Genomic DNA, 54395 nt, shown 5'->3' on the forward strand with positions numbered 1-54395 from the left:
GCCACCATGATCGCCCGATTGCAGTTCTGATCTTTCATGCCCTTGCGCACCATTTTGAAAATAGCATGCAGCGCGTCATATTCGCTGACCGCCCCGCGCAGCGGGTTCGTCGGGTCAATGCCGTTAAACGCCAGTGCCTCGGGCTGCAGATTGGCCCCTTCAAAAGGTTCGACGTGGAAATGCAGCGTGGAGTCCGGCAGCAAATTGCCCTGTTCATCCATTTTCAACGTGATGGCGGCAATTTCCAGCAGCGCATCGGTTTTGGCGTTAAATCCTGCGGTTTCAACATCAATGACAACAGGATAAAAACCACGAAAACGGTCGCACAGACCGGTAATTTGAGCGTTATCGGACATCTGGATCTCTTACAAGGGGAAAAAAGCAGAGCGCATTATGGCAAATTTTAGAACCGGATGCAGTAAAACAACGGGCGCATCGCGCGCCCTGGAGGATCAGTTGCCCAGACCGCGACCGGCGTCTTTGGCTTCAATCAGTTCGATCTTATAACCGTCAGGATCTTCAACAAAGGCGATAACCGTGGTGCCGCCTTTAACCGGGCCCGCTTCACGGGTGACGTTGCCGCCGTTGCTGCGGATGCGCTCGCAGGCTTCGGCTGCGTTATCCACTTCAAGGGCGATATGGCCGTAGGCGGTGCCCAGCTCGTAGCTATCAACACCCCAGTTATAGGTAAGTTCGATAACCGCTTCATCGCTTTCCTGGCCGTAGCCGACAAACGCCAGCGAATATTTGTATTCCGGGTTTTCGCTGGTGCGCAGCAGAGTCATGCCCAGCACATTGGTGTAAAACTCGATGGAACGTTGCAGGTCGCCAACGCGCAGCATGGTATGAAGTAAGCGCATATAATCCTCTTTGCTTTTATCATCTTGAACAGAAACGATGTTTTAGTATAGCGGCGAATCGTCGCCGCTATCAATGAAGGGATTATAAAGAAGGGTAATCGGTGTAACCTTCCGCACCGCCGCCGTAGAAGCTTTCCGGGCGCTGTGGGTTCAGTTCGGTCTTACGCTCAAGACGTGCCACCAGATCCGGGTTCGCGATGTAGGCGCGGCCAAAGGCCACGGCGTCGATCAGCCCTTTGTTGATCAGGTCTTCGGCTTTTTCTGGCGTGTATGCGCCTGCACCGATGATCACGCCCGGGAAGCGGTCACGCACTTTCTGACGGAACGCATCAGAGTAAGGCTCGCCACCAGCCCAGTCTGGCTCAGACATGTGCAGATAGGCGATGCCACGTTTAGCCAGCTCTGCAATCAGGTACAGGGCATCGGCTTCTTCGTTCGGGCCATTATCCGTGTTCTGGAAAGAGCCGATTGGCGAGACGCGAATACCAATGCGATCGGCACTCCACTCCTGAGAAACCGCATTCACCACTTCCAGCACCAGACGGGCACGATTTTCGATGCTGCCGCCGTACTGATCGCTACGCTGGTTAGCAGAAGGTGACAGGAACTGGTGGAGCAGGTAGCCGTGCGCGGAGTGCAGCTCGACCATGTCGAAACCCGCTTCACGGGCATTGGCAACGGCCTGGCGGAAATCGTTGACGATACCCGGGATTTCGTTCAGCTCCAGCGCACGTGGCGTGGAGGTATCCTCGCGGGTCGCAAGACCATTTTCATCGCGCAGTGAGGTGCGGGTTCCCGCATTGAGCGCAGAGGCAGAAACCGGGGCCTGGCCGCCTGGCTGCAGGCTGTTGTGCGAGATACGTCCGGTATGCCACAGCTGGACCGCGATACGACCGTTTTCAGCATGAACGCCCGCAGTGATTTTCTTCCACGCGGCGATCTGCTCCGGGCTGTGCAGGCCCGGTGCGCCAGCGTAGCCTTTGGCCTGGGCAGAAATCTGCGTAGCTTCAGAGATGATAAGACCAGAGCTGACGCGCTGGCGATAATATTCACCCATCAGTGGCGTCGGGATATCACCCGGTTCGATGCTGCGCAGACGGGTGAGGGGTGCCATAAAGACGCGGTTAGGTGCTTCGATTGCGCCCACTTTAAGCGGGGTAAATAATTTTTCGGCTGACATAGTGGCTCCTGAATAGACCGGTCGACTAGTAATAGGTGAAATAAAAACGCCTGTTAAACGTCAGGCGTTGTAATGATGTTCTTAACGTGGGCCAGCGCGCTTTCCAGCGGCAGCGAACTGCGGGACATTTTGGCCTGCAGATTCGCCCCCAGCCACAGGGAGTAGAGCACCTGTGCCTGCGCGAAGGATTCGCCGATAAAGACCAGTGACTTTTCATCACGGCCTTTCTCCAGCGCCTGTGCCAGCAGGGCGATCACCTCGGTGGCGCCTGTATGCATTGCCGAGCGCATATCTTCTGACAGATCGCACACTTCGGCAGACAATTTAACCGTCAGGCAACCGCTGATCAGGCCCTGTTGACAGAACTGGGTCAGCGCTTCCTGATAGTAAGCCAGAACACGATCGCGATAATTTCCTTCACCATGAGCGAAGTGGTTGGCAAGACGCTGATGGTAGCCCGCAAAATGGCGCTCCAGCAGGGCCACGCCAAACGCCTCTTTCGAGCGAAAGTAGTGGTAAAACGACCCCTTCGGTACGTCGGCGGTTTTGAGCAACTCGCTCAGCCCCATTCCGCTAAAGCCCTTGTGCATGCACAGACGCTCGCCGGTTGCCAGCAGGTGTTCGCGTGTATCGTGTTCAGTATGCTTATTCATGCGGTCAATGTAATAGACCAGTCGGTCTAATGCAAGCGTTATGTTCGACGACAGTGGGTGAGGAGATCCATCTGCGGCTGATAAACCGTCGACTGGATGTTCATCATTCCCAGCACCGTGGAGAACAGATTGTCCTGCGACACGGCTTCTTTCCTGGCCTGGTCGCGCAGGCACTGCTCATCGACGCGGTAGTTCTGGCGATAGTCCTGCGACAGCCAGAACATAAACGGAATATGGGTCTGCTGCTCCGGTGCCAGCATATAAGGCGTGCCATGCAGGTACAGGCCATTTTCACCCAGCGACTCGCCATGATCGGAGAGATAAATCAGCGCCGTACTCATCGTCGGTTGCCGGGCTTTCAACATGTCGATGGTTTTACTCACCACGCTGTCGGTGTACAGAATCGTGTTGTCGTAGGTGTTCATCAGCCGCTGATGGTCGCAGTTCTGGATCTCATTCGTATCGCAGGTCGGCGTAAAGCGGCGGTACTGCTCCGGGTAGCGTTGATAATAGGCCGGACCGTGGCTGCCCATCAGGTGGATCACCACCACGCTGTCCTGCTTCAGGCCGTCCAGCACGTTATCCAGGCGCCAGAGATTGGCGTCATCAAGACAGGAGTTGTTTTTGCACAGCGCGTCCAGCTTCCACTGGGTCATGTCGGTGTGCGGGATACGGTCGCAGGCGCCTTTACAGCCACCGTCGTTGTCCCGCCACTGCAGATTTACCCCGGCATGGGCCAGCACGTCCATTAACCCTTCCTTATGTCGGGCCAGGTCGGCGTCATACTGTTTGCGCGGCATCCCAGAGAACATGCACGGCACCGAGACAGCCGTTTCTGTCCCGCAGGAGGAGGCCTGCGGGAAGTTAATCACGTTCTGTTTTTTCAGCTCCGGGTTGGTCTCCCGTTCGTAGCCGTTCAGGGAGTAGTTCTGCGCCCGGGAGGCTTCCCCGACCACCAGCACCAGCACGGTCTTTTTCTGCTGCTTCAGCACAAGCGGGCCTTTATGCGCATCTTCCCCCAGGCGGATTAACGTCTGATCGCCCGCAAACCAGCGCGCCTTGCTGTACTTCGCGATGGCGCTGACGTAGTTGGCCGGGGTGACCATTTTGACGATGCCTTTATTGTTGCGGAACAGCGAGGCGTAATCTTTGTAGAACACGGCCGCCACCAGAATGATAATCAGCAGGCTGGCGAGGATCGCCGCCACGCGCATCAGCAGCGTTTGCCAGACTTTGCCCGGCTGGATGCGGATAATCGCCAGAACCGCCGAAGGGACCAGACCGGCCACCGCCAGCCACAGCACCAGCTGCGGGGTGAGCAGGGCGGTGGCCTCCTGCGAATTGGTTTCGAAGACGTTGACCATCATATTCTGGTCAATCACCGCCCCGTAAGTGAACATAAAATAGGTCGCGGCGGCACAGCCCAGGGTGAGCAGTACCAGCAGCGGCTTGCGGATCAGCGGAATATTCAGAATGCTGAATACCATCACCCAGCCGCAAAACAGCACCACGGGCACCGTCAGGGCAAAGAGATAATCATGCAATCGGGCCGGGGCGATCACCGCCCAACTGCGTTGGATAAACAGGGCGTTTAACAAGGTAAATAACAGCGCACATCCCAGGGTGAATGTTACATCGTTACACTGTAACTTTTTAATCAACAGCTTCATCAGCAGAACCATTCATTACTTTGATGACGCGAGTATAGGGAGCGAAGATTAGTGAAACCTTAATGCGCATTTCTGCGGTTGACGTCTTGCGTTAGCCCGGCTTAAGGTCTTCACTTTACGGTAATCATGGGTAGCGGGGAGGTGGGTGTGGCTGAACAACTGGAGTTCTTTCCCGTCCAGAGCCCGTGCCGGGGTATTTGCCAGTCGGATGAACGGGGCTTTTGTCGCGGCTGTATGCGCAGCCGGGAAGAGCGTTTTAACTGGCAATCTATGAGCAATCCGCAGAAACAGGAGACATTGCGTCTGTGTCGCCAGCGTCTGCTGCGCAAAATGCGCGCAAACAGAGCCTCCGAAACCGAAGAACCGCAGCAACCCTCACTGTTTTAGCCCCGTAAATGCGTATACTCACCCCAGTCTTTTTTAGAGGAAATTGCTATGGTTCAGCGTATTACCCTTGCCCCACAGGGCCCGGAATTCTCCCGTTTTGTGATGGGCTACTGGCGTCTGATGGACTGGAACATGTCAGCTCAACAGCTGGCGAGCTTTATTGAAGCGCATCTGGATCTGGGGATCACCACCGTCGATCACGCCGATATTTACGGCGGTTATCAGTGTGAAGCGGCCTTTGGCGAAGCGATGAAGCTGGCACCCGCCCTGCGTCAACGCATGGAGATCGTCACTAAATGCGGCATTGCCACCACCGCAAAACCTGACCATGCCCTCGGCCACTACATCACCGACCGCGATCATATTATTCAGAGCGCCGAGCAGTCGCTGAGCCACCTGGCAACGGATCACATCGACCTGCTGCTGATCCACCGCCCGGATCCGCTGATGGATGCCGACGAGGTCGCAGAAGCGTTCCTCGCCCTGCACCAGAGCGGTAAAGTGCGCCATTTTGGCGTGTCCAACTTTACCCCGGCGCAGTTTGCCCTGCTCCAGTCGCGTCTGCCGTTTACCCTGGCCACCAATCAGGTCGAGATTTCGCCGGTGTACCAGCCGCTGCTGCTGGACGGCACGCTGGATCAGCTGCAACAGCTGCGCATTCGCCCAATGGCGTGGTCGTGCCTCGGCGGTGGACGTCTGTTCAATGACGAAGCCTTCCAGCCGCTGCGCGATGAGCTGGCGCAGGTGGCGCAGGAGCTGAACGCAGAAAGCATTGAGCAGGTAGTTTATGCGTGGATCCTGCGTCTGCCTTCGCAGCCGCTGCCGATCATTGGCTCCGGTAAAATCGAACGCGTGCGTTCCGCGCTGGCGGCAGAGCAGCTTCAGATGACCCGCCAGCAGTGGTTCCGTATTCGTAAAGCTGCGCTCGGTTACGACGTGCCGTAAATCTGCATTCATTTGACTGCCCGGTGAAATCATTGCCCCTGGTATAAGCTTAAGGGGCAAATATTAACCGAAGGAGGTCATATGAAGCGTTTTACTCTGGCAATGTTGACGTTGATGGTATGCGCCGGTGCGCAGGCTGCCAGCGACGAGGTTGAAATGAACCTCGTCACCTCTCAGGGGGTAGGCCAGTCTATCGGGACGGTGAAAATCACCGAAACGGATAAGGGACTGGAGTTTGCCCCCAATCTTAAAGCCCTTCCTCCGGGCGAACACGGTTTCCACGTCCACGCGAAAGGTTCCTGCGAGCCCGCCATGAAAGAGGGCAAGCCTTCTGCTGCCGAATCGGCGGGGGGGCATCTTGATCCGCACAGCAGCGGCAAACATGAAGGCCCGGACGGTATGGGACATCTCGGCGATCTGCCGGTACTGGTGGTCAATAACGACGGCAAAGCCACGGACCCGGTGGTGGCCCCACGCCTCAAAAAGCTGGATGAGGTGAAAGGCAAAGCGCTGATGATCCACGTCGGCGGCGATAACATGTCCGATCAGCCCAAACCGCTCGGCGGTGGCGGGGCCCGCTATGCCTGCGGCGTGATCTGATCGCTGAGGGTGCCCGGCGCGGGTGCCTGCTCCAGCTGGGACAGAGAACAGTACAGCCGCCAGATAAGCGCGGCCAAATCCTGTGCCGCAGGCTGGGGATGGTGCCCGAGGGTGTCACAGATCCGTTTAAGTTCATCCAGCGTGGTGGCCAGCGGACGTTGCTGCACGCCGCGCTCGCTCATGATGTCGCGCAGGAGTGATACGGCCACGTCGCGCACTTGCGCCAGCGGGTCTGAGCGGGTTTCCCACCCGCGTAGCTGCCAGACCACGTGACTGCAGTTCAGTAGCACCACACCCCAGCGCAGTAGCCAGCGGCGCGACAGCGCGTCCTGACTGGTGTTCAGCTGGCTGACGTGGTGATACACCAATGATTCGTACGCATTTTCACTGAGCTGTGGCCGACGGCTGAGCTGATCGACAAAGCCGCGACGCAACTCCTTAATGTGACGCCGGCTTTTGCGCGCATCCGACCCCGGTCGCAGCACCGCGAACGCCAGCCAGGTTAACCCCACGCCGAGGATCTTCGCCAGATTGTCATTCAGGAAATCGGCAAAGTCATACACCGGCGGATTGGTGACGGAAATAAACGATCCCATAAAGACGATCAGTTGACCCCACAGGCCCGCCTGGCGGGGGATCTGCAGCTTCATCAGCTGCATCGTGGTAAGCAGCGGAAACAGAAACAGCAGAAACAGCCACAGATCCGATATCTGCACCATCAGGCCAAACTTGAATACAAAACTGAACAGCGAGAGCAGGACCAGAGTCCGCAACAGCAGCGTCAGTGAATTAAAAGGCGAAGGCGAAACGGAATAGAGCACGCTGCTGATCGCCGCCAGCGTCAGAGCGGCCGATCCCGACTCCCACTGGGCGGAAATGGTCCAGGCACCCACCAGGCACAGGGCGCAGAAGGTGCGAAAACCGCTCCACAGGGCTTCAAGGTTATCCGTGTGTCGCGCCAGCGCCGGGCTGTGCGGAACGCTAAACTCGGTCACCGGGGTGGCGGTCTCGACCGCGGCTATCCAGCGACTGCTTTGCAGATACAGGCGGCAGAAGTAACGTAGCCGCTGCCAGAAGGCGCGATGGCGATAATCGCCAGCGGCATCGGGCTTCAGCGGGGCAATAATCCGCGCGACGGTGTAAAAATCAGTGTCGGGTTGCGCGAGTGCGGCCAGCAGTTGGTCAATTACCGCCCGGGTGTGTGCGGGCGGATCGGGCCAGTTCAGCAGCATTCGTCGTAAGCTGGAAATGGCGCTGGTCATTCGCAGCTGCTGGTGCAGAAGATAGTTCAGAAGGGCATTTTGCCGCCGAAAGCGGTAGTGGCTCCAGAAGGCCTGAATGCGCAGCAGATTGGTCGTCAGGGTCTGGGCGATAACTTTCTCGTGCGCCAGACGAATGGCATCGTTGCTGTCGGGCTGCCACAGCAGGCTGGCATGTTCCAGCAGCCGAGCGTGCATGCTCTTCAGGGCACCGATTAGCGCCGTACCGTCGGAAGTGCTGGGCAGGATCATCATCATCACCCCGCCGCTGAGGATCCCGATAATCACCTCGCACACGCGGGCCTGAGCAATATCCCACAGCTGGGTGGTGTCCAGAATGTTAACCACCGGAAAGGCAATGATTGCCGCGGTATAGCCCGCTAACTGGAAAGCGTAGGCGACGTTATTGGTGAAGTGGGCGCAGGCCCAGGTACAGACCCCGAGCCAGGCAGCCATACTGAACAAAAACAGCCACGGATCGTTCAGGGTATGCCCGGCGATAATCAGCGCCGCGGTGGCTCCCAGCAAGCTGCCCATTACGCGGCCCAGGCTTTTGCTGATTACCCCGCCTACCGTCGGGAAGCTGACCACCGCCGCCGAGGTCATCGCCCAGTAGGGTTCGTCCAGATTAAGGCAATAGGCGACCGTTAGCGCCAGGCACATCGCAATCCCGTTGCGCAGAGCATAGCGCCACTGGGCGGGCGTCGCTTTTATCCACGGCAGATTGCGCCAGGAAAAAGCGGAAAGGTTCACGGCAGCGCTCCGATCGCTACGCTGCAGGTGGTGCCGGACACCAGGGTCAGATCCGCCGGGAGTTTATCGAAGGTGATACGCACCGGAATGCGCTGCGCCAGCCGCACCCACGGGATGTTTGGCTTCACGTCGGGTACCAGCCCTGAATCGGTTTCGACGCTCTGATCGTAGATGGCACGCCCGATGCTGGAGACGTGACCCTGTAACGTAGTCGAGCCGCTGTAAAGGGTAATCTGCGCCGGCGCGCCCTCGCGGATGTGCCGCAGCTTGGTCTCTTCAAAATAGCCAACTACATAAAACGAGTGGCTGTCGACCAGCGCAAACAGCGGCTGCCCGATCGTTGCATAATCACCGACCCGGGTGGAGAGGTTCGTTACCCAGCCATCAACCGGGGCTTTGACCACCGTCTGCGTCAGTTGCCACTGGGCCTGCTTGAGCGCGGCTTCGGCCACTTCGACGCTGGCCTGCATCGCCTGAACGTTGATATTGGCCGTATCCATATCTTCGGCAGAGATATAGTTTCGCGACAGATGGCGACGGCGGTTGGCTTCGTTATTGGCTTTCGCCAGGTCGGTGCGGGCTTTCGCCAGCTGCGCCTCGGCATTCAGCACCGCGATGTGAAAGGGCGTTTCATCAATCTGAAACAGCACCTCACCGGCATGGACAAACTGGTTATCTTTAATCTTAAGGGTCGTAATGGCACCAGAAACCTGCGGGGTGACGCTGACCTGCTCGGCACGCACTTTGCCATCCCGGGTCCACGGCGATTGCATATAATAATTCCACAGCCACCAGCCGGCGATGATTGCCAGCGCAACAACCAACAGAGACGAGAAATATTTCAGGGTTTTCATACAAGAGTCACCAGACAGTCAACACAACAAGGCCCAGGCAGACCGCAAGGACAAACAGCGAGAGATCCATCAGCATGGGATGCCAGATTTCACCGGAATACATCCAGTCGCGCAGCAGGCGGTGGGTGACCAGCCAGATAATCAGACCCAGCATCACCGCCTTAAAAATAGGGGGGAAGTAAACAGAGGCACCGACAATCAAATCCTGAAGCGGTAACCCGGTGGCGTTAAACGTAAACTTCACGAGCCGGTTCCTTTGCAAAGGGGAAGTGGCCTCATCGGCCCGCCATAACGCACAATGGCGTCACAAATCAGTGTAAATCAAAAGCGTCTGGATAGAGGAATGCAGTATTGCATTTGTTTTGGCAATATAAATGCTGCACACTATTCTAAAATCAGTATAATAACTTAGCAAGCTAATTATAAGGAGATGAAATTGGAATCGCCATTAGGTTCTGATCTGGCTAGATTAGTACGCGTCTGGCGTGCTCTGATTGACCATCGCCTGAAACCTCTGGAATTGACACAGACGCATTGGGTTACGCTGCATAACATTCATCAGCTGCCGCCCGACCAGTCACAGATCCAACTGGCTAAAGCGATAGGCATTGAGCAGCCGTCACTGGTTCGTACGCTCGACCAACTGGAAGATAAGGGACTGATTTCTCGACAGACCTGTGCCAGCGATCGTCGCGCTAAGCGAATTAAACTGACTGAAAAAGCCACCCCCATCATTACCGAGATGGAAACGGTGATCAGCAAAACGCGCGGTGAGATCCTCAATGGGATCACCCCTGCCGAACTTGAATTGCTGATCTCGCTGGTGGCCCGACTTGAGCACAACATCAACGAGCTCCAGTCGCGTGACTGACCCTAAAAAAAGCCTTGCAGATGCAAGGCTTTTTCTTGTCAGTGACCTGCGCGGATATTAGCGAGGGGAGACGGTCACCTGGCTGCCATTGCTGGCCAATACGACACGCTGACCTGCGGCAAACTGGGTGTTACCCTGTTTCTGCACCACCATGATGGTGCTGCCGTCATCCTTGCGAATTTCTAACTCAACACCCTGCGTTTTGTTCATCGCGCCCTGCACGCCCTGGCCCGCTACGCCACCGGCGACTGCGCCCGCTGCGGTTGCCAGAGAACGACCGGTGCCGCCACCGACGGTGTTGCCGAGGAAACCACCCAGCACTGCACCGCCAATTGCACCGATGACGTTGGAGTCATCGCCGCCCTGAATCTGTACCGGGCGAGTATGAACAATAGTGCCATACGTCACGTTCTGAACCTGTTTCGCTTCAGAAGCGCTGTAGACATCCCCGGACATAGAGCTGCTATTCACACAACCCGCCAGAGTAAAGCCAATCATCGACACGGCCAGTACACGTAAAATCATTTGAATCTCCTGTTCACCAAATAAACGCGATGCGCTCCGTATGGCTGAATTATATGGCATCGGGTGCCATAGATCCTATCTTCGCTTAAACATTAAGAGAATTGTACTTGATTCTGGCTTAACCAACGATAAACAGGCGTTGACCTGGCGCAAATGTGCGATGCAGATAATTCCTGGAATGCGCGTAAGTCTCAGGTATTGTTAAAAAGTATATGTCCGCCATAGCATTGATTCTGCGTTTATGGTGGAGTGTGCCTACAGCCCAGGCGGATTAAGGAAAGCAAATGAAATCGGGTCGCTATATTGGCGTAATGTCAGGTACCAGTCTGGACGGCGTGGACGTCGTTCTTGCGGCAATAGACGAAAACATGGTTGCACAGCAGGCCAGCCTGAGTTGGCCGATCCCGCTGGAAATCAAGCAAGCGATCCTGAATATTTGCCAGGGCCAGCAGCTTACGCTTTCGCAGCTCGGCCAGCTCGATACCCAACTGGGACGCTTGTTCGGCGATGCCGTGCAGGCGCTAATGAATCAGGAAAATCTGCACCCGCAGGACGTGGTCGCCATTGGCTGTCACGGGCAAACCGTCTGGCATGAGCCGGGCAGCGACTATCCTCATACGCTGCAAATTGGCGACAACAACCAGATTGTGGCGAAAACGGGCGTGACGGTGGTCGGCGATTTTCGCCGCCGGGATATGGCGCTGGGTGGGCAGGGCGCGCCGCTGGTGCCTGCCTTCCACCACGCGCTTCTCGCGCATCCCCACGAGCGCCGAATGGTGTTGAACATTGGCGGCATTGCCAATCTGTCCCTGCTGATCCCCGACCAGCCGGTACGCGGGTTCGATACCGGGCCGGGCAATATGCTGATGGATGCCTGGATCTGGCGTCAGCTCGGCAAAGGCTACGACAAAGACGCAAACTGGGCCTGCAGCGGTAAGGTCATCATCCCTCTGCTGCAAAACATGCTGCAGGATCCCTATTTTGCGGCACCGGCACCCAAAAGCACCGGGCGCGAATACTTCAACTACGGCTGGCTCGAGCGCCATCTGGCACGCTTCCCTGGGCTGGCCCCGCAGGACGTGCAGGCCACGCTGGCCGAACTCACCGCCGTATCGATTTCAGAACAAGTGTTGTTAAGCGGCGGCTGCGTGCGGCTGCTGGTGTGCGGCGGCGGTAGCCGTAATCCGCTGCTGATGGCGCGCCTCGCCGGCCTGCTGCCAGGGACGGAAGTGACCACCACCGATCGGGTGGGGATCAGCGGCGATGACATGGAGGCCTTAGCGTTTGCGTGGCTTGCCTGGCGCACGGTCGCAGGCCTCCCGGGGAATCTTCCGTCGGTCACCGGCGCGCGCGAAGCCAGCGTGTTAGGTGCTGTTTTTCCAGCCAATCCGCGACAAAATCAGAGTTAACCGAATTTAACTTATGGGTGTGAAAGGTAAACTGACAGGATAACGGGAGGGCGTCGTTGCCCTCCGGGACCAGGATAGTCTTCGGAATACACCCATGAAAAAACTGCTTCTTGCTTTAACTCCCTTCCTGCTGGCGGGCTGTAGCGTTTACAACCAGTTTGTTGAGCGTATGCAAACCGACACGCTGGCCTACCAGTGCGACGAAAAGCCGCTCACCGTAAAGCTTAATAACCCGCGTCAGGAAGTTAGCTTCGTGTATGACAATAAGCTGCTGACGCTGAAGCAGGGGATGTCCGCTTCGGGCACCCGCTACTCTGACGGGGTGTACGTGTTCTGGTCAAAAGGCGACAGCGCCACGGTCTACAAACGCGATCGCAGCGTGCTGAACAATTGTCAGATCCAAAATCCGAATCGTTGAGATTTTGCAGGGGGCGGCGCACAATAGCGCCACCCGATCACAACCTCAGTTAACGCCATGTCTGATAACGACGAATTGCAGCAAATTGCGCATCTTAGGCGCGAATACACCAAAGGCGGCCTGCGTCGCCAGGATCTCCCCGCCGAGCCGCTGGTGCTGTTTGAACACTGGCTAAAACAGGCCTGTGAAGCCCGCCTTGCCGATCCCACCGCGATGGTGGTGGCGACCGTCGATGAGCACGGTCAACCCTATCAGCGTATCGTGCTGCTTAAGCATTATGATGAGAAAGGTCTGGTGTTCTACACCAACCTGGGTAGCCGCAAAGCACACCATCTGGAAAACAACCCGCGCATCAGCCTGCTGTTCCCGTGGCATATGCTGGAGCGCCAGGTGATGGTCACCGGCACCGTCGAGCGTCTCTCCACCCTGGAAGTGCTGAAGTATTTCCATTCCCGCCCGCGCGACAGCCAGATTGGTGCCTGGGTTTCTAAACAGTCGAGCCGAATCTCGGCCCGCGGCGTGCTGGAAAGTAAATTCCTCGAACTGAAACAGAAATTCCAGCAGGGCGAGGTCCCACTGCCAAGCTTCTGGGGCGGATTCCGCGTACCCATCCAGCAAATGGAGTTCTGGCAGGGCGGTGAACATCGACTGCACGATCGTTTTTTGTACCAGCGTGATAACGACGCGTGGAAAATCGATCGACTGGCACCTTAATCCCCGAAATTTGTTCGCTTAAGCGCTGGTACAACCGGTGTCAGCGCTTTATTCTATGTACCTTTCGCGTCTGGCGAAAAGTCGTGTACCGGCAAAGGTGCAGTCGTTTTATACATGGAGAATTTGATGGCTAGCAGTAACTTGATTAAACAATTGCAAGAGCGGGGCCTCGTGGCTCAGGTGACGGACGAGGATGCGTTAGCAGAGCGACTGGCGCAAGGCCCAATCGCCCTCTATTGCGGCTTCGATCCTACCGCCGACAGCTTGCACTTGGGGCATCTGGTTCCTTTGTTATGCCTGAAACGCTTCCAGCTGTCAGGCCATAAGCCTGTGGCACTGGTCGGCGGCGCAACGGGTCTGATTGGCGATCCAAGCTTTAAAGCCGCTGAGCGTAAACTGAATACGGCAGACACCGTGCAGGAGTGGGTGGATAAAATCCGCAAACAGGTCGCCCCGTTCCTCGACTTCGACTGTGGTGAAAATTCGGCGATTGCGGCCAACAACTACGACTGGTTTGGTGGCATGAACGTGCTGACTTTCCTGCGTGATATCGGCAAGCACTTCTCCGTTAACCAGATGATCAACAAAGAAGCGGTGAAGCAGCGTCTGAACCGTGACGACCAGGGGATCTCGTTCACCGAGTTCTCTTATAACCTGCTGCAGGGTTATGACTTCGCTTGTCTGAACAACCTGCACGGCGTGGCGCTGCAGATTGGCGGCTCCGATCAGTGGGGTAACATCACCTCCGGTATCGATCTGACCCGTCGCCTGCATCAGAACCAGGTCTTCGGTCTGACGGTTCCTCTGATCACGAAAGCTGACGGCACTAAATTCGGTAAGACCGAAGGCGGCGCGGTATGGCTCGATCCGAAGAAAACCAGCCCGTATAAGTTCTACCAGTTCTGGATCAACACTGCCGACGCCGACGTGTATCGCTTCCTGAAGTTCTTCACCTTTATGGAACTCGAAGAGATCAACGCGCTGGAAGAAGAAGACAAGGCCAGCGGCAAAGCCCCGCGCGCGCAGTATGTGCTGGCGGAGCTGGTCACCCGTCTGGTTCACGGTGAAGAGGGTCTGGTGGCCGCGAAGCGTATCACCGCCAGCCTGTTTAACGGCACCCTGAGCGATCTGAGCGAAGCTGATTTCGAACAGCTGGCGCAGGATGGTGTACCGATGGTTGAGATGGAGAAAGGCGCAGACCTGATGCAGGCCCTGGTCGACTCCGAGCTGCAGCCGTCCCGCGGTCAGGCGCGTAAAACCATCGCCTCGAACGCCATCACCATCAACGGTGAAAAACAGTCCAACGAGGAATATACCTTTGTGGACAGCGATCGTCTGTATGGTCGATACACCTTACTGCGTCGTGGCAAGAAAAATTACTGTCTGGTTTGCTGGAAGTCAGCATAAAAACACAGGGGCGTGGGAAACCACGCCCCTTTATTTTTTCAGGGTTGTGGTAAGAAAATGAAGAATATCCTCGCCATCCAGTCCCACGTCGTTTTTGGGCATGCTGGCAACAGCGCCGCTGAATTTCCAATGCGTCGTCTCGGGGCCAACGTCTGGCCATTAAACACCGTTCAGTTTTCCAACCATACGCAATACGGCAAATGGACAGGCTGCGTGATGCCACCCGCGCACCTGACCGAAATCGTCCAGGGCATTGCTGACATCGACAAGTTGAAGACCTGTGACGCCGTCCTGAGCGGCTATCTGGGTTCGGCAGAGCAGGGCGAGCATATTCTTGGCATCGTACGTCAGGTGAAGGCCGCCAACCCGGCAGCGAAGTATTTCTGCGATCCGGTGATGGGTCACCCGGAAAAAGGCTGCATCGTGGCGCCCGGCGTTGCCGAGTTTCACGTGCGTCATGCGTTACCGGCCAGCGATATTATTGCCCCGAATTTGATCGAGCTGGAGATCCTCTGCGAACATCCTGTCAACAGCGTAGATGAAGCGGTTGCCGCGTCGCGGGAACTGATCGCCCAGGGCCCTGAAATCGTGCTGGTGAAGCATCTGGCACGCGCCGGGTTAAGCCCGGATCGCTTTGAAATGCTGCTGGTGACTGAAGATGAAGCCTGGCATATCAGTCGTCCGCTGGTGGATTTTGGCATTCGTCAGCCGGTGGGCGTGGGTGATGTGACCAGCGGTCTGCTGCTGGTGAAACTGCTGCAGGGTGCAACGGTGCGTGATGCGCTGGAGCACGTTACGGCGGCGGTGTATGAGATTATGATCGCCACCAAAGCGATGCAGGAGTACGAGTTGCAGGTCGTGGCGGCGCAGGATCGTATCGCGAAGCCAGAGCACCTCTTTAGCGCAACCCGGCTGTAAAATTTTGCCGGGTGGCGCTGCGCTTACCCGGCCTACAGGTTTTGTAGGCCCGGCAAGCAAAGCGCCGCCGGGCAATAAACAAAACCCTTACTTCAAACCTTCCGCTTCCAGCGCTGCCGCCACGGCAGGACGTTCCGCCATCCGCGCCATATAGGCGTCGATGTGGCTTAACCCTTCCATATTCAGCTTCACTGCCCGCGCCCAGCGCAGAATAGTAAACAGATACGCATCGGCAATCGTAAAGCGCTGACCGCAAATCCACTGGTCGTCTTTCAACGACGCATTCACGTACTGCAGTTTTTTCTCCAGCAGCGCGCGCACGGTCGGTTTGTACTCTTCCGGGGTATCCGGGCGGAACAGCGGCGTAAAGCCTTTATGCAGCTCGGTAGCGATGTAGTTCATCCACTCAAGGGTCTTGTAACGCGAGATGCTGCCAGTTGGGGCCAGCAACTGACGATCGGGCACGCCGTCCGCCAGGTACTGCATGATCGCCACCCCTTCGGTCAGCAGCGTGCCGTCTTCCAGCAGCAGTGCCGGGACCTGGCCTTTTGGGTTCACCGCAAAGAAATCTTCGCCGTTTTCCAGCTTTTTCTGCATCAGGTCAACGCTGTTAAGGGTGAAGTCTTTGCCGCTCTCGCGCAGCATAATGTGGCAGGCAAGCGAGCAAGCACCTGGTTTGTAGAACAGTTTCATCGGTTACTCCTGTTGGCTAGGTTTACTGTATGGTAGTGCTCTACGTAATAAAAAAAAAGCCGCTAACACACAGTTAGCGGCTTCTGTTCAGTCGTTTCCCGATGACATTACGCGGTAGCGGTCGTTGTCGCTTTGGCGGTGCTGTCGTCGTCCTGAGTCATACGGTTCAGTTTTGGTGCCGTCAGCATCATCAGCGCGGCGATAACCGCAGTGGCAATACCAATCTGCAGGAACACGTCGCCGTAGACATTCAGAGACACCAGCGGGTCAGTCACGTCTGATGGCACTGCCATCAGGTTGGCAATCTTACCGGCGATCAGTGCAGCACCGGCAGTGGTCAGGAACCAGCTACCCATGATGAAGCCCATCAGGCGCTGAGGAACCAGCTGTGCAACCATCGCCAGGCCCAGACCGGAGATCATCAGCTCACCAATAGACTGCAGGGCGTAGCTCAGGATCAGCCAGTTCACGGAAACAATACCGGCGTCGCTGGCGAATTTCGCACCCAGCGGCAGCACGAGGAAAGCACCGGAGCACAGCACCATACCGACCGCGAACTTATGCGGCATCGGCAGACGGTCACCCATCTTGTTATAGATAGCGGCCAGAATCGGGCTACCAATCATGATCCAGAACGGGTTCAGGGCCTGGAACTGCTCAGGTTCGAACGCGATACCGAGAATAGAGTGCTCAACGTTACGGATCGCAAAGAAGTTCAGCGAGGTTGGCATCTGGCTGTACAGGACGAAGAAGCAAATCGCTTCAACCATCAGAATGAAAGCCACGATCATCTTACGACGGGCTGCGCCCTGCATTGCAAAGGCTTCTTTCGCAAAGATAGCGATGATACCCAATGCCACTAAGCCCAGCACCGCACGTGCGATACCCTGGTTGTGCAGCAGCCAGGTGGCAACAGCAACCAAAATCACCACGCCCACGATGGTCGCCAGCAGTTTGCCCATCTGTACAGGGGCAAAGTCAGGTTTTGAACCGTAGTCCTTCACCCAGCTACGGCAGAACAGGAAGTTCACGACGGTGATCAGCATCCCGACGAAGCTCAGGGCAAACGCCACGCTCCAGCCGAACTTCGCAGCCAGCCACGGCGTTGCCAGCATTGAGAAGAACGAACCGATGTTGATGGACATGTAGTACATGGTGAATGCACCGTCCAGACGCGGATCATCTTTGTTGTAGCACGTCGAGAGCAGGGAAGACGGGTTCGCTTTGAACAGGCCGTTACCCACTGCAATGGTCGCCATACCCATGTACACCACCGCGGCATCATGACCCGACCAGGCTACCAAACCATAGCCGATCGCCAGAACGATGGCGCCGAGCAAAATAACACGTTTGGTCCCGAGAACTTTATCGCCCAGCCAGCCGCCGACCGCGACCAGACCGTATACCAGGGCACTAAAAGAAGAAAACAGCGTGATGGAGTCCGCTTCGGACATACCCAGTTGTTTAACCAGGTAAACCGCCATGATCCCCTGCAGGCCGTAGTAACCAAAACGCTCCCACAGCTCGATTGAGAAAATGAGATAGAACGATTTAGGTTGTTTGAAAGCGTTAAGACTTATGCTCTCATCTGCTGGTTTTTTGTTTGCAATAGACACATATACCTCTTTTTTTACATCCCATATTAAGGGGGTGTTCACAGCGTGATGACCGTAGTCCATCCGCTTTATAGTTATAGTGGGAGGGGAAACGGCGGTTAATGTTCACTATCCTGGCGCGTCTGGCAAGATGTTTGTAATACTCCGTTACATTTAACCCGGCCGCTATAATTAACCGGAAACATAAATGTTATTCAGCGTTAAATTTCAGTCAGCCTGTTTTACTGGTTTTTTTGACTGCTGAGTTGCGGAAATAGTGGGCTGATGGCGATATGTTCTGCTGTTAAAGGGAATAGGCAGTGATATGGGCCATAATCTGAAAGTTATCTGGTCAGATATGTGGTGTTACAGCGTCGGGTTCATGTTGATGTAAGGACTTATCGCGTTTTTATACACAAAATTACAACATCGCGTTATCAGAGTGATCGTGATCACATATGTATAGAAATTTTAGCTGTTAAAAAAACAATTAACCTGTTTGAACGTTATATGGCCAGATAATGAGCGGGCCAACGGACAATGTACAAGCACGATCGCGGGAGAAACGGAAGGGGGACAGAGATGGCTTAATTATGTGAGTCGATGAATGACGAAACCGTCGAGTGACGGTTTCAGATGTCCACTTTCTCTTTGAATTCACATAAGTCTTCGATAAGGCAGGAGCCACAGCGCGGCTTACGGGCGATGCAGGTATAGCGGCCGTGCAGGATCAGCCAGTGGTGACAATCGACCTTGAATTCCGCCGGAACCACTTTCAGCAGCTTCTCCTCCACCTGCTCGACGTTTTTGCCGGGGGCAAAGTGGGTGCGATTGCAGACGCGGAAGATATGGGTATCCACGGCAATGGTCGGCCAGCCAAAGGCGGTATTTAGCACCACATTGGCGGTCTTACGCCCGACGCCAGGCAGGGCTTCCAGCGCTGCCCGGTCTTCCGGTACCTCTCCACCGTGCAGCTCCAGCAGCATGCGGCAGGTTTTGATCACGTTCTCGGCTTTGCTGTTAAACAGGCCGATGGTCTTGATGAAGGCTTTCACCCCGTCAACGCCCAGCTCCAGCATCGCCTGCGGCGTGTTGGCGACTGGATAGAGTTTGGCGGTGGCTTTGTTCACGCTCACGTCGGTGGCCTGAGCGGAAAGCAGGACCGCAATCAGTAGCTCAAACGGAGAGCTAAAGTTCAGCTCCGTTGTCGGGTGCGGGTTGTTATCCCGCAGGCGCTGCAAAATCGTTAACCGTTTCTCTTTGTTCATGAAGCCTTCTCAGGGATCCCTTCCTCAATGCTGCGTGCGGCAGCCCGGCGTTTACGTTTCTCATCAATCAGGTATTTTACCGCCAGCATCATGCCAAGGCCGATAAAGGCGCCAGGGGGCAGCATTGCCAGCAGGAACGGGGTATCCGTATGGAATACTTCGATACGCAGGACTTTTGCCCAGCTACCCAGCAGCGCATCCGCGCCGTCGAACAGGGTGCCGTTGCCGAGAATTTCACGCATCGAGCCCAGCACGAACATGGCGCAGGTGGCCCCCATCCCAATGGCAAAGCCGTCAAGGGCGGAGATCAACGGATCGTTTTTCACCGCGAAGGCCTCGGCACGCCCAACCACGATACAGTTGGTGACGATCAGCGGGATAAAAATCCCCAGCGACTGATACAGGCCAAAGGCGTAGGCATTAATCAGCATCTGCACGACGCTCACTACCGAGGCAATAATCATAACGTAGATGGGAATACGGATTTCAGACGGCGTCCAGCGACGCAGGGCCGAAATCGACAGGTTGGTCAGGGTCAGCACCAGCGTGGTCGCCAGACCCAGACCCAGGGCATTGGTGGCGGTCGAGGTGACGGCCAGCAGCGGGCACATCCCCAGCAGCTGCACCAGCGCGGAGTTGTTCTTCCACAGACCCTGGACGATAACCTCTTTAACCTGGCTCATGATCACTCCTCACAGGCGGGCAGATTGTTAAGCTGCGCGGGCAGCGTTTGCGCATAGACGCCCGCACGTTTGACGGCATTCACCACCGCGCGCGGGGTGATGGTCGCCCCGGTAAACTGGTCGAATTCGCCGCCATCTTTCTTGACCGCAAACGCGGGATCGTCGCTGCCATGGATAACTTTACCGGCAAAATGCAGGATCCAGTCGCTTAAGCGCGTTTCAATTTTATCCCCCAGCCCCGGCGTTTCGTGATGCTCAGTCACGCGCGTGCCCAGTACGGTGCCGTTAAAATCGGTCCCGACCAGCAGCCGGATGGCGCCGGAATAGCCGTCCGGTGCAGTGGCTTCCATCACCGCGCCGACCGGGGTGTCGCCTTTACGGGCGATAAAAATACGGTGTTGCCCTTTGCCAAGCGGCGCGGCCTGCACGATGAAACAGCTTTTTTGCAGGTCATTATCGTACAACTCTGCCGGGATCACCTGGTCGAACAGCGCCTTTTGCTGACGGGCCGCCTGCTCATCGATGGTGGATTTGGTCAGCCCGTTGACCAGCGCGGTCAGGCCGGTCAGGACGGCGGCAAAAAGCGCCAGCGTCACGCCGTGTTGCTGCATGGTTTTTAGCATGGCGAGTCCCTTAGCGATGGCCATACACGCGCGGTCGCGTGTAGTAATCAATTAACGGTACGGTGATGTTAGCCAGCAGAACCGCAAAGGCCACGCCGTCCGGGTAGCCGCCAAAGCAGCGGATCAGCCACACCAGTAGACCGGCCAGCGCGCCAAAAATCAGGCGGCCGCGATTGGTGGTGGAGGCCGTCACCGGGTCGGTGAGAATAAAGAACGCCCCGAGCATGGTTGCCCCGGAGAGCAGATGGATTTGCGGCGAGGCCAGTGTTTCCGGTGAGAAGAACCAGCCCAGCCCGGAGCAAATCGCCAGGGTCGCCAGGAAGCTGACCGGAATATGCCAGCGGATCGCTTTCTGCCAAATCATAAACAGACCGCCCGCCAGGTAGGCAAGGTTTACCCACTGCCAGCCTGCGCCTGCCAGCACGCCGCTGTAGATCGGCATGTTCAGGATCTGCTCGACGTTGTGTCCGGCGTGCAGAGACGTTTTAAAGGTGTCGAGCGGGGTGGCCTGACTGATGCCGTCCACGCCCATCCGCAGGCTTAACATATCGCCACCGCTGGCGGTATGGCCGGAGAAAATCACCTGCAGGGCATCGACAAAGCCCGGCACGGTGGCGGCGATATCGTGCGGCGGCAGCCAGCTGGTCATCTGCACCGGGAACGAGATCAGCAATACCACATAGCCAATCATCGCCGGGTTGAACGGGTTATGACCCAGACCGCCGTACAGTTGTTTGGCAATGATCACCGCGAAAACGGTGCCCAGCACCACCATCCACCACGGGGCAAATGGCGGAATACTGATGGCCAGCAGCAGGCCGGTAAGCAGGGCCGAGTTGTCGGCCAGGATCTTACTGACCGCCATGTTGCGTAGCTTTAACACCAGCGCCTCAGCGGCCAGTGCGCTCGCACAGCCCAGGATTATCTGAAACAGCGTCCCCCAGCCAAAAAACCAGAACTGAACAGCGATGCCTGGCAGCGCGGCCAGACAAACCAGCATCATAATGCGCGATGTCTGACGCTGGTTGTGGGTATAGGGGGAACTTGCGATTCTGAAAACCATTTAATCCTCGTTAACTGCCTGCTGTGCGGCTTTTTTGGCCTGAACGCGCGCAATCGCCGCAGCAACTGCAGCTTTACGCGGATCGTCATTGGCCGCCGGTTCTTCTTCCTGTTGTGCCGCTTTCCGCGCTTTCGCGCGGGCGATGGCGGCTTCGACGGCCGCTTTACGCGGGTCGACTGGCACGGGTTCTGCGGGTGTCACATCCGTTTGCGACGCCTTGCGCGCTTTAGCACGGGCAATCGCCGCTTCAACCGCCGCTTTACGCGGATCGACCGGCGTCTGCTCGACCTCAATTGCCTCGGGCTGTGGGGCTTTGCGCGCTTTAGCACGGGCAATCGCCGCTTCAACCGCAGCTTTGCGCGGATCGACCGGCGTCTGCTCGACCTCAATTGCCTCGGGTTGTGGCGCTTTGCGCGCTTTGGCACGAGCAATCGCGGCTTCGACCGCCGCTTTGCGCGGATCGATTTCCGGCTGTGGCTGTGCGGCGTGTTCTTTTTCGGCCTGACGGGCGCGGGCCTGCGCTTTACGCGCTTCGCGGGCGGCAATCATCTCGCTGTTGTCCGGGCGTTGTCCCGCCGGGATCACCACGTCCTGGGTCGCGGTGGCTTTCTTCTCGCGAACGCGCGCCAGCGCAGCGCTGATGGCGTCCTGATCTTGCGCAGCAGGTTGCACTACAGCTTTTTTATGGCGCTCTTCACGGGCGGCTTTTTCACGCTCGAGGCGCAGCTGGCGGGCTTCAAAGCGCGCTTTGGCTTCAGCTGCGCGTTTTTCTTCCTGCGCGATGGCATAAATTTCGGCCTTCTCGACGCGGAAATACTGCACCAGCGGAATGCTGCTCGGGCAGACCCAGGCGCAGGCGCCGCACTCAATGCAGTCGGCCAGGTTATGGGCTTTGGCTTTGTCGTGGATCTGGCCTTTACTGAACCAGTACAGCTGCTGAGGCAGCAGATCGGCAGGGCAGGCGTCGGCGCAGGCGCTGCAGCGAATGCAGCCTTTCTCTTCCTGTTCTTCGCCCATCTCGCTGGCGGACGGGGCCAGCAGGCAGTTGGTGATTTTTACTACCGGGACATCCAGCCACGGCAGGGTAAAGCCCATCAGCGGACCGCCCATAATCACCAGTTGCTCGGCACCCGGACAGAAATCGGCCTGCTCCAGCAGATGGCGAACTGGCGTACCCAGGCGTGCCCAGACGTTACCAGGACGATTAACGGCTTCGCCCGTCAAGGTGACGACGCGCTCGGTGAGGGGTTCACCGTCGACAACGGCACGTTTCACCGCATAGGCGGTACCGACGTTCTGCATCAGTACGCCAATGTCCGAGGAGCGACCGCCGTGCGGAACCTGCTTCCCGGTTAAAATTTGCGTCAGCTGCTTCGCGCCGCCGGAAGGATATTTGGTCGGAACCACCCGCAGGCCGATATCGTGGCTGTTTGCCAGCACCGCGCGCAGCATGGAGATCGCCTGCGGCTTGTTATCTTCGATGCCGATCAGCACTTCCCGCGGCTGCAGAATGTGCGCGAGGATGCGAATACCGTCGACGATTTGCGCCGCGCAGTCCTGCATCAGCCGATCGTCGGCGGTGATATAGGGCTCGCACTCGGCAGCGTTAATAATCAACGTCTGAATTTTGTCGCCACCGCCCTGCAGTTTGTTACCGGTCGGGAAGCCCGCGCCGCCCAGACCGGCCACGCCGGACTGGTGGATACGTTCGATCAGCGCCTCGCGGCTGTGGCTGCGATAGTCGCTCCAGCCGTCGCGGTCGATCCAGCGATCTTCGCCGTCGGCTTCAATCACCACGCACAGTTCGGACAGTGCCGAAGGGTGGGCGACGGTGTGCGGCGCAATGGACACCACTTTGCCCGAGGTCGGGGCGTGAACCGGCAGCATGCGTCCGCGCCCGAAGGTCAGCGGCTGGCCGCGTAACACGCTGTCACCAACGTTGACGCACAGCTCACCCTCAGCGCCAATATGCTGTTTCAACGGGATAATAAAATGGTTAGCCAGTGGGATCTGGCGCAACGGCGTACCGCTGGACTGGGTTTTCATCTCTGGCGGGTGAATACCGCCGTCGAAATCCCAGATCTTCTCTTTTCTGAAGGCAGAAAATAACTTAAGCATGTTGTTCCACTGGAATAATGCGTACCGGAATGGTCTGGAGATCCCATTTCCAGCTGTCGGTCGTTGTCTCTACCGGCACTAAGGTAATGCACTGTGTCGGACAAGGGGCGACGCAGAGATTACAGCCGGTACACAGATCCGCCATCACGGTATGCATGGCGCGGGTGGCACCCACGATGGCATCGACCGGACAGGCCTGAATACATTTGGTGCAGCCGATACAGTTAGGCTCGTCAATCACCGCCAGCACGCGAACCGGTTCCTGAACGCTCTCGTCACCATCAACGGGCTGCGGATCGACGTTAAGCAGGGTGGCAATTTTCAGCATCACCGCTTCGCCACCGGGGGCACAGCGGTTAATTTTTTCGCCGCCTGTACCCACTGCTTCAGCGTAAGGACGACAGCCAGGGTAGCCGCACTGCCCGCACTGGCTTTGCGGCAGCAGCTCATCGATTTTTTCGACCACCGGATCGTCCTGCACCGCAAAGCGGCGCGAGGCGTAACCAAGAATGATGCCGAAAATAAGCCCCAGCACGCTGATGGCGGCGATGGCAATCCAGATGGCATTCATTACAACTTCACCAGACCACTGAAGCCCATAAAGGCCAGAGACATCAGACCGGCGGTCACCAGCGCGATGGCATTACCGCGAAACGGTGCAGGCACATCGGCGGCGACCATGCGTTCGCGGATCGCGGCAAACAGCACCATCACCAGCGAGAAGCCGACGGCAGCAGAAAAGCCGTACAGCGCTGACTGCAGGAAGTTGTGCCCAAGGTTAATGTTGAGCAACGCCACGCCGAGCACGGCACAGTTGGTGGTGATCAGCGGCAGGAAGATGCCGAGCAGACGGTACAGAGCCGGGCTGGTTTTACGCACCACCATTTCGGTGAACTGCACCACCACGGCGATAACCAGAATAAAGGCCAGCGTGCGCAGGTAGGTCAGACCGAGTGGGATCAGGATCCAGGTGTCAATCCACCATGCACAGATAGAGGCGAGGGTCATCACGAAGGTGGTTGCTAACCCCATCCCCATCGCGGTTTCCAGCTTCTTGGACACACCCATAAACGGGCAAAGGCCAAGGAACTTCACGAGGACGAAGTTGTTCACCAGCACCGTGCCGACAAAGAGCAGTAAGTAATCGGTCATTATTCAGCCTGAAATAAAAAAGCCGCCTATTATCGGATAAAGCGACGCAGGCGACAACAGGTTAACTGTAGGGTTATTACGGGTTCACAAAGGTGTTCTTTACCCGCGTCGAACGCTTAAAGTAGGGCACGAACAGCGCAGTCACCAGCAGGGGGAAGAGCAGTTGACGCACTGCCAGCGCATCGGAGACCGGTGAAAAAGCAAAGGCCTTCACCGCCAGTAATACGGCGACAAGCAGCCAGATAATATAATGCTTAGGCACTTTCTGACGGCGTTTAAAAAACGCAATGGTCAGCCACAGCGTGTAGTACCACATGCCGATCGCGAAGGAGAAGGAGATAAACCACATCACAATTTCAGACGTATTCTGTGCACCCAGCGATTTTAACGCATGTGGGGTAATTAATGCCGTGGTGTAAAGCAGCAGCGCCAGGGAGGCACTCAATAAAGCCACCAGCAGCCAGGCAAGCGGGGCGAGTAACCAGCCACCAATTTTTTCTCCAGCCGTTGTGCTCATGTTCTCTCCCGAATAGTCAGCGTCAAAGCGCGTGCAGCAAAATTAGCAGGGGCGAGATTATATAACATTTCAGTTGAATGACTACTTTTCTTATTCTACGAAGTGCCAGACCGCCTTAGGAACCTCGCCAATGTTGAACAGACGCCCACCGGAGACCAGCTCGGCGCGGCGGTGATCGGCGGCGCGGTACATGCTGATGATCTCCTGATGATCGCTCAGGGTATAGTTAAGGTGGTCAAACAACTTTTCCAGGCTTTCCAGTGAATTTATTTTGCGAAATTTTAATAAATAATCTTGCACGGTCATCTTAATCGTTTTCCATATATACAGTAAGTCATCCCGACGAGGTATTTGGTTTGAATATTAATCGGATCCAAAAAGGCGTAAACAGCGGTATCCGCCCGTCGGCAAAATTAAGAGTTTTCTTTGCTGATAAATCAGGCGTCGACTGACGCCTGCAGAAGGGTAACGCTGTTCATGACGGCTGGCAATCAGCAACTGGCATCAGCTGTGGTTATTTGGGGGGGTATGTTGCATCACGCTATTGACCGGCTCTGGTGGCTGGTAGTTATCAATCTGGCTGGCGATACCCAGCAGCACCACCGACACGCCCAGAACAATCCACCCTGCTAACTCAATAATTCGATTAATAATTGTCGTCATGATTCGTAAATTTGATTTGTCCATAAATACAGGTTGAGAATTTTACAGCGCACCCGGCCTGCGGGCAAGCGGTTTACAGGATGATTTATTATTTTATTCAGCAGGTTATAAATGTTAATTAGAAATTACTGATTGCAAGTGTTGTATTTCCCCGGCATACCCCAGATTAAACTATTGTGACCTATGAAGAGATCGAGTGGAATAAACGTGTAAACAGACGAGAGGCGACGACATGAGTGACAAAATCCGTGTTGGATTAATTGGTTATGGCTACGCGAGTAAAACGTTTCATGCCCCGCTGATTGCCGGCACCCCGGGGATGGTGCTGGCGGCGGTGTCCAGCAGCGACGCGACAAAGGTTCATGCCGACTGGCCGACGGTGCCGGTGGTTTCCGAGCCTAAGCATCTGTTTAACGATCCGGATGTCGATTTGATCGTCATCCCGACGCCGAACGATACTCACTTCCCGCTGGCGAAAGCCGCGCTGGAGGCCGGTAAGCACGTCGTTGTGGATAAACCCTTTACCGTGACACTGTCACAGGCACGCGAGCTGGATGCGCTGGCAAAAAGCCTCGGTAAACTGCTGTCCGTGTTCCATAACCGCCGTTGGGACAGTGATTTCCTGACCCTCAAGGCGCTGATTGCCGACGGTTCGCTCGGCGAAGTAGCCTTCTTTGAGTCCCATTTTGATCGCTTCCGTCCGCAGGTGCGTAATCGCTGGCGCGAGCAGGCGGGCCCGGGCAGCGGCATCTGGTACGATCTGGCCCCGCATCTTCTCGATCAGGCCGTCAATTTGTTTGGCCTGCCTGTCAGCCTGACCGTCGATCTGGCCCAACTGCGGCCCGGCTCGCAGGCCACGGATTACTTTCATGCGGTGCTCAGCTATCCGCAGCGTCGCATCGTGCTGCACGGCACCATGCTGGCGGCGGCGGAGTCAGCGCGCTATATCGTTCACGGCACTCGCGGCAGCTATGTAAAGTACGGACTGGACCCACAGGAAGATCGTCTGAAAAATGGCGAACGTTTACCGCAGGAAGACTGGGGCTACGACATGCGTGACGGCGTCCTGACCCGCGTTGAAGGTGAAGAGCGCGTCGAAGAGAGCTGGCTGACGCTACCGGGCAACTACCCGGCATACTATGCGGGTATCCGCGATGCGCTGAACGGTGACGGTGAAAACCCGGTCCCGGCCAGTCAGGCGATTCAGATTATGGAACTTATCGAATTGGGGATGGAATCCGCCAGACATCGCGCGACGCTCTGTCTGGCGTAATGTAAAAAGCCCGGCGCGATGCCGGGTTTTTTATTATCCCTGTGCAACCTTATCGCGCAGGGCTTGCTTCTCGGCAGGCGTTAAAAAGGCCATCTCCAGCCCGTTGATCTGCGCCTGGCGGATCTGCTGCTGGCTCAGCCCGGCCAGCGCTGCGGCAACCGTATATTCATGAATAATATCCACGCCCTGAACCGCCGGATCGTCGGTGTTCAGCGAGGCTAAAACCCCATGTTCAAGGAAGGTTTTCAGCGGATGCTGCCCCAGGGTCGCGACGGTGCTGGTCTGAATATTCGACGTCAGGCAGGATTCAATCCCGATGCGCTGCTCCGCCAGGAAATCCATCAGGGCTCTGTCTTCCACCGCTTTGACCCCGTGACCGATACGCTCGGCACCCAGCTCGCGGATCGCCTGCCAGATGCTCTCCGGGCCTGCAGCTTCACCGGCATGTACCGTGACGTGCCAGCCGGCGTCGCGGGCGCGGTTAAAGTGCGAGAGGAACAAGCTGCCCGGGAAGCCCAGTTCATCACCGGCCAGATCGATGGCGGTGATCTGATCCCGGTGGGCCAGCAGCGCCTCCAGCTCCTGCAGGCACGCGGCTTCGCCAAAGGTACGGCTCATGATGCCAATCAGACGCGCTTCAACGTTAAAGGCTTTGCAACCTTCGCGGATACCCGCAATCACCGCTTCAACCACACCTTCTACCGGCAACTGGTGGGTCATCGCCATATAGCCCGGCGAGAAGCGCAGCTCAACGTAGTGCAGGCCATTGCGGGCCGCATCTTCGATGTTCTCATACGCCACACGACGGCAGGCATCCAGCGAGGCCAGCATCTTCACACCCCAGTCGAGCTTGCTGAGGAAGCTGACCAAATCCGGTTCGTTTTCGGTGACCTGAACATGCGGGAGTAACGTTTCGAGCGTTTGGGCGGGCAGGGTCAAATTATACTGATGCCCCAGGTCGAGAATGGTCTGGGCACGAATGTTGCCATCAAGATGGCGGTGAATGTCAGTTAACGGCAGGCGGGAATCAATCATGGTCGCACTCTTATAGTTAAAGTAGTGCGGCCCATTATACTACAGCTAATTAACTTATTAAAAATGCTGAGAAATTCATAGGCCTGCAGAATGTTAGGGGCATATAGGGGGCAATTAGCCTAATTTACTATTTAAAAGCTCCACCTGGTCCCGGTCTTTATCCCCCATCCATTTCGAGTAAACCTTATACACCATACTGGCGTCAGCATGTCCCATCTGGCTGGCGATAAAAGAGGGGATCGCACCCGCAGACAAGAGCCAACACGCGTAAGTATGGCGAGACTGATATGGAACGCGTCTGCGTATGTCCGCTTTTTTTAAACCCAGCCTCCAACTGTAGCCCAGCGCGTTTTTTGAATAATATGGATTTGGAACGGCAATTTTAACCACCGGACGAAACACGAACCTTACATGCTGCTGTTCAGTGCTCGCATACGCACGATGGTGAAATACGATTTCAGTCGCCTGGTCTGCACCCGTCAGGTGAAACTGATCTCTTAACGCCCCGAGGGCAGGATCCAGCAATGTAATTGTGCGTTCGCCGGCGGCCGTTTTTGGCGGCCCAAACTGGTCGTAATTGTTCAAATTCCGGTTAACGTGAATTTTCCCACTGACCAGATCTACATCATCCCATCCCAGCGCGCAAAGCTCTCCATGACGAAGACCTGCGTAAAAGGCCACTTTCCATAAGTTAACGACTGAAGCCGGTAACACCGAAATTAATCGCTCGTACTCCTCCATAGTGAGAGGATCTGGCGCTTTCCGTGGACGCTTTAAAGCTGGGATATCTTCAAAAGGGCTGTTGGAGATAATCTGGCTACGTTTGGCAAATTTCAGCATGGCGCACAAGGTACGGATTTGCTCGTTCACCGTCGCTGGTGCCCGGCCTGTTTTATTCAGGTGTGGCACGACTTCATTGCGGACTTCCCCCAGCAACAACTCTTTCCGGTATCTCAGAATATCCATCTGTTGAATATCGGCGATCGGCGTTTCGCTACCAACGACCCGCAGCAGTATCTTGATTATGGACTGCATGTTTCGTGTTGATGAGTAGGTCATCTCCAGCTCTTTTGTTCCGCTGTACTCATTACAAAGTTCCTGGAAGGTATTAATCCGTAATGTGGTTGAAAATTTTTTTGCTGATTTAGAACCAGGAAACTGCAGGCCGTAATCGAAAACACCCATCTGAATATCACTGGTGATCTTTGCTCTAAGCTGGCCTGCTTTTTTTAGGTTGGCGTTCGTCACCAGCCAGCCTTTCAGTGTTTCCCGGCATCGAACGTCTCGGTAAATGAACCATATCCGAATCTTGCCATTGTGAATTTCAACACCCGTTGGCGCCACGTCACTGCTCCTGAACGAAACTGTTTATCTTTGGGAAGTTGTACCAAAGCGTCGCCCGAGGAGAGCTGTTATCTCCTTCAGTCTGGGTGACACGTTTAAAGTGGATGCCCTCGATCCAGCGGTGCGCTCGATAGCAGGTGATTTGCCGCTTTGAGAGCCCGGTTCTCTCGCACAGTTTGGCTTCCACAACCCACTCTTCGTTAAAAATTACCTGTGCCATCTTTCACCTCAGGTAACCGACATCAGTATAAAGATGCCGGTTGTTGATAAATGATATTTCGATATCAGGCGACCTGACCTGGAAGGGATCGCAGGCGGCGCATGCCGGTCATCGCCGTGGCCACGTAGCTCGCCTTACGGTTGACCACCTCCACCCAGACCTTCACGCCTTCAACTCTCACCGTGTACGTCTCTTTCATCTTGCTGCGACCGTAATCGCCGTAACGTTCCTTGTGGGCAGCCAGCGCGAGTTCGCATGCCTGGCGCGCCAGAGGGGATTGCTTGCTGCGGTTAATCAGTTTCATGGTCGGCTCCTTCGATACGCTTAAACTCAATCACCCAGACCCACGGATTAGAATCGAAACTCCCGGCACCATTGGCCTTATCCCACCACGCTTTAAAACCGTGCATCTCTGGGCATATGCCCACCGGGACGCCAGCGATCGCATAATGCTCTGCATGGTTAAAGGCGCGCCCCGCAACGGAATCGCAGTCCTCGAGCATGTCGCCAAGGTTATCCAGGAGGGCCGATTCATCAGCCGCCTGAAGGCGCTCGACGCGAACCGCTGTTACCTCGAGGGTTATGCGGCTTGCGGCGCGTGGCATTACTGCGCCGGATTGTGGCCGCGTCCAGTCACCCCATGCTGGCTCACCATCCGCCCAATACCAGAAATCCGGGACTTCATGCGGCACCGCCGGGTCGAAAAAGTTAAATGAGTCGAGACGTGAAAACGGTTCTCTGACGAAAAGATGATCGCCAACAGCTCCGAACGGGCACAGATACACTCGTTCACTGGTATCAACCCATGGCCCATCAGTTACTTTCGCCAGGCCATCTTCGTCAGGCTGCACCTTCATCACCCGCCGAACCTGCGTCATGCTTCGATCAAGCAGGGCGCGCACCTGGTATTCGTTGAAAATCATTCCACGCTCTTTCATGCTGCACCGCCTTTGCGACGTATAGCCATCCTGGCCCTGTTTTTAACCAATCTTGCTTTGCGTTGTGTGGGTGTTTCACGTTCGCGGGCGCGGGTGTTTGATTCACGATTCCTGCGCCGGCGAGAAGCGATGGAGTCTTCTTCATCTTTGGTATGCAGTTGTGGCCCGACATCTGATACCTGAGATATGGCTGCGTGGCAGGCGTTCAGTCGTTGTAATTCTTCGCGGATTACATCAATGCAATCTCTTGAGTCCATTAAGTAATCTTCGCCGTGAAGCCGATCCTGCTCTTTTTCTATGGCCGCGATAAAGGCGTTAGCGATATGCTCTGGTTCAGATTGAGGGGCCGTCAGCGCTGCCAGCGCGATTCCAAATATCACCTTTTCTTTGTCGGCTATCTCGACGCCCGGAAACCGTTCAGCGTGCTCGATACATCCCTTCACGTACTCAACCAACTGCTCTTTGGTGAAATCAGTCATTCCAGGCCTCCAGCTCGTTCTGAATCTCTTCATCGATCTCGTCGTTGCTGGCCTCTTCATTGAGGTAGCTCAGCGCTTCCTTCCGGTACTGCTCACGACGCTTACTGTCATACCAGACCGAAAACTCCGGAGACCAACCACTGTCATTACCGTTTTCAGTAAAGAAATCATGCATTGCGTTGTTGTAGGCCAGATTTTCCACCATGCAGTCGGCCGTTATCAGGGCGCACTCACGGATGTATCCGCGCAGATGGTGCTTACGCCAACAAAGACTGAATTTCGAATCGCAACGGCCCTTGAACTCAACTTGCCAGCGGCGGATGCAGCGTGCTTTTAATGATTTACTCATTTCGTTACCGGGAGGGCGAACCCTCCCGCCTCCCTTAGGCCACGTATTCCGGTTTCATATCTGCCAGGGTGATGCTGAACTTATCGTGCAGCTCGTCGCCCATATGTCGTTTCGCTGCCGCTAGCACGCGTTCAGCTTCCGCGAACTGCTCAGCTGCGCCCGGTTCGCCAGGCTGTGGCAGAGAGTTGATTGCCGCCTCGACCGCATTGCGGTGTTTCACGAGGTGATAACGGCGCGTCGCCTTGTTCTTCAGCTCGGTGAAAAGGGTGGTTCCGAGAGCAGCCTTTGCCTCATTGATTTCATTACCGACGATGGTGGCGGTTTCCAGCGTCTCAGCGGCATCAATGCGATCCCGGAAATCATCGGCCAGGCCATCGATATTGGCGGCCGATTCCTGTGCGCTATGGGTGGTTGTTACGTTGTCACCAGAGATATCGGCCAGGCTTACGCGCTGTGGCGCCGGGTTGATCTCCTTCTCGGTGCGTGGTTCAACTTCATCCGGGCTGTAAACGCCGAGAATGACCTCAGGGCAATAGAGGCGCGCCCAGTACTTCACCGCGAGATAGGCGATCTGCTGCTTGGGTGCCGTTTTCCACAGTGGGGAGTTACGGGTGGTGATATCAGCCAGGTAGATGTCCTCACCCCAGGTAATATCGGTTTCGCCGCGAAGCACCGCGCCAACGCGGATAAACAGGCCCAGCTCATTGCGATCGCCTTTTGCTCCGGCAATCCTTTCCCAGTCACCGCCGTATTCGTAATGGAAGCGGCCGACGATGGCGCTGGAGCTGGAAATCACGGCATTCACCAGCTGTGCTTCGTAGCCCAGCACACCGTTGACCAGATGCGTTTTCTGCGCGACGGCGTAAGGGTTCATGCCCCACTGCATAGCCTGCATGACGATCGCCATGCAATCGGCTGGTTTCCCCATCAGATGCTTGGGAACAGTGACGGCAGATTGGGCCATCAGCTCAGCGAAGGAACTCAGCTGCCCATAGCGCAACAAAACTGGCGGAACTTTTATCTACCAGTGCAATGAATGTGAGTCACTGGAGAAATCGTAACGGTGGACAAGTGCCACAGGGCCGAGTTCTTCCGATTTTTAATGCTACCGGCGTAACTCCCCACGAACTGCGCCCCGATCTCTACCCAAACCCGACTGACGGGTTACCGAAGTAAGGAATGTAACTATGCAATCACTTACGTATCAACAGAGTAACGGGTTCAATCCGGCAGCGCTGATAAATCGCGCTCAACCAAAACTAGGTGTCAGCTGTTGCTCCCTTCGTGATGCCGTTCGGGCATGGTCAGCAGTAGCCGGGCAGGACGTTGTATCGGCCCTGATCGTTGAAGAGTGGCGCCGGGATGGTGGCGAGGGTATCGACTTTCCTGCAGATCACAGCCGTGCCCGGCAGAAGCTGTTCCGCTTCCTGGATAGCTAACAGCCTCATTGCCGACAAAACGACGCTGAAGGTAAAGCACGTTTCCGAAGCAGTGCTGAGCCTTGCCTATCGGAACATCATCATCCTGCGCCGCATCGGGCAAACCAGATACATAGGGATAAATACCCACCTGGATAAGTGGGCTTACACCAAGCCGAATTGTGCACGGTGCCCGGCGGCATTCCCGGCTGCTGAAGTTGTCACATGGGTTATTACCATCCCTGAATTCGGGGATAGTGTTTTCCCCCCTCCAACCATCCCTGAAAACGGGGATAACCATCCCCAAAAACAGGGAAAGGGATCCCTGAAAACAGGGAACACCAAAGACATTCTTCCAAAGACAAATATAAATACAGATCTAACCCCCTCTAACCCCCCAGGGGGGAAGGTGAAGTTTGACCCGCTTAGCATCCCGGTTCCTGAATGGCTGGATGCGACGTCCTGGGGTGAGTGGGTTGCTTATCGCCAGCAGTCTGGCAAAGCGATTAAAACCGAGCTGACCGTCACCAAGGCTTTCAGCCTGCTGAAGCAGTGTCTGGACGAGGGACACGATCCGGTGGCTGTGATTAACGCCAGCATTGCCAACGGCTATCAGGGCCTGTTCAAACCAAAATTCGGCCTCAGCGGCCGCAAGGCGGGTCGGGATGTAAATCAAATTTCCCAGCCAGGTAAAACCATTCCATCAGGCTTTAGGGGGTAGCGATGAAAAACGTAACCGGAACTGGTGGTGCGCTTGAGCGCCTCAGGAAGTTCATCCCGGCCAGTGTGCAGCCGAAGTTTAACAGCGTCGAAGAGTGGCTGGTCTGGCAAGAATCCGAAGGTCGTAAGCGCTCGGAGGAAATCGACAAGGAAAATCAGCGCGCCCGTTCAGAGAAGATCTTCGGTCGTGCTGGCATTCAAGCACTTCACCGCAGCTGTTCGTTCTCAAACTACGAAGTAACAGGCCCTGAGCAGCGTCAGGCGTACAGCATGGCGAAGAGCTACGCGCAGAATTTTGGCGGCGGCGGATTCGCCAGCTTCGTCTTCAGCGGCGCGCCGGGCACCGGGAAGAACCATCTGGCGGCTGCCATCGGCAACCACCTGCTGGTTGCTGGCCATTCCGTTCTGGTGGTGACCATCCCTGACCTGATGCTGCGTGTCCGCGAGTGCTACGACGGTGGCCAATCTGAATCATCGCTGCTGAACGACCTGTGCAACGTCGATCTGCTGGTGCTGGACGAAGTGGGGATTCAGCGCGGTTCCAGCGGCGAGAAGGTGATTATCAACCAGGTGATCGACCGCCGTCTCTCTTCCATGAAGCCAGTTGGCATCCTGAGCAACCTGAATTACGAAGAGCTGGTTGCTACTCTCGGCGCGCGCGTAATCGACCGGCTGCGCATGGACTCTGGCGTGTGGGTCAACTTCGACTGGGCGAGCTACCGCGGCAAAGTGTCGCACCTGCGAGCTGTGGGCGGCAAGGGGGGGCAGATGGCCAGTAACAACTTTTGGACAATCATTCGCACCATCCAGCACGGCGGTGAGATCACCCCGCGGCAGGTTTGCCGGTTGCTGGGCTGTGACAGCAAAAAAGTCTATAGGCTGCTGTAGCATTTGGTTCGAGAAGAAGAAAAAAGGCTCCTTCGGTTTTTGTTTAAATGTTGAAAACAGAAGCTACAGAGAGAAGTATGATTTTTAGACTGGAAATGCTCGACAAGATGCATATATGAGTTTGACTGGATGCTTACCAATCAGGTTCGTCAACAGAAAGGAGCATGCGAAAAGAGATTTGTATATACTACATTGCACATTAATGATAAATTTTAGCTGTTTAAAAACGTTTTATCGGTTTTATGATTTTCCAAAAACATAATTTTAAGGGAACGAAAGTATGTATACGCCATTAATTAAAAGTTTTAGCATGTTCAATGCTTGGGGCGATAATAGGTTAACTCAAATAGACTTTAGGAAAAGTGTGACTTTTCTTACCGGGTTCAATGGTACGGGCAAAACGACTTTATTAGAGTTGTTAAATTTTTCTTTAGCTGAGCCGATGGCTATTTCTCCAGATTATAAGAATTGGTGTACAAAAGTATTACTTAAGCAGAATATTGCGCTTTTTGCATTTGACTTGGGGAGTTCAGATGATAAAAAACATAATAAAATTAATTCTAGCTTGCGTAAAGTACAACACAAACCTGAGCTTGAGCATTTAAAGTTGATGGATTTTTATAATGCAGTGTTAAAAGGGGTTCAGGGCTATAAAAAAAATAAAAATAATGTGACATCGATGGTAAGTAATAATTCAGCTTCAGAAAATGATTCCACCGAAGCTGCAAGGGTTATTTTCGCTAGAAGTGACAATCCTCATGGAAAAAAAGAAGTTAATGAGTTGGTGTCGCCAATTTATTACCGTGAAGAAGTGTTCATGGATGCTGATAGACCTTATACCAAAAATGCAGAAAGTCAAAAAACAAATATTTATGACAAGAGTATATTGTTGGATTTCACTTTAAAAGAATTACTTGTCGACTTCCTTTCTAAAGAAAAAGAATTAGCATCCAATGTTGCATTGGAAAAAAATGATAACACCATGCTCTTCAATGAAATTAATTCTCTTCTATCTGGCGATGGTATAGATAAGGATGTGGCTTTCAAATTAAAACAAAACTTTTCCTCACTGGTAAAAAAAGAAGTTAATTATAAGTTTGAGTTCAAGGAAGATGTGATAAAAAAGTTTGAAAATATAGTGGAGGAATTTTTCAAGTGTACTGAAAAAAAAGTATGCAGAGATTCTAGGGGATTATTGGCATTAAGAGATAGCAAGGGGAATGTCGTAGAATCATCTAATTTGTCTCGAGGTGAAAAAAATATCCTTATTCTACTCGTTTTAGCATTTCTTTCTCATGATGAAAAAAAGGTTTTTATTTTAGATGAGCCCGATCTAACTCTCCATATGGAATGGCAAAAGAAAATTATAGTGAGATTGCTGGAGTTGGCACCTAAATCTCAATTTATAATTGCAACCCACTCGCCTGCCTTATTCATGAATGATGTTGATTTTGATGTTATCAATATAATGGATGTTACAAATTATGAGTAATGGTAACGTAACTCTCACAAGCGAATACTTGGATGCTTCAAATCGTCTTTATCCTTTAACGAATAAAAGGAATATCCAGGTATTTGTAGAGGGCGACCCTGATGTGCGTTTCTGGGCTCCTTTGTTTAATAGATACAATGATAAATATAATATTAATATTAGTAGGGCTTTTGAAGTTCCTGCTACTGATGGCAAAGCCGCTAATGGATGCTCACGAATAGCCAATTTAATTAACACAGGGCAATTAACACTAGGTAAAAACTTGATAGTCTGCTTAGATAGCGACTATCGTTTCATCTTAAATGATTATAAAGATGGTTATGAATTTGTTCCTAACAACAAATATGTTCTTGAAACAGGGGTCTGTGCTAAGGAAAATGTGATATCAGCACCTGAAGGTTTGAAAGAAATAGTGCAAAAATCAGTTAGTCTAACAACGTGGTTTCCTAACCTCGATTTTAGATTATTATTTAAGTCTCTTTCTCGTTCTTTATTTATTTTGCAGTCACTACAGCTTTATTACATTAGAAATGACATTGGTAAAGTCAAGGCGGTAAACCAGAAATTGATTTCAGAGTTGACTTTATTGCAAGATAAAATCCAAGAGCTAAATTATACTGAATATGAATATAAACACTTCAATAAAATACTAAGGAAAATGAAAAAAGAAAGTTTAATATTCTTCAAATCCAATCTTGAAAAGTCTGAACGTAAGAATTTTAGTAGGTTTTTGATGGAGATACACTCTAGGATGGAAGGGTATGATAATGCAATATATTTCGTCAGAGGGCATGATTTTAATGATTTTGTATTAAAAGAACTTATTGGTCGCGGCAGTTATCTTTTGCTGGAACAAGAGAAGCAAAGACGGATTGCAATGAAAGATAAAGAGGGCGTAGCTCAGTTATATAAAGAGGCAATAAGTGCAATGAGTCTCGTTCAATGTCGAGAAGACTATTCTTTTTGTAGGCACTTTAAAAATGCCTTAGTAAAAGTAGATGCTATTCTTGCTGCATAATGCGGTTTTGTGAATTTAAATGTTTCTAATTAATTGTATGTTATGCTCAACTACCATTGTGTAGAGTTGAGCATTTTTACACTTTACCTGAATGATATGTAATTATTGATGAGGTCCTTACCACTCCTTCGATATCTTTAATTCGTGCCGGTGTAAATACATATTATCAATGCTATGGCCGATAATCTCCCTCATCAATAAAATACTTATAAGTTTCTTGTGAGCCTTTCGATGATCTCAATTATCTTGTTTAGGGATGATGTTAATTAATGCCAAACATCCTAAATAAATAATGCATTGATGCTAAGGTGTCCGAATTTAAGCATTTTAAATGAAAGTCATAAAGGTAAATATATATATTTCTCTTTAAGCATTTCTATGATTCCCTTAACAAGGAGGTGCGTTATAATATAAAGATGCTTTAAGGGGGCTTATTCGCGGAAATAACAACAAAGTGCTTGCGTCCTGATGTGGAAAACTGAACCATTTGATTGGTTTTTTTAATCACTTAGTCTGTATGTGCAGTATTCTTACAGTTTACAAAATTTAAGTCCTGTGTCAAAAATACAAAATTTTACTGGCAGAATTCTAAGTGATATTCATTATAGGCTTTCAGGATGCTCAACTCGTAAAAATAACCGTGGCTGGTTATAAATCATGTATGTCATAACTGTTAACTGCATTTATGCAAAAAGTAAAAATCTCATTTAAATCATATTCTTATGATGGTTTTTGTAAGATTTTTCTCAGGTGCAAACTAAAGATAAATGAATGATTACTGTTTATATATACAGTATTCTGTTGTATGGTTTAGACATTACAGTTATAAATAGATTTTTCTTCCGGCGAACCTATTAGGAAATTTGCACCATTTGTTTTTTGGATCTGTAGAGTGAGGATTTCTCCCTGCCGGGAGAGGGTGTTTGTGGATAGCAAAGTGAGGAGGTTGATGTGACAGAAAAACAGGAGCAGGATGACTGGTACGACATTATTAGGCGTTCAGACGGCAAGCTTGTTGGTTCAATGTCGTTTGAAGGGCGATGTCTCGTTTACACCAGGAATGGGATGGTTTCATGTCGCCCGCTGCTGGAGGATGAAGGGATTTTCAATCTGTCGACCGGAACACGCTTTCTTCGCCGCCTTGGCTACCGCCTCGCTCAACCCTCTGATATTATGATATCAACGGACTGAACACCCGTTGACCTGATGCGCCACGGAGAACACCATGGCGCAGTTACAACTCATCAAGCAGTCCTCAGGAATCCTGATCCCCGCAACGCCGGAGACCAGAGAATTACTGCAATCAAAATTTAAGCTCGGTGCCGTGCTGGTGGCCGAGTTCCGACAGGTCCGTAACCCGGCCTTTCACCGTCGCTTCTTCGCACTACTGAATCTCGGCTTCGAATACTGGGAGCCAACCGGCGGCGCTATCTCCTCGAACGAACGCAAGCTGATCACCGGCTATGCGAAATTCCTCGCCTCGTTTGGCGGCAGCGAAGGCACGCTGCTGGATGCTGCTGAGCAGTATCTGGAGCAGGTTGGCAGTCGCCGCATCACCAATGGAATCAGCCTGTGCAAATCCTTCGACGCCTACCGCGCCTGGGTGACCATCGAATCTGGGCATTACGACACCATCCAGTTGCCTGACGGTACCCTTCGAAAACACCCCCGCAGTATCGCCTTCGCCAACATGGACGAAAGCGAGTTCCAGCAGCTGTACAAAGCCGCGCTCGATGTTCTGTGGCGCTGGATATTGTCACGGACATTCAAGCACCAAAGCGAGGCTGAGAACGCCGCTGCGCAGCTGGTGAGCTTCGGGGGATGGTGTTGATGAAATCCTCATGGTTCCAGCATACCGATTGCACCACTGCGCAGGCCGAAGAGCTGATGGCGACATATCGGGCGCGCGGCGTTGCCGTTGAGCGCAGCCTGAATCCCGATTACATCACTTGGACCGTCAGCGCCAGGCTGCCGGAAGCACGGCGCCAGAAACGTACGCCAGGGACATTCCGCCAAAAGGTCTGGGGGTGATCATGGCTAAATTACCGCGCCGCAAATGCACCCATAAATCCTGCCGCCAGTGGTTTCACCCAATGCGTAACGGGCAGATCGTCTGCAGCTATGAGTGCGCCAGCGCAGTTGCCAAAGAACAGACCGCAAAGACCCGCGCAAAGGCTCTGCGGGTCGAGAAGAAGCGTCAGCGCGAAGAGGAGAAAGAAGGGCGGGCGCTGCAGGCCGAACGCCGGCAGGCTGTTAAACCACTCAGTCACTTCATCAAGCAGGCCCAGCAGGTATTCAACGAGTTCATCCGGTACCGGGATCGTCATCTAACGTGCGTCAGCTGCGATCGCCACCACGATGGACAGTACCACGCGGGGCATTTTCGCACGACCGGCGCGAATCCGGAGCTGCGCTTTAACGAAGACAACTGCCATAAGCAGTGCTCGGTCTGCAATAACCACCTCTCCGGCAACCTGACGGCATATCGCCTAGCTCTGATCGCCAAAATCGGGCAGGCCCGCTTTGACGTGTTGATGGGCCCTCACGAATTACCGAAATGGAAACGCGACGATTACATCCAGATCCGCGATGAGTACCGCGCAAAACTTAAAGAACTTAAACAGCAGGTGGTTGCATGAAACCAGAACTGATTGAAGTGCTCCGCATGCGTTGGCAGCGCCTCCGTATTTACCGCCGCCCGGGAACGGTGCTGGTGGACTACCGCATTCTTCGGAACTTTCTTCGCATTGAACAGATAGCAGGAGCTGCTGCATGAACCTCGAAAACACGGTGAAATACCACTTTGCCAAATCGACGCTGATTAGCGACTCCCCGCGCGCTACTGCCTCAGACTCACTGACCGGCACGGATATCATGGCTGCCATGGGTATGACGCAGGAGCGTGCAGCCATGGGGTACAGTGCATTCCTCGGCAAAATGGGTATCAGCAAAAATGACCGGGAGAGGGCGATCGCGCTGCTGGCGGAGTATGCCCTGACCAAATGCGACAAAGTTGCCGCATTACGCAAGCTCGGCGATGAGATTAAACCACTGGTGATGCGTCAGCTGGCCACGTTCGCCTTTGAGGACTATTCCCGCAGCGCCGCCAGCGTGAAACAGTGCGATTGCTGTTCCGGGCAGGGGTTCATTGAGGCTGATGTGTTCTCAATGAAATCTCACTACACCATGCGACTGCCACAATGGGCGAAAGACCTGAAGCAGTCGCCGAGTGATTTCGAGGTTAAGCGCCAGGTTAAAGAGGTCGCCCGTGTTCTCTGCTCGGCCTGCAAAGGGAAGAAAGTTGTCAGCTGCGCCTGTAATGATTGCCGGGGGCGCGGTAAAGCCGTAGCCCAAGAAGAAACAAACAAGCAGGGCGTGCCGGTATTCGCCAACTGTAAGCGCTGCAGCGGGCGTGGCTATGAACGAATCCCTTCCACTGAGGCGTATGCGGCTGTGTGCCAGATTACTGATGCCATTACTGTCGCTACCTGGGAAAAATCAGTTAAACACTTCTACGATCAGCTGATCACCAAATTCGATATCGAGGAAGCGTGGGCTGAGGCGCAACTAAAACAGATAACGCGATAGCGCTCACGAAAATAGCTTACGTTTCAAGCGTGAGCTATTTACTTTTCCGGAATCTGTGTTAATTTTATCCCAACGATGGGTTACTGCCTTCGTTACAAGCCCTGCGGTTAACACCGTGGGGCTTTTTTGTTTGCGAAGAAAACCCGCGAGTATTTCATCTGTCACAAAATTGAAGCGTAACACGATGGCTTTTTTGTCTGTGTTGCCGTTCGGATGCTATTTTTTAGGTGGTATTCGATGGTGTTCTCGATACAAGTACAACACTAGGGCGGGGAAACGCTCACTACGCAGAGACAGCTGCTTTGACCTGGCCGGCGGGTTCCGCTGGCCTTTTTTTCCGCCATTAGCTCAACCGGAGAGAGCACGGAGCTTCTACCTCTGCGGTTCGGGGTTCGAATCCTCGATGGCGGACCAGCGCATTGCTTTATCACCCATTAACATGATTTCTAAGGCTGCCAATTGGCGGCCTTTTTCTATTTCAGGCTCCCGGAACCCCCATCAGGTGCTTTGTCGTTAAGCATCCGGAGAGCCTGACCCCAAATACGCACAGCACCCGCGAACCAGCGAGGTGAGAGACATGTCCCGAATGAGCAAACTTGTCACCGGAGTCGCCCTCGGCACCTCAGGAGGAACCATCCTGAACGGCGTCCTCACAAAACTGAGTCCTGACGAATGGAGCGCCATCGGCGTACTGGCTGGTATTGCCGGGATACTCGTTACAGGGCTCATTAACTGGTACTTCAAACGTAAAGTTGCAAACGCACAGGTAAAGGCGCTTGAGAAGTACGGACCTGCAGTCAAAGTCGGAGATGATTAAATGCCAATGACCGGTAGCCTGCGTAACAAACTCATCGCCGCTGCTGGTGGTGGTGCAATGCTGATCGCTTCACTGTTTCTCGGTGGGCAGGATGGAGTAGAAGGGCGAAAGTACGAAGCTTATAAAGACGTCGCCGGAGTGTGGACTGTCTGCGACGGTCATACGGGCCGGGATATCGTGAGAGTGAAGAAGTATACCGATCGCGAGTGTGACCAGCTCCTGTGGAAAGACCTCCAGCCAGCAAAGCGCACGGTAGACAATTTGGTCAAGGTGCCGCTGGGCGAATATCAGCGCGCCTCACTTTACAGCTTTGTCTTTAACGTTGGGTCTGACGCGTTCTCGAAGTCCACGCTGCTGCGTAAGCTGAATAAAGGCGATCACGATGGAGCGTGCGAAGAGATGCGGCGCTGGGTTTATGCTGGTGGTATGAAGTGGAAGGGCCTCCAGAACCGGCGAGAGATGGAGCGCTCTATGTGCCTGGCGGAGAGTAAAAATGACCTCTAAAGCCTGGCTGATCATCGGCATCGAGCTGATTTTATCCCTGCTGGTTATTCACTTTCTGCTCGGCCAGGTAATTGATGAGACGAAGCGAGCCGACGCCGCTGAGCATAATCTATCCCTGGCAAACGACACTATCACCGACATGCAAACCCGTCAGCGTGACGCGGCTGCGCTTGATGCCAAATATACAAAGGAGCTCGCAGATGCGAATGCTGAAAATGCTGCTCTGCAGCGCAAGCTTGATAATGGTGGCCGGGTGCTCGTCAAAGGCAAGTGTTCAGTGCCAGGCACAACCGATACCGCCAGCGCCTCCGGCATGGGCCATGATGCCACCGTCGAACTCTCTGACGTTGCTGGACGAAACGTTCTCGGTATCCGATCCGGAATTAAGCAAGACCAGTCAGCATTGAGGGTTCTGCAGGAATACATCCTTACCCAATGCCTTCGATAAGCATTTTTTCATGGGCATATATTCTGCTGTAGCAGACTAATCACGCAGCATTATTTACTGGAGCAACCGAATCACCATCTTCTCTCATAACAAGCTGTTTAAATCTCATTAATCTGTAGACTCAGTTCACCCCGCCTTACCAACATCATAAGCTCGGGTTATTAGCGGTGCAGATAGCGTGAATCTTCTTGGTGGCTCCTAAGGTTCACGATCTGTCAGCTGATATTAAACAAAGGCCACGTTCGCGTGGCCTTTTCTCCAGCTAAGGAAAACCCATGAGAAATGTACTGGTGTTCTTCAACAATGAGCCTGTAATCATTCAAAAAGTTATACCTGGAACGACCAGTATCCTTCGTGAATACCCGAATGGAGAAGAAGCTCATCTCAAAATTATGTTTGCGGGTGTGCACTCTATCACAGGAGATCATACTGAATTTTGTGTTGCCTCTGATAAGGAATTAACTTCACAGGAAATCGTAGAAGCCGCGAACAGGTTACTAAAGTAAGTTCTGGCATTGCCGAACACAACATGGCGCAGAGAATTACTGCTAAAAAGCCTCGCCAAAGCGGGGCTTTTTACTAACTGAGGGTAAAGAATGCCATCTCCAATCATGAAGTATTTTGCGTATCAACATCTCCCGGCGCATCTGCAGGAAGTGAGTAAACCAATTGGCGATATTGCGACGCTGATGGATGAATCACTGCCGGACGGTGCTGAAAAGTCAGCAGGTCTCCGCAAGCTGCTCGAAGCCAAAGATGCACTGGTGCGCGCCAAGCTGGGTTAAGCCATTACAAAGCTCATCTGCGGGTGGGTTTGTGTCAAACAAGTTCCTTATGGCAACATCCGAGAATTGGCAGCAGATTATTAACAAGGTGATTAAGTGCTAAGGCGTGGTCGGTTGTGATTAAAAAGTAGCCAATCGTGTTATGATAGACCTCACTCTTAGAGAGGTTAAGAATTATGTCATTCTTCGATTACGCACTTAAACGCGTTGAAGCGGCGACCAAAACAACAGTGGCTTGCCCGATATGTGGCCATAACTCGAACCACCCGTCCACAAAAGTACGGCAAGAACTACCGTTGCTCTGCCCTCAATGCAAATCACTGTTTGTCATTCACAGATAACATGCGACCTGCTGAATATAACCGCCTTCGGGCGGTTTTTTTCTGCCATCACCATGGGTAGACCCATCGTAATGGCGATATGGCTACACTCTCTTCCCATCAACAGTAACGCTGGCATCAGCTGAGCTGTTAGGGATGTAAATTCTGACTTTGGATCCGCTTTCAGTAATCACCTCAATCGTCACAGATGTTGGCGGTGCGCCCGTATCGTCGCCTGTGAAAGCGGTAACGATTTCTTCTGAGGTTTTATCTTCAATGATTGGCATAAGTGCGCCGTCAACCAATCCAGCATAAATTTTCACATTGCCCATGGGCATCTCCTAAAGGTATTTAAATGGCACTCACCGACAAGCAGGATATGTTTTGTCGCGAGTACCTCATCGATTTAAACGCCACTCAGGCAGCGATTCGTGTGGGGTACAGCGCTAAAACAGCTAACCGTACCGCTACAAAATTGCTGTCAAAAGCTGTCATCCAGAACAGGATTGCCGAACTCAAAAGTAAGCGCAACGAGGATGTGGGGATTGATGCCGATTATGTGCTGCGACGCTTGGTTGAGATCGATCAGATGGACGTACTGGACATACTGAATGACGACGGTAGCCTCAAGCCGATTACGTCATGGCCCAAAGCCTGGCGAATTTCGCTAACCGGTTTGGACATCAGCACGACCATCCAGAACTTCGACGAGGAGACCGCAGAAACCATCCTCAAAAAGGTTAAGTGGCCTGACAAGGTTAAGAACCTCGAACTGCTCGGTAATCGCAGGTTAAGCCGGGGGAGTTAGAGCAGGATCAGAAGTCTCCTGATTACGCCATGCCGAAGTTCTATTATTTCCAGGAGCAACCAGTCGGGGATATAGGACCAAACGCTTACAACCAGATCGCTGATGCGATTACCTTCGACGCGAATCTCGACAGTAGCTTTAATTTACACACGCCAATTGCCAGCCTTAGTCCGACGGTTGCTCTGACCGTAGGTGACAGTTCATTCACAGTGGATTTAACCCCGAACAGGTTCAAAAGCGCGCCGAATTACGCAGATGCCCGGCCGGTAAATAATCCCGGTCAGGCGATAAGGGTGGTTTATGACTACGCAGCGTCAACAGCGAGCAAACTGACTTTCAGGGTTTACGGAGTGACAACAGCCGCCACGTTCAGATTTGGCATAACCACAGCATAAGAGTAGTAGGTTGTGCTAAAACTCCTTAAATGAATGCTATATCCATCTACAGTTCTTTAATGGTTGATAGGAGGTTCTCAGATCGAATATATATAGGCAATGTCAAACCATATTTCAGTCAACCAAATATTCTACTGGACATTTGGTTGACTAGCTTAAATGGTGATGTGAGTATTTACCTGACTTCTGCTAGTATAAGACCCAAAGAATCGTCATGTAAGGTCTGCATATAATCAGTCCAAATCCCCTGAACTTCCATGACACCTTTTAGCAACTTATAGTCATCAGAATTATGCAATGTAGTAGCTGATACTGCAGAAAACGGGGAATCTTTCTGGCATTCACCTAAAAGAGCTTCGACATAATTCAAGAAGATGTTTTTCCTCCTGACGTCTTGTCTATCCATAAACCATTCTAATTTCTCAATAGCATTGTCAATACTACGCTCAATCACATCACCAGCTTTGCATCTTGGAATAAATTTATGATCTTTGTGGTTGAAGTTTAGAACATTGACAGTCATTTCCCCAAGTGTTGTTTTACCTTTAATTCTGTAGCCTCGCATATATAGATGCTCGGATGGTAAATCATTGCATGGGTTAATTATTGGTTCCAATACAACATTGTGGCGCTGTTTGGAACCATTGCAATGGCGGCATGACGGCAGTAAATTTTCCCACTGAATTACGTCGTCAGGAAAGGTTTTTTTATCTTTGAAATGTTCGACTTCATTATAGGTGCTGGCCTCTTCAAGTTTTACCTCACAAAACGCGCATTTGCCATCACTTAATTTTAAGCAGGCTGACTTGACCTCATGGTGATGCCAAACAGTTGTTCCCTCCTTTTTGAATTGATTAGTAAGAGAATCAAGATCCTCTCGAGTAAAGAATTCAGGAGTGAAATTTCTTTCAAGTTTAATCATCTTATTCTTCTCTTTCACGAATAGACATCAAACTGATTTTTAAGGATTTACGCAGTACATTATTTTGATGCAGAGCGACATCCAGATATTCATATATCTCTTTAGCCTTGCTAAATTCATCAGCATCAATATGTTTTTCAAAATCACTTAACAAGTTCTGCAGTTTTCTACTTAATGTGCTTTCCATGCCCATTACATCAAGAAGTACTTCCTCTACTGTCCAGGCTGAGTAACCTAGGTCGTTATTAGGGAGTTCTTTTATCCTAACTGCACCATTTTCGTCAGGGACAAGCGCTAGTATCTGATGCGATTTGGCATTTTGAACTACGTGAGGGCTATGGGTGGTTACAATGAACTGCACCAAAGGAAATGTTGTCGTTAGAGCCTCAATAATTCTAGCCTGCCACTCAGGATGCAAATGAAGTTCTATTTCATCTATAAGTATAATTCCGTCAAATTCTGGTGCATATATATCATCTTCAGGAAAACGCAGTTCGATTTCTTTAATAATGCCTAGAAGCAGACTCATGCATGATTTCAAACCTGAGGAAAGGTATTCGTACCAGATTTCACCTGTTGGTGTGTTAACGAAAATATCATAAGTCCTTGGGTCTACTCGACTAAAAGAATACTCAGGATTAAGTATTGATATGCAGTTTATTGCAAGGTGTAAATTTTTTATTACATTAAGGCTGTAACCATCTTTAACATTTTCAAATAGTACACGTTTAGCAAACCACTCTTTGATGTTAAATAAATTTACCCCCGTGAAAATCTGTAACGCAATCTCATCATCCAGTAATTTTGATTCTGCATTTAAAGCCGCCAAGTGCTGATAATCAAAATTACGCATTGTCTCAAATTTCATTAGCTTTTTTTTATCAAACCCATCCCTAGGGTAATAATGCATGAAATCACTTGGTAATTGACTGTCAATGTTTGCTACGGGATTGAAATGCGCACCGCCATCTTGAATTTTTAAGCTGACATCTCCTGTTGGAGAGTTAATGTTTCTCTTTATTTTTTGCGTATTTCCTTGGAAAAATGGAAATGATGCAGCAAGTAACAGTGTAGACTTTCCAACTCCATTTGGGCCACAGATAATATTCATGTCAGGTTTGAAATCTATCTTTAGGGATTTTATCCCTCCAATATTATTTATAGTCAATTCTGTTAGCTTCATATGTATCCTATTCTGTGGTTGGCATGTGATTTGAATTTTAGACATATTAAGTAACGTAGACATGCCTGTAAATAGAGAATCAATTTTTGTACGTTATTTTCACTTTTACACTAGGACCCAACAGAAGGATGTAACCTCCACCACGCCCTGGGCGTCCATCCTCTCAGGTTGGATTAAATTATCGTAACGCTAATAGCAAACTCACGCTTGAATCGCGCATAAGCCATCGCCTATGACATTGCGCTGGCTTATCACTTTGAGGTCTGTTTTTGCGGGAGAAGAGAAATTGCCTGACCTTTCACCTTTTTTTCACACGATAGCTGCTGTTTTTCTACAGATAATATTTGGGTTAATTTCTGATAATTGGGTGACTGGCGGTGCAATAGGCTGCATGTGGTTTATCGCCCGCGAGCACACCCAGGCAGAGTATCGCTGGATCGCGCAGTTAGGCGGTGGAAAAAGGGTCAACATGCCGTGGTGGGGTGGTTTCGACTGGCGCGCATGGAATCTGCCCAGCCTGCTTGACTGGTTGGTGCCGGTGCTGGCATGCGCTGCAGTGTATTTTGTCGTCACCCTTTAACTTCTGTCGGCAGCATTAATAGGTAACCCCGCATTGATCTCCCGTTGCATTAAAACTACTGTATATAAAAACAGTAATCGAGGTGCCTATCATGCCCCGCCCATACGAAATTCGCGCCGCTTTTGTGGCCGCTATACAGAAAAACCCCAAAGGCTACCAGTGCCTCAGAACATCTGACTTCATCCGCGAGCTGGCAAAGGTGCACTGGCATTTCACCCTGAGCGATGCCAATTCCTGGATAGAGCGCTGCCAGCCGGACTTCACCGACAAGACGCCTGATTTCAGCGAGAACAGGTACTGGATGCTCCGCAACATGGGGAGAGTGCATTAATGGGCTTCCCTTCACCGGCTACCGACTATATCGAGCAGCGCCTTACGCCAGTCAGTATCTGCATGACGCCAGATAGCCGCATCCTGGAAACGTCAGCTGGCTACGCGATCCTCGTACCGGCTACGCACCCGAAGCAGGGTGATGCGCTGCTAATCCTCAGCGGCGGCCGCACGCAGTTCGCAAAGCTCATGGGGCAGTCACTGATTTGCGACGACGGCGAAGCGATTGAGGGCGTGGCGCTGGAAGAGGTCGAAGTACTCGGACGAGTGTCGTACTTCATCACGCAGATTTATGATGATGACAGGGTGGTGTAAGAAGCGGTGCGCACCAAAAGTCTTACAACGGATCGGTAGTGATTTTGCACAGGGATTTGCTCCGGGTAAAGCGTGAGGTAGCGTTTCATGAAGGAGCTACGCTAAACCGGGAATATCTGGGGGCATTCTGGGGACAAAAAGAGTGTCAGGGACATAAAATGGGACACGGAAATGTCAGTTAATGCGAGATAATGTTACTACCATGCGTTATGCAACTGATTGAATAGAATGGTAAACCTTGATTTTCAACGATATTTAACGCATTAACTGTAATGTGCGGCCCATTATAAAAATAAATCGGGGTAAAAAGCTATTTGCGCAAAGGAATATTCCGTTGCGCAACTGTTTTAGACTAAGGACTGAATCCCGGCAATCAGCCGTTGTACCCCTTCTTCGAGCTTGGCTCGCGGGCATCCGGCATTCAGACGCACAAAACCCGCTCCCTCCGCGCCGTATGTATATCCCGGCATAATCGCCACTTTTTGCTGCTCGATCAGCACCTTTTGCAGGGCGTTGTCGTCAAGATTAAGTGGGCGTAAGTCTATCCACGCCAGGTAAGAGGCCTGCGGCGGCTGCCAGTTAAGCGCTGGAAACGCGGCATTAAGCGTGTCGGCGACATAGCGTAAATTGGCCTCCAGATACTGACGCAGTGCATCCAGCCACGGCTCGCCCTGGCGATAGGCGGCGATATGCGCGACCAGCGCGAGCACCGAAGGCGACGATAAACCATCCCGGTTTTTCAGCGCATGCAGGTACGCGGTTCTGCTGGGCTCATCACTGATCAGGCCATAGGCGCCGGTGAGGGCGGGAATGTTAAAGCTCTTGGAGCCGGACGTAACCAGCGCCCAACTGCCGCGCGCTACCGCGCTCCACGGAGTATGCTGATGCGCACTCCACACCATATCCATATGAATTTCATCGCTGATGACTTTCACGTTGTGACGTTCGCAAAGCTCGGCCATGGTGGTCAGCTCGTCGCGAGTCCAGACCTTGCCGGTCGGGTTTTGCGGGCTGCACAGCAGCAGAATGCTGTTTTGCGGCTGTGCAAGTACGGCTTCAAGTTTTGCCATGTCGCACTGCCAGCCGGCGGCGTCTTTTTCCAGCGCCACACCGACGACCTGGCGCTGATTGCCCTCGATGGCTTTATAAAACGCGTCGTAGGCAGGGGTGTGAACCACCACGCCATCGCCCGGTTTTGACCACTGTCGGATCAGCTCAGAAACCATGTAGATGACCGACGGGCCATACACCAGCGAGTCGGTGTCAATCGGGCAGGCAAAACGCTGCTGGAACCAGTGGGCGACCGCTGCCAGAAATTCCTCGTTTTTCCAGCGGCTGTAGCCAAACACCCCATGATCCAGGCGCTGATGCAGGGCATCGGTAATGCAGGGGGCGGTGGCAAAATCCATATCGGAGATAGTAAAAGGCAGCAGGTCGGGCGCACCGAAGCGGTCGGCGACGTAATCCCACTGGGTGCACCAGGTGCCGTGGCGATCCACAACGGTTGAAAAATCGAACATCTTTCTGGTCCTTTAAATAAACGCCCCCTTCTGCGAAGGGGGCGAGACGTCAGGCTTCTACGGTACGCATCAGGGTGGCCAGTTCATCTTTCACCGACTGGACCTGCGGGCCAATCACCACCTGCAAATTGTGCTGATTAAGCTGAACCACGCCGATGGCACGGTTGGCTTTCAGCGCATTGGTATCGACCTTCGACATATCATTCACCGACAGGCGCAGGCGGGTGATGCAGTTATCCAGCGTGGTGATGTTATCCGCGCCGCCGAGGGCGGCCAGAATCGCCGGGGTGTTGTAACCCGATTTGCCGGTAACGCCTGCCACCGCCTGTTCCACGCCTGCTGCACTGTCAATATCGCGGCCCGGCGTTTTAATGTTAAAGCGGGTGATGGCGAAGCGGAAGATGGCGTAGTAGACCGCAAACCAGATCGCGGCCACGACCGGCACCAGATACCATTTGGTCGACAGACCGTGCAGGATACCGAACACCACAAAGTCGATCACGTTGCCGTCGGTGTTACCGATGGTCACGCCCAGTACCGCCATGGTAGTAAAGCCCAGACCGGTCAGCAGCGCATGGATCAGATACAGCACCGGTGCGACGAACAGGAACAGGAACTCGATCGGTTCGGTGGTACCGCCAACCACGCAGGCGATCACGCCGGAAATCAGCAGGCCTTTAATCTTATGTCGGTTTTCAGGACGTGCGCAGTGGTACATCGCCAGTGCCGCACCCGGTAAGCCACCGAGGAAGGCTGGCATTTTACCCTGCGACAGGAAGCGGGTCGCGCTCTCCGAGAAGCCGTGGGTGGTCGGGCAGCTCAGCTGCGCCTGGAAGATGGTCAGCGCACCGCTGACGTTATTGCCGCAGACGTCCATCGTGCCGCCAGCTTCCGTAAAGCGGATCAGCGCCACCAGAATGTGCTGCAGGCCGAAAGGCAGCAGCAGGCGTTCACCGGTACCAAAAATCATCGGGCCAAAATCACCCGCGCTGTTAATGATATTGCCGATACCGGTAATGCCCATCGCGAAGACCGGCCACATCAGCGGGATCACCAGGCCGAACAGGCCCATCACCACGGTGGTGATGATCGGCACAAAGCGGGTGCCACCAAAGAAGGCCAGCGCGTCCGGCAGGCGGATATTGTGGAAACGCTCGTGCAGCATCCAGATGATGACGCCCGCGATCACGGCACCCAGGATGCCGGTATCAATCGACTGGATCCCCAGTACGCTCTGAATATTGTTGGCTTTCAGTACCGCCGCGTCGGTGGTCGGTAAAATACCTTTCGCGGTCAGCCAGAAGTTGACCGCCAGGTTCATCACCGCGTAGCCGACGAAACCGGCGAATGCCGCCACGCCTTTGTTCTCGCGTGCCAGCCCCAGCGGGATAGCAATACAGAACATCACCGGCAGGAAGCTAAAGGCAAAGGAGCCGACTTTGCTCATCCAGACGAAAATCGCCTGCAGCACAGGGTTGCCCAGCATCGGGATCAGGGTAACGACATCGTTGCTGCTGAGTGAACTGCCGATCCCGAGCATGATCCCGCAGAAGGAGAGCAGCGCTACGGGCAGCATAAAGGTCTTACCCAGCGACTGGAAAAACTCCCATAGTGATATTTTTTGTGCTGCTTTCGCCGTCATAAAACGACTCCTTAAATGTTAAAATAAGATTACCTGCCTCAGTGCTGCGAGAAGATAAAACGTTTTATCAAAGTTTAGTGCGCGCTAAATCACATTCTCAGGCTTTGGCAGAGCGTATAAAGATAACGTATTGATAAAACGTTTTACCGATCTCATTATCAAGGAGTGACGCCGACCCATGGCTGTAGCGAAAAAAATCACCATCAACGACGTCGCGCTGGCGGCTGGTGTATCGGTCAGCACCGTTTCACTGGTGTTGAGCGGAAAAGGGCGTATCTCCTCCGCCACCGGCCAGCGGGTCAACGACGCGGTTGAGCAATTAGGCTTTGTGCGCAATCGCCAGGCCTCGGCGCTACGCGGCGGGCAAAGTGGGGTAATTGGCTTGATCGTCCGCGACCTGACGTCGCCGTTTTATGCTGAACTCACCGCCGGCTTGACGGAAGCGCTGGAAGCACAGGGGCGGATGGTGTTTTTACTCCACGGCGGGCGTGAAGCCAATCAGCTGCTCCAGCGTCTCGACATGCTGCTGTCCCAGGGGGTCGACGGGGTGATCGTCGCTGGAGCCTCTGGTGTGAGCAATGAACTGTGCGAGCGCGCCGCGGATAACGGCGTTCCGCTGGTGTTTGCCTCCCGCGCCAGCTATCTGGACGAAGCCGACACCCTGCGCCCGGATAACATGCAGGCTGCACAAATGCTGACCGAACATCTTATTCGTCGGGGCCATCAACGTATCGCCTGGCTGGGGGGCAACAGCGCCTCCCTGACCCGTGCGGAGCGGGTGGGGGGCTATTGCGCCACGCTGCTAAAGTATGGCTTACCCTTCCACAGCGAATGGGTGGTCGAGTGTGACACCAGCCAGAAAAAAGCCGCTGAAGCCATCGCGGGGCTGCTGCGCCACAACCCGACCATCAGCGCGGTGATCTGCTATAACGAGGCGATTGCAATGGGGGCGTGGTTTGGCCTGATGCGCGCCGGACGCCAGAGTGGAGAAGTCGGGGTAGATGCTTTCTTCGATCATCAGGTCGCACTGGGGGCGTTCGCCGACGTGCCGGAAAATGCCCTCGACGATCTGCCGATAGCCTGGGTGACCACGCCCGCCCGCGAGATGGGGTATACCCTGGCCGACCGCATTATGCAGCGGATTGAACGCAGCGATCTTCCGGCGGGGCATCAGATTGTCTCGGCAAGGCTGGTGGCGGGGCGATAGTCTGACGCAATAAAAAACCCCTCGGAGAGGGGTTTGGTTTTTTACTGCTGAGGGACAACCGGTACCGCGGGCTCTGCCGGGACGGCAGGCTCAGCCGGAACGGCCGGTTCAGGCATTCCCAGCGTTGGCACGCCAAACATGCCGACAAACTCTTCCAACGGCATTTTCTGCCCGTTGAGCGTCACCTGACCATTCGCATACTGCAGGCTGGCGCCAATCACATTGTCTTCGAGGGTGGTGATGCGGAACATTTTCCCCATCGCCGCCAGGCCTTTCACCTGCTGGCTGGCCAGTTTACCTGCGTCAGCGTCGTTATAGCCCTCGAGCTTCGCGACCTGCGTCATCATCTCGGTTGCCATGTCCATTGGGATGGTCAGCTTGCTTTCGAGAGACTTCACGCTGCGATCCACTTCCTGGGACAGAGTCTGGGCTTCACCGGTGGCGGTGGCCGGATCTTTCAGGAACAGCGACAGGTTGAAGTTGGTTTCGCCTTTGCTGTTTTTCCAGCTAAGTGGCGCAATGGTCACCACCGGTTCGCCTTTCAACAGCAGCGGCAGATTGCCAAAGAAGGCATCCATGGCTTTCTGCTGATACAGTGCCGGATTGTTAGTCATCAGCTCTTTGTCGGCCAGCAGCGCCTGGCTGTCGGCACGGTATTTTTCGCTAAACTGGTGCCATGCCTGACCGTCGATGTTGCCGACTTTCAGCGTTAGCTTGCCATTGCCCAGATCCTGATTCTGCACTTTCAGGCTTTTCATGCTGTAATCCAGCTGGCTGTTGATGCTCTTGCCATCCTGAGAGACCTCGGATTTACCGTTGAGATCCATCCCTTCGAGCACCGCCATCTCTTTGCCTTCAATGGCGATAGCCAGCTTGTCGAGGGTCAGCTTCTGGTCGCCAATGCGCTCGTCAAAGCTGGTCAGATGGCTGTCGCCCTCGGCTTTCAGATTATTAAAGGTCAGCTGGACCTTTTGATTGTATTCGTTCACCGCGTTAACCAGACCGCTGGCGGCTTCACCTTTCAGGGAGAAGACATTGCCTTCGCGATCCGCATCCAGCTGGAAGTTACCGCCGCTGAATGCCACTTTCTCGTCGCCGCTCTCGTAGTTCAGCGGTTTCAGGGCGATATCGGAACGGGTGTCACCGGCATAGCTGATGCGGGTATCGACCACAAACGGCGATTCATTCTTCGCCAGATCGTACAATGGCTTCGCGGCTTCGTTGTTCACCAGCGTGGTTTTAACCGAGGCCATCGACGGGATCAGGTTGAAGGTTTTCAGCTGGGCCAGCGGGAACGGACCATGATCGATCTCTTCGTTGAGAATTATGCTCTCGCCCGGCTTGAGCCACGGGCTTTCTGTGCCGGCCAGCGGCTTAACCACCATTTGCAGATGGCTGGAGAACACGCCGCGCTGATAGTCCTGATAGCTCAGTTCGAGCCCGGATTTTTTGATTTCGCTGTTTGCCTGGGCCACCATCTCTGCCATGCGGGTTTCCAGTTGTTTCCCGGTAAACCAGGAAGCGCCTGTCCACACCACGCCTAACGCGACAATAATGCCTGCAGCTATAACCGATTTTTTCATCGTGATTATCCATAAAAATGAAACCGAGCGGTGAAAACCGCCCGGTGAGGTCATAAGGTTACCAATAGCTTAGCAATAATTGTTAAAACAATCAGTAAGTCACTAGAGCTTATTGAACACTCTTGCCAGACGGCCAACGCCGCTGACGCTAACCGGCGAATCGTTGGCGGCGATAAAGGCTGACTCGCCAGGCTGCAACACCAGCCGCTCGTCGCCCTTACTCAGCACCGCTTCGCCGTCCACGCAGAACAGGATAGCAGCACTCTGCTGAGCGATAACGGTTTCTGCGCTGCTGAGGGCGTGCAGGGAGAAAGCAAAGTCATCCACCGGGATCGGGAAGTCCAGCTCCGCGCCGTTTTGTACCGGCTGAGTGAGCAGTTCCGCAGCCGGTTTAGCCACGAATTGCACGTTAGCGACCAGTTCCGGGATGTCGATGTACTTCGGCGTCAACCCAGCGCGCAGGACGTTATCGGAGT

General features: G+C 53.4%; 65 protein-coding genes, 1 tRNA gene and 5 pseudogenes (2 of these 71 cut by a window edge). 35 read left to right on the plus strand and 36 right to left on the minus strand.

The window, feature by feature from the left end; genetic code table 11:
* The 5 genes from rnt to eptA all read right to left on the minus strand — a co-directional run.
* Positions 1-356, minus strand: partial view of a ribonuclease T gene (rnt, locus tag M8013_RS21700; RefSeq protein WP_271269823.1) — the 5' portion only. 295 nt of this gene lie to the left of the window's left edge; only the first 356 of its 651 coding nucleotides appear in the window; its start codon is at positions 354-356; its stop codon lies beyond the left edge, outside the window.
* Positions 357-452: 96 nt separating this feature from the next.
* Complete coding sequence (gene gloA, locus M8013_RS21705) at positions 453-860, minus strand: lactoylglutathione lyase (RefSeq protein WP_271269824.1); 408 nt, start codon at positions 858-860, stop codon at positions 453-455.
* Between the two features lie 82 nt (positions 861-942).
* Complete coding sequence (gene nemA / locus M8013_RS21710) at positions 943-2040, minus strand: alkene reductase (RefSeq protein WP_271269825.1); 1098 nt, start codon at positions 2038-2040, stop codon at positions 943-945.
* A gap of 53 nt (positions 2041-2093) precedes the next feature.
* Positions 2094-2693, minus strand: a complete 600-nt coding sequence (locus tag M8013_RS21715; RefSeq protein ID WP_271269826.1) for a TetR/AcrR family transcriptional regulator — start codon at positions 2691-2693, stop codon at positions 2094-2096.
* A 38-nt stretch (positions 2694-2731) separates the two neighbouring features.
* Complete coding sequence (eptA, locus tag M8013_RS21720) at positions 2732-4363, minus strand: phosphoethanolamine transferase EptA (protein ID WP_271269827.1); 1632 nt, start codon at positions 4361-4363, stop codon at positions 2732-2734.
* A 126-nt stretch (positions 4364-4489) separates the two neighbouring features.
* On the opposite strand from eptA, the gene M8013_RS21725 reads away from it, so the two are divergent.
* The 3 genes from M8013_RS21725 (at position 4490) to sodC (ending at position 6295) form a co-directional block, all read left to right on the plus strand.
* Positions 4490-4750 (plus strand): DUF1289 domain-containing protein, encoded by a 261-nt coding sequence (locus M8013_RS21725; RefSeq protein ID WP_271269828.1) that lies wholly within the window; start codon positions 4490-4492, stop codon positions 4748-4750.
* 48 nt (positions 4751-4798) lie between these two features.
* A complete protein-coding gene (locus tag M8013_RS21730) occupies positions 4799-5695 on the plus strand; it encodes an aldo/keto reductase (RefSeq protein WP_271269829.1) in 897 nt (298 codons plus the stop codon).
* 81 nt (positions 5696-5776) lie between these two features.
* The gene (gene sodC, locus M8013_RS21735; protein ID WP_271269830.1) at positions 5777-6295 is read left to right on the plus strand and encodes a superoxide dismutase [Cu-Zn] SodC; all 519 of its coding nucleotides are present in this window, start codon (positions 5777-5779) and stop codon (positions 6293-6295) included.
* Here sodC and M8013_RS21740 read toward each other — a convergent pair.
* From M8013_RS21740 to M8013_RS21750, 3 genes are read right to left on the minus strand one after another with little or no spacing between them, the layout of a single operon-like run.
* Positions 6274-8307: an FUSC family protein gene (locus M8013_RS21740; RefSeq protein ID WP_271269831.1), complete on the minus strand. Its 2034-nt coding sequence runs from the start codon at positions 8305-8307 to the stop codon at positions 6274-6276. The genes sodC and M8013_RS21740 overlap by 22 nt on opposite strands.
* Complete coding sequence (locus M8013_RS21745; protein WP_271269832.1) at positions 8304-9161, minus strand: efflux RND transporter periplasmic adaptor subunit; 858 nt, start codon at positions 9159-9161, stop codon at positions 8304-8306. Before M8013_RS21745 ends, M8013_RS21740 begins: the two co-directional genes overlap by 4 nt.
* A 7-nt stretch (positions 9162-9168) precedes the next feature.
* Positions 9169-9405 (minus strand): DUF1656 domain-containing protein, encoded by a 237-nt coding sequence (locus tag M8013_RS21750; RefSeq protein ID WP_271269833.1) that lies wholly within the window; start codon positions 9403-9405, stop codon positions 9169-9171.
* A gap of 186 nt (positions 9406-9591) precedes the next feature.
* Between M8013_RS21750 and slyA the strand changes: the two genes are divergently transcribed.
* The gene (gene slyA / locus M8013_RS21755; RefSeq protein ID WP_271269834.1) at positions 9592-10032 is read left to right on the plus strand and encodes a transcriptional regulator SlyA; all 441 of its coding nucleotides are present in this window, start codon (positions 9592-9594) and stop codon (positions 10030-10032) included.
* A 57-nt stretch (positions 10033-10089) separates the two neighbouring features.
* Here the strand turns inward: slyA and slyB are convergent, their stop codons facing one another.
* The gene (gene slyB, locus M8013_RS21760; protein ID WP_271269835.1) at positions 10090-10557 is read right to left on the minus strand and encodes an outer membrane lipoprotein SlyB; all 468 of its coding nucleotides are present in this window, start codon (positions 10555-10557) and stop codon (positions 10090-10092) included.
* A 284-nt stretch (positions 10558-10841) separates the two neighbouring features.
* On the opposite strand from slyB, the gene anmK reads away from it, so the two are divergent.
* The 5 genes from anmK to pdxY all read left to right on the plus strand — a co-directional run bounded on the left by anmK (position 10842) and on the right by pdxY (position 15423).
* Positions 10842-11966, plus strand: coding sequence for an anhydro-N-acetylmuramic acid kinase (gene anmK, locus M8013_RS21765; RefSeq protein ID WP_271269836.1), 1125 nt, complete (start codon positions 10842-10844; stop codon positions 11964-11966).
* 94 nt (positions 11967-12060) lie between these two features.
* Positions 12061-12384 (plus strand): C-type lysozyme inhibitor, encoded by a 324-nt coding sequence (gene mliC / locus M8013_RS21770; protein WP_271269837.1) that lies wholly within the window; start codon positions 12061-12063, stop codon positions 12382-12384.
* A 57-nt stretch (positions 12385-12441) separates the two neighbouring features.
* The gene (gene pdxH / locus M8013_RS21775; RefSeq protein ID WP_271269838.1) at positions 12442-13098 is read left to right on the plus strand and encodes a pyridoxamine 5'-phosphate oxidase; all 657 of its coding nucleotides are present in this window, start codon (positions 12442-12444) and stop codon (positions 13096-13098) included.
* A gap of 126 nt (positions 13099-13224) precedes the next feature.
* Positions 13225-14505, plus strand: coding sequence for a tyrosine--tRNA ligase (tyrS, locus tag M8013_RS21780; RefSeq protein ID WP_271269839.1), 1281 nt, complete (start codon positions 13225-13227; stop codon positions 14503-14505).
* Positions 14506-14562: 57 nt separating this feature from the next.
* Positions 14563-15423 (plus strand): pyridoxal kinase PdxY, encoded by an 861-nt coding sequence (pdxY, locus tag M8013_RS21785; protein WP_271269840.1) that lies wholly within the window; start codon positions 14563-14565, stop codon positions 15421-15423.
* Positions 15424-15510: 87 nt separating this feature from the next.
* On the opposite strand, the gene gstA is transcribed toward pdxY, so the two are convergent.
* The 12 genes from gstA to blr form a co-directional block, all read right to left on the minus strand.
* Complete coding sequence (gstA, locus tag M8013_RS21790; RefSeq protein WP_271269841.1) at positions 15511-16116, minus strand: glutathione transferase GstA; 606 nt, start codon at positions 16114-16116, stop codon at positions 15511-15513.
* Between the two features lie 107 nt (positions 16117-16223).
* A complete protein-coding gene (gene dtpA, locus M8013_RS21795; protein ID WP_271269842.1) occupies positions 16224-17732 on the minus strand; it encodes a dipeptide/tripeptide permease DtpA in 1509 nt (502 codons plus the stop codon).
* A 611-nt stretch (positions 17733-18343) separates the two neighbouring features.
* A complete protein-coding gene (nth, locus tag M8013_RS21800; protein WP_271269843.1) occupies positions 18344-18979 on the minus strand; it encodes an endonuclease III in 636 nt (211 codons plus the stop codon).
* Entirely contained in the window at positions 18976-19662 is a 687-nt protein-coding gene (locus M8013_RS21805; RefSeq protein WP_271269844.1) for an electron transport complex subunit E, read from the minus strand. The genes nth and M8013_RS21805 overlap by 4 nt, the downstream gene beginning before the upstream one ends.
* A gap of 2 nt (positions 19663-19664) precedes the next feature.
* Entirely contained in the window at positions 19665-20285 is a 621-nt protein-coding gene (rsxG, locus tag M8013_RS21810; protein ID WP_271269845.1) for an electron transport complex subunit RsxG, read from the minus strand.
* Positions 20286-20295: 10 nt separating this feature from the next.
* On the minus strand, positions 20296-21348 hold the full coding sequence (gene rsxD / locus M8013_RS21815) for an electron transport complex subunit RsxD (RefSeq protein ID WP_271269846.1): 1053 nt from the start codon (positions 21346-21348) through the stop codon (positions 20296-20298).
* The gene (gene rsxC / locus M8013_RS21820) at positions 21349-23466 is read right to left on the minus strand and encodes an electron transport complex subunit RsxC (RefSeq protein ID WP_271269847.1); all 2118 of its coding nucleotides are present in this window, start codon (positions 23464-23466) and stop codon (positions 21349-21351) included.
* Positions 23459-24037: an electron transport complex subunit RsxB gene (gene rsxB / locus M8013_RS21825; RefSeq protein WP_271269848.1), complete on the minus strand. Its 579-nt coding sequence runs from the start codon at positions 24035-24037 to the stop codon at positions 23459-23461. Before rsxB ends, rsxC begins: the two co-directional genes overlap by 8 nt.
* Positions 24037-24618, minus strand: coding sequence for an electron transport complex subunit RsxA (rsxA, locus tag M8013_RS21830; RefSeq protein WP_271269849.1), 582 nt, complete (start codon positions 24616-24618; stop codon positions 24037-24039). The genes rsxB and rsxA overlap by 1 nt, the downstream gene beginning before the upstream one ends.
* A 76-nt stretch (positions 24619-24694) precedes the next feature.
* A complete protein-coding gene (locus M8013_RS21835) occupies positions 24695-25135 on the minus strand; it encodes a DUF2569 domain-containing protein (protein ID WP_271269850.1) in 441 nt (146 codons plus the stop codon).
* 90 nt (positions 25136-25225) lie between these two features.
* The gene (gene ydgT, locus M8013_RS21840; protein WP_271269851.1) at positions 25226-25441 is read right to left on the minus strand and encodes a transcription modulator YdgT; all 216 of its coding nucleotides are present in this window, start codon (positions 25439-25441) and stop codon (positions 25226-25228) included.
* A 198-nt stretch (positions 25442-25639) separates the two neighbouring features.
* Positions 25640-25786 carry a division septum protein Blr gene (gene blr / locus M8013_RS21845; protein WP_271270178.1) on the minus strand — a complete coding sequence of 49 codons (147 nt, stop codon included), beginning with the start codon at positions 25784-25786 and terminating at the stop codon, positions 25640-25642.
* Between the two features lie 244 nt (positions 25787-26030).
* Between blr and M8013_RS21850 the strand changes: the two genes are divergently transcribed.
* On the plus strand, positions 26031-27071 hold the full coding sequence (locus tag M8013_RS21850; protein ID WP_271269852.1) for an oxidoreductase: 1041 nt from the start codon (positions 26031-26033) through the stop codon (positions 27069-27071).
* A gap of 33 nt (positions 27072-27104) precedes the next feature.
* Here the strand turns inward: M8013_RS21850 and add are convergent, their stop codons facing one another.
* From add to M8013_RS21890, 8 genes and pseudogenes are all read right to left on the minus strand, one after another.
* Positions 27105-28106 carry an adenosine deaminase gene (gene add / locus M8013_RS21855; protein WP_271269853.1) on the minus strand — a complete coding sequence of 334 codons (1002 nt, stop codon included), beginning with the start codon at positions 28104-28106 and terminating at the stop codon, positions 27105-27107.
* Between the two features lie 114 nt (positions 28107-28220).
* On the minus strand, positions 28221-29450 hold the full coding sequence (locus tag M8013_RS21860) for a tyrosine-type recombinase/integrase (RefSeq protein WP_271269854.1): 1230 nt from the start codon (positions 29448-29450) through the stop codon (positions 28221-28223).
* A 1-nt stretch (position 29451) separates the two neighbouring features.
* On the minus strand, positions 29452-29670 hold the full coding sequence (gene xisR / locus M8013_RS21865; RefSeq protein WP_271269855.1) for an excisionase family protein: 219 nt from the start codon (positions 29668-29670) through the stop codon (positions 29452-29454).
* Between the two features lie 64 nt (positions 29671-29734).
* Entirely contained in the window at positions 29735-29974 is a 240-nt protein-coding gene (locus M8013_RS21870) for a DUF4060 family protein (RefSeq protein ID WP_271269856.1), read from the minus strand.
* Positions 29961-30608: a hypothetical protein gene (locus M8013_RS21875; RefSeq protein ID WP_271269857.1), complete on the minus strand. Its 648-nt coding sequence runs from the start codon at positions 30606-30608 to the stop codon at positions 29961-29963. Before M8013_RS21875 ends, M8013_RS21870 begins: the two co-directional genes overlap by 14 nt.
* Positions 30605-31087: a hypothetical protein gene (locus M8013_RS21880; protein WP_271269858.1), complete on the minus strand. Its 483-nt coding sequence runs from the start codon at positions 31085-31087 to the stop codon at positions 30605-30607. Before M8013_RS21880 ends, M8013_RS21875 begins: the two co-directional genes overlap by 4 nt.
* A complete protein-coding gene (locus tag M8013_RS21885; protein ID WP_271269859.1) occupies positions 31080-31436 on the minus strand; it encodes a hypothetical protein in 357 nt (118 codons plus the stop codon). Before M8013_RS21885 ends, M8013_RS21880 begins: the two co-directional genes overlap by 8 nt.
* Positions 31437-31470: 34 nt before the next feature.
* Positions 31471-32427 (minus strand): annotated as a pseudogene (locus M8013_RS21890) (RecT family recombinase); the annotation flags it as partial.
* Here M8013_RS21890 and M8013_RS21895 point away from each other — a divergent pair.
* From M8013_RS21895 to M8013_RS21985, 19 genes and pseudogenes are all read left to right on the plus strand, one after another.
* A complete protein-coding gene (locus M8013_RS21895) occupies positions 32391-32612 on the plus strand; it encodes a YdaS family helix-turn-helix protein (RefSeq protein ID WP_271270179.1) in 222 nt (73 codons plus the stop codon). The pseudogene M8013_RS21890 and the gene M8013_RS21895 sit on opposite strands and share 37 nt — an antisense overlap.
* 11 nt (positions 32613-32623) lie before the next feature.
* A pseudogene (locus tag M8013_RS21900) lies at positions 32624-32872 on the plus strand (regulator); the annotation flags it as partial.
* Positions 32865-33575 (plus strand): annotated as a pseudogene (locus M8013_RS21905) (replication protein); the annotation flags it as partial. The pseudogenes M8013_RS21900 and M8013_RS21905, both read left to right, overlap by 8 nt.
* A 2-nt stretch (positions 33576-33577) precedes the next feature.
* A pseudogene (locus M8013_RS21910) lies at positions 33578-34324 on the plus strand (ATP-binding protein); the annotation flags it as partial.
* 418 nt (positions 34325-34742) lie between these two features.
* Positions 34743-35954: an AAA family ATPase gene (locus M8013_RS21915; RefSeq protein ID WP_271269860.1), complete on the plus strand. Its 1212-nt coding sequence runs from the start codon at positions 34743-34745 to the stop codon at positions 35952-35954.
* Entirely contained in the window at positions 35947-36972 is a 1026-nt protein-coding gene (locus tag M8013_RS21920) for a DUF4435 domain-containing protein (protein WP_271269861.1), read from the plus strand. Before M8013_RS21915 ends, M8013_RS21920 begins: the two co-directional genes overlap by 8 nt.
* Positions 36973-37923: 951 nt before the next feature.
* Positions 37924-38163 carry a hypothetical protein gene (locus M8013_RS21925; RefSeq protein ID WP_271269862.1) on the plus strand — a complete coding sequence of 80 codons (240 nt, stop codon included), beginning with the start codon at positions 37924-37926 and terminating at the stop codon, positions 38161-38163.
* 34 nt (positions 38164-38197) lie between these two features.
* Positions 38198-38803 (plus strand): DUF1367 family protein, encoded by a 606-nt coding sequence (locus M8013_RS21930; RefSeq protein WP_271269863.1) that lies wholly within the window; start codon positions 38198-38200, stop codon positions 38801-38803.
* Complete coding sequence (locus tag M8013_RS21935; protein ID WP_418939555.1) at positions 38797-39003, plus strand: hypothetical protein; 207 nt, start codon at positions 38797-38799, stop codon at positions 39001-39003. Before M8013_RS21930 ends, M8013_RS21935 begins: the two co-directional genes overlap by 7 nt.
* 2 nt (positions 39004-39005) lie before the next feature.
* Positions 39006-39611, plus strand: a complete 606-nt coding sequence (locus M8013_RS21940; RefSeq protein WP_271269865.1) for a recombination protein NinG — start codon at positions 39006-39008, stop codon at positions 39609-39611.
* Positions 39608-39748, plus strand: coding sequence for a YlcG family protein (locus M8013_RS21945; RefSeq protein WP_271269866.1), 141 nt, complete (start codon positions 39608-39610; stop codon positions 39746-39748). The genes M8013_RS21940 and M8013_RS21945 overlap by 4 nt, the downstream gene beginning before the upstream one ends.
* Positions 39745-40560, plus strand: coding sequence for an antitermination protein (locus tag M8013_RS21950; RefSeq protein WP_271269867.1), 816 nt, complete (start codon positions 39745-39747; stop codon positions 40558-40560). Before M8013_RS21945 ends, M8013_RS21950 begins: the two co-directional genes overlap by 4 nt.
* A 337-nt stretch (positions 40561-40897) precedes the next feature.
* Positions 40898-40974, plus strand: a tRNA-Arg gene (locus M8013_RS21955).
* Between the two features lie 172 nt (positions 40975-41146).
* Positions 41147-41377, plus strand: a complete 231-nt coding sequence (locus M8013_RS21960; RefSeq protein ID WP_271269868.1) for a class II holin family protein — start codon at positions 41147-41149, stop codon at positions 41375-41377.
* 6 nt (positions 41378-41383) lie between these two features.
* Positions 41384-41881 carry a lysozyme gene (locus tag M8013_RS21965; RefSeq protein ID WP_271270180.1) on the plus strand — a complete coding sequence of 166 codons (498 nt, stop codon included), beginning with the start codon at positions 41384-41386 and terminating at the stop codon, positions 41879-41881.
* Positions 41871-42329: a lysis protein gene (locus M8013_RS21970; protein ID WP_271269869.1), complete on the plus strand. Its 459-nt coding sequence runs from the start codon at positions 41871-41873 to the stop codon at positions 42327-42329. Before M8013_RS21965 ends, M8013_RS21970 begins: the two co-directional genes overlap by 11 nt.
* A 275-nt stretch (positions 42330-42604) precedes the next feature.
* Positions 42605-42835, plus strand: a complete 231-nt coding sequence (locus M8013_RS21975) for a hypothetical protein (RefSeq protein WP_271269870.1) — start codon at positions 42605-42607, stop codon at positions 42833-42835.
* 90 nt (positions 42836-42925) lie between these two features.
* On the plus strand, positions 42926-43114 hold the full coding sequence (locus tag M8013_RS21980; RefSeq protein WP_271269871.1) for a hypothetical protein: 189 nt from the start codon (positions 42926-42928) through the stop codon (positions 43112-43114).
* A gap of 176 nt (positions 43115-43290) precedes the next feature.
* Positions 43291-43455 (plus strand): YnfU family zinc-binding protein, encoded by a 165-nt coding sequence (locus M8013_RS21985; protein ID WP_213079379.1) that lies wholly within the window; start codon positions 43291-43293, stop codon positions 43453-43455.
* An 83-nt stretch (positions 43456-43538) separates the two neighbouring features.
* Here the strand turns inward: M8013_RS21985 and M8013_RS21990 are convergent, their stop codons facing one another.
* The gene (locus tag M8013_RS21990; protein ID WP_271269872.1) at positions 43539-43766 is read right to left on the minus strand and encodes a hypothetical protein; all 228 of its coding nucleotides are present in this window, start codon (positions 43764-43766) and stop codon (positions 43539-43541) included.
* A 23-nt stretch (positions 43767-43789) separates the two neighbouring features.
* On the opposite strand from M8013_RS21990, the pseudogene M8013_RS21995 reads away from it, so the two are divergent.
* Both M8013_RS21995 and M8013_RS22000 read left to right on the plus strand, forming a co-directional pair.
* Positions 43790-44215: pseudogene (locus tag M8013_RS21995) on the plus strand (terminase small subunit); the annotation flags it as partial.
* Between the two features lie 56 nt (positions 44216-44271).
* The gene (locus M8013_RS22000) at positions 44272-44637 is read left to right on the plus strand and encodes a hypothetical protein (protein ID WP_271269873.1); all 366 of its coding nucleotides are present in this window, start codon (positions 44272-44274) and stop codon (positions 44635-44637) included.
* A 175-nt stretch (positions 44638-44812) separates the two neighbouring features.
* Here M8013_RS22000 and M8013_RS22005 read toward each other — a convergent pair whose 3' ends face one another.
* Together M8013_RS22005 and M8013_RS22010 are read right to left on the minus strand one after the other, a co-directional pair.
* On the minus strand, positions 44813-45559 hold the full coding sequence (locus tag M8013_RS22005) for an HNH endonuclease family protein (protein ID WP_271269874.1): 747 nt from the start codon (positions 45557-45559) through the stop codon (positions 44813-44815).
* A 1-nt stretch (position 45560) separates the two neighbouring features.
* On the minus strand, positions 45561-46742 hold the full coding sequence (locus M8013_RS22010; protein ID WP_271269875.1) for an AAA family ATPase: 1182 nt from the start codon (positions 46740-46742) through the stop codon (positions 45561-45563).
* Positions 46743-46974: 232 nt separating this feature from the next.
* On the opposite strand from M8013_RS22010, the gene M8013_RS22015 reads away from it, so the two are divergent.
* The 3 genes from M8013_RS22015 (at position 46975) to M8013_RS22025 (ending at position 47967) form a co-directional block, all read left to right on the plus strand.
* Entirely contained in the window at positions 46975-47322 is a 348-nt protein-coding gene (locus M8013_RS22015) for a hypothetical protein (RefSeq protein ID WP_271269876.1), read from the plus strand.
* A 91-nt stretch (positions 47323-47413) separates the two neighbouring features.
* Positions 47414-47653, plus strand: a complete 240-nt coding sequence (locus M8013_RS22020; protein ID WP_271269877.1) for a hypothetical protein — start codon at positions 47414-47416, stop codon at positions 47651-47653.
* Positions 47653-47967, plus strand: a complete 315-nt coding sequence (locus M8013_RS22025; protein WP_271269878.1) for a hypothetical protein — start codon at positions 47653-47655, stop codon at positions 47965-47967. The genes M8013_RS22020 and M8013_RS22025 overlap by 1 nt, the downstream gene beginning before the upstream one ends.
* 347 nt (positions 47968-48314) lie before the next feature.
* On the opposite strand, the gene M8013_RS22030 is transcribed toward M8013_RS22025, so the two are convergent.
* Both M8013_RS22030 and malX read right to left on the minus strand, forming a co-directional pair.
* Positions 48315-49487 carry a MalY/PatB family protein gene (locus tag M8013_RS22030; RefSeq protein WP_271269879.1) on the minus strand — a complete coding sequence of 391 codons (1173 nt, stop codon included), beginning with the start codon at positions 49485-49487 and terminating at the stop codon, positions 48315-48317.
* 49 nt (positions 49488-49536) lie between these two features.
* Positions 49537-51129 carry a maltose/glucose-specific PTS transporter subunit IIBC gene (gene malX / locus M8013_RS22035; protein ID WP_271269880.1) on the minus strand — a complete coding sequence of 531 codons (1593 nt, stop codon included), beginning with the start codon at positions 51127-51129 and terminating at the stop codon, positions 49537-49539.
* 178 nt (positions 51130-51307) lie between these two features.
* On the opposite strand from malX, the gene M8013_RS22040 reads away from it, so the two are divergent.
* Positions 51308-52336 carry a Mal regulon transcriptional regulator MalI gene (locus tag M8013_RS22040; RefSeq protein ID WP_271269881.1) on the plus strand — a complete coding sequence of 343 codons (1029 nt, stop codon included), beginning with the start codon at positions 51308-51310 and terminating at the stop codon, positions 52334-52336.
* Between the two features lie 41 nt (positions 52337-52377).
* Here the strand turns inward: M8013_RS22040 and M8013_RS22045 are convergent, their stop codons facing one another.
* Both M8013_RS22045 and manA read right to left on the minus strand, forming a co-directional pair.
* Positions 52378-53919, minus strand: a complete 1542-nt coding sequence (locus tag M8013_RS22045; protein WP_271269882.1) for a YdgA family protein — start codon at positions 53917-53919, stop codon at positions 52378-52380.
* 102 nt (positions 53920-54021) lie between these two features.
* Positions 54022-54395: the 3' end of a mannose-6-phosphate isomerase gene (manA, locus tag M8013_RS22050; RefSeq protein ID WP_271269883.1), read on the minus strand. It continues 799 nt past the right edge of the window; 374 of the gene's 1173 nt are visible here — the last part of the coding sequence; its start codon lies beyond the right edge, outside the window; it ends in the stop codon at positions 54022-54024.

Origin of the sequence: Silvania confinis (genome assembly GCF_025564085.1) — a bacterium.
Taxonomy (GTDB): domain Bacteria; phylum Pseudomonadota; class Gammaproteobacteria; order Enterobacterales; family Enterobacteriaceae; genus Enterobacter; species Enterobacter confinis.

Excerpts from the sequence above, each read along its gene's own strand:
- M8013_RS21725 (WP_271269828.1), top strand. The coding sequence starts at position 4,490 with ATGGGTAGCGGGGAGGTGGGTGTGGCTGAACAACTGGAGTTCTTTCCC.
- M8013_RS21930 (WP_271269863.1), top strand. The coding sequence starts at position 38,198 with ATGGCGCAGTTACAACTCATCAAGCAGTCCTCAGGAATCCTGATCCCC.
- M8013_RS21950 (WP_271269867.1), top strand. The coding sequence starts at position 39,745 with ATGAACCTCGAAAACACGGTGAAATACCACTTTGCCAAATCGACGCTG.
- xisR (WP_271269855.1), bottom strand. The coding sequence starts at position 29,670 with ATGGCACAGGTAATTTTTAACGAAGAGTGGGTTGTGGAAGCCAAACTG.
- slyB (WP_271269835.1), bottom strand. The coding sequence starts at position 10,557 with ATGATTTTACGTGTACTGGCCGTGTCGATGATTGGCTTTACTCTGGCG.
- M8013_RS21920 (WP_271269861.1), top strand. The coding sequence starts at position 35,947 with ATGAGTAATGGTAACGTAACTCTCACAAGCGAATACTTGGATGCTTCA.
- ydgT (WP_271269851.1), bottom strand. The coding sequence starts at position 25,441 with ATGACCGTGCAAGATTATTTATTAAAATTTCGCAAAATAAATTCACTG.
- M8013_RS21835 (WP_271269850.1), bottom strand. The coding sequence starts at position 25,135 with ATGAGCACAACGGCTGGAGAAAAAATTGGTGGCTGGTTACTCGCCCCG.
- M8013_RS21990 (WP_271269872.1), bottom strand. The coding sequence starts at position 43,766 with ATGGGCAATGTGAAAATTTATGCTGGATTGGTTGACGGCGCACTTATG.
- M8013_RS21960 (WP_271269868.1), top strand. The coding sequence starts at position 41,147 with ATGAGCAAACTTGTCACCGGAGTCGCCCTCGGCACCTCAGGAGGAACC.
- eptA (WP_271269827.1), bottom strand. The coding sequence starts at position 4,363 with ATGAAGCTGTTGATTAAAAAGTTACAGTGTAACGATGTAACATTCACC.
- M8013_RS21880 (WP_271269858.1), bottom strand. The coding sequence starts at position 31,087 with ATGACTGATTTCACCAAAGAGCAGTTGGTTGAGTACGTGAAGGGATGT.
- M8013_RS21715 (WP_271269826.1), bottom strand. The coding sequence starts at position 2,693 with ATGAATAAGCATACTGAACACGATACACGCGAACACCTGCTGGCAACC.
- rsxG (WP_271269845.1), bottom strand. The coding sequence starts at position 20,285 with ATGCTAAAAACCATGCAGCAACACGGCGTGACGCTGGCGCTTTTTGCC.
- M8013_RS22015 (WP_271269876.1), top strand. The coding sequence starts at position 46,975 with ATGACATTGCGCTGGCTTATCACTTTGAGGTCTGTTTTTGCGGGAGAA.
- M8013_RS21965 (WP_271270180.1), top strand. The coding sequence starts at position 41,384 with ATGACCGGTAGCCTGCGTAACAAACTCATCGCCGCTGCTGGTGGTGGT.
- M8013_RS22010 (WP_271269875.1), bottom strand. The coding sequence starts at position 46,742 with ATGAAGCTAACAGAATTGACTATAAATAATATTGGAGGGATAAAATCC.
- M8013_RS21915 (WP_271269860.1), top strand. The coding sequence starts at position 34,743 with ATGTATACGCCATTAATTAAAAGTTTTAGCATGTTCAATGCTTGGGGC.
- M8013_RS22000 (WP_271269873.1), top strand. The coding sequence starts at position 44,272 with ATGCCGAAGTTCTATTATTTCCAGGAGCAACCAGTCGGGGATATAGGA.
- nemA (WP_271269825.1), bottom strand. The coding sequence starts at position 2,040 with ATGTCAGCCGAAAAATTATTTACCCCGCTTAAAGTGGGCGCAATCGAA.
- M8013_RS21745 (WP_271269832.1), bottom strand. The coding sequence starts at position 9,161 with ATGAAAACCCTGAAATATTTCTCGTCTCTGTTGGTTGTTGCGCTGGCA.
- nth (WP_271269843.1), bottom strand. The coding sequence starts at position 18,979 with ATGAACAAAGAGAAACGGTTAACGATTTTGCAGCGCCTGCGGGATAAC.
- sodC (WP_271269830.1), top strand. The coding sequence starts at position 5,777 with ATGAAGCGTTTTACTCTGGCAATGTTGACGTTGATGGTATGCGCCGGT.
- M8013_RS22045 (WP_271269882.1), bottom strand. The coding sequence starts at position 53,919 with ATGAAAAAATCGGTTATAGCTGCAGGCATTATTGTCGCGTTAGGCGTG.
- tyrS (WP_271269839.1), top strand. The coding sequence starts at position 13,225 with ATGGCTAGCAGTAACTTGATTAAACAATTGCAAGAGCGGGGCCTCGTG.
- rsxA (WP_271269849.1), bottom strand. The coding sequence starts at position 24,618 with ATGACCGATTACTTACTGCTCTTTGTCGGCACGGTGCTGGTGAACAAC.
- M8013_RS22020 (WP_271269877.1), top strand. The coding sequence starts at position 47,414 with ATGCCCCGCCCATACGAAATTCGCGCCGCTTTTGTGGCCGCTATACAG.
- malX (WP_271269880.1), bottom strand. The coding sequence starts at position 51,129 with ATGACGGCGAAAGCAGCACAAAAAATATCACTATGGGAGTTTTTCCAG.
- rsxD (WP_271269846.1), bottom strand. The coding sequence starts at position 21,348 with ATGGTTTTCAGAATCGCAAGTTCCCCCTATACCCACAACCAGCGTCAG.
- gloA (WP_271269824.1), bottom strand. The coding sequence starts at position 860 with ATGCGCTTACTTCATACCATGCTGCGCGTTGGCGACCTGCAACGTTCC.
- M8013_RS21850 (WP_271269852.1), top strand. The coding sequence starts at position 26,031 with ATGAGTGACAAAATCCGTGTTGGATTAATTGGTTATGGCTACGCGAGT.
- M8013_RS21970 (WP_271269869.1), top strand. The coding sequence starts at position 41,871 with ATGACCTCTAAAGCCTGGCTGATCATCGGCATCGAGCTGATTTTATCC.
- M8013_RS22030 (WP_271269879.1), bottom strand. The coding sequence starts at position 49,487 with ATGTTCGATTTTTCAACCGTTGTGGATCGCCACGGCACCTGGTGCACC.
- M8013_RS21980 (WP_271269871.1), top strand. The coding sequence starts at position 42,926 with ATGCCATCTCCAATCATGAAGTATTTTGCGTATCAACATCTCCCGGCG.
- M8013_RS21730 (WP_271269829.1), top strand. The coding sequence starts at position 4,799 with ATGGTTCAGCGTATTACCCTTGCCCCACAGGGCCCGGAATTCTCCCGT.
- M8013_RS21875 (WP_271269857.1), bottom strand. The coding sequence starts at position 30,608 with ATGAAAGAGCGTGGAATGATTTTCAACGAATACCAGGTGCGCGCCCTG.
- pdxH (WP_271269838.1), top strand. The coding sequence starts at position 12,442 with ATGTCTGATAACGACGAATTGCAGCAAATTGCGCATCTTAGGCGCGAA.
- pdxY (WP_271269840.1), top strand. The coding sequence starts at position 14,563 with ATGAAGAATATCCTCGCCATCCAGTCCCACGTCGTTTTTGGGCATGCT.
- M8013_RS21945 (WP_271269866.1), top strand. The coding sequence starts at position 39,608 with ATGAAACCAGAACTGATTGAAGTGCTCCGCATGCGTTGGCAGCGCCTC.
- M8013_RS21985 (WP_213079379.1), top strand. The coding sequence starts at position 43,291 with ATGTCATTCTTCGATTACGCACTTAAACGCGTTGAAGCGGCGACCAAA.
- add (WP_271269853.1), bottom strand. The coding sequence starts at position 28,106 with ATGATTGATTCCCGCCTGCCGTTAACTGACATTCACCGCCATCTTGAT.
- mliC (WP_271269837.1), top strand. The coding sequence starts at position 12,061 with ATGAAAAAACTGCTTCTTGCTTTAACTCCCTTCCTGCTGGCGGGCTGT.
- slyA (WP_271269834.1), top strand. The coding sequence starts at position 9,592 with ATGAAATTGGAATCGCCATTAGGTTCTGATCTGGCTAGATTAGTACGC.
- M8013_RS22040 (WP_271269881.1), top strand. The coding sequence starts at position 51,308 with ATGGCTGTAGCGAAAAAAATCACCATCAACGACGTCGCGCTGGCGGCT.
- rsxC (WP_271269847.1), bottom strand. The coding sequence starts at position 23,466 with ATGCTTAAGTTATTTTCTGCCTTCAGAAAAGAGAAGATCTGGGATTTC.
- anmK (WP_271269836.1), top strand. The coding sequence starts at position 10,842 with ATGAAATCGGGTCGCTATATTGGCGTAATGTCAGGTACCAGTCTGGAC.
- M8013_RS22025 (WP_271269878.1), top strand. The coding sequence starts at position 47,653 with ATGGGCTTCCCTTCACCGGCTACCGACTATATCGAGCAGCGCCTTACG.
- M8013_RS22005 (WP_271269874.1), bottom strand. The coding sequence starts at position 45,559 with ATGATTAAACTTGAAAGAAATTTCACTCCTGAATTCTTTACTCGAGAG.
- M8013_RS21805 (WP_271269844.1), bottom strand. The coding sequence starts at position 19,662 with ATGAGCCAGGTTAAAGAGGTTATCGTCCAGGGTCTGTGGAAGAACAAC.
- M8013_RS21870 (WP_271269856.1), bottom strand. The coding sequence starts at position 29,974 with ATGAAACTGATTAACCGCAGCAAGCAATCCCCTCTGGCGCGCCAGGCA.
- M8013_RS21975 (WP_271269870.1), top strand. The coding sequence starts at position 42,605 with ATGAGAAATGTACTGGTGTTCTTCAACAATGAGCCTGTAATCATTCAA.
- M8013_RS21885 (WP_271269859.1), bottom strand. The coding sequence starts at position 31,436 with ATGAGTAAATCATTAAAAGCACGCTGCATCCGCCGCTGGCAAGTTGAG.
- rsxB (WP_271269848.1), bottom strand. The coding sequence starts at position 24,037 with ATGAATGCCATCTGGATTGCCATCGCCGCCATCAGCGTGCTGGGGCTT.
- M8013_RS21940 (WP_271269865.1), top strand. The coding sequence starts at position 39,006 with ATGGCTAAATTACCGCGCCGCAAATGCACCCATAAATCCTGCCGCCAG.
- gstA (WP_271269841.1), bottom strand. The coding sequence starts at position 16,116 with ATGAAACTGTTCTACAAACCAGGTGCTTGCTCGCTTGCCTGCCACATT.